Below are 57,671 nucleotides of genomic sequence, written 5' to 3'. Positions count from 1 at the left end.
CGCGATGGCGTCATCTTCGGCCGCCTCGACGCCTCCCCAGTCGTATCCGGCGCCGTCACAAACGCCCGAGTTGGCGCCGAAGGAGCGCGCCACGCACCCCTGTGCGCGGCAATGACAATTCACCGCCACGGCAACGCCATGACGATGAACAAAGCTATGTGGGATTCCGGTTTGCGCCCGTGGCACGAATACAACGGCAATTTGGAAGAATTTGGCAAACAATTTCGAGCCTTTTTTGACAGTCAGCCGTCGGAAAAAAGAGTTTGGGCAGTGGTTCTGAGTTCTGCGATTTACGAATACTTTGTCCGCTACATATCGGCGGCTGCCGGTGTCGATCCGTTCAAAGAATTTCGGGTAATTATTGTGCCGCCGCCGCAGATGGTAACAAACATCAGGATTGGCGCCATGCAGGCTTACATGGTGGCCGAACCTTGGAATACGCGGGCAATTCAAGGCAATTTGGGAGTCGGTTTTACCTTCGTCCAAGGCAAGGAAGTTTGGCTGGGACATCCCGATCGCCTTTTGGGAGTAATGGAATCATTCATTGAGGAAAATCCCAAGACTTATTACTCGCTGGTTAAGGCAATGGTGGAAGCTTGTCAGTATTGCAGCAAGCCGGAAAATCGCAGTGAAATATCGGAGCTGCTGACTGAGCGATCGTTTACGGGGGCGAGACCGAAAAAAGGGGCGATCGACAAATTTACGCGGCCGGCAATAGTTGGCGACTACAACTATGGAGGGTTTGACGAAAAAGACCGCACCATACAATCGGAAGATGCAACTATTTTCTATGACATTCCTAAGAATTTGCCTCAAATACCCGGGAATCATTCAACATTTATGTGGCAGTCTCAGAGTATTTGGTTGATGACTCAAGCCGCTCGCTGGGGACAGATTAAGGAGGTGCCAAAAAATGCTGAGGAATTAGCTAAAAAAGCTTGGAGAACCGACCTTTACCGCAAGATTGTTGCCGAAATGGGGATCGATTGTCCCCAGGAGGATTACCAAGTGGAACCTGCGGAACTTTTTATTGATAAAAAGGCATTCGATCCTAGCGATCCGGTGGGTTATTTGAATAGTTTTGAAATTCGAGCCAACCGCCCTCAGTCTTTTTTTCAGTCTTAATGTTTGAGATATTGCGCTTTTCCGACCGTCCCCCCAGAGATCAAAGTCCCTGGCTAATAGCTAAAGTCGGTTGAAATAGACTAAAATATTTTAGAAATTACGCAACCGTAAGGAAATCAAATTAACACTTTACTACTTTTTAGGAGAATACCGTGACTCAATACTTTTCTACTTCTCTCGAAGCCAGCAGCCAAGTCCAGAAGAACCATGAATTTCTGGAAATTAACAACTTGTTCAAGGCGTATAAAAGTGCTGACGGTAGCGAATTTAGCGTCTTGGAAAATATCAATTTAAGTATTGGAGAAAACGAATATATTTCGGTAATCGGTCACTCGGGTTGCGGCAAATCAACGCTGCTAAAAATAGTGGCAGGTTTGGAAAAACAGAGCGCGGGAATGGTGACACTGGAAGGAAAAGAAATTCGCAAACCTGGTGCCGATCGCATGATGGTATTTCAGCACTACGGATTGCTGCCTTGGCTGACGGTGCGGGAAAATATTCGGCTGGCAGTTGATGAAGTTTTGCGAAGTCTCAGTCGCCCAGAGAAGATTAGTCTTGTCAACGAACATCTAGCAATGGTAAACTTAACATCGGCAGCCGATAAATATCCAGACGAGATTTCAGGGGGCATGAAACAGCGAGTAGGAATTGCGCGAGCTCTGGCGATTCGACCAAAAATGTTATTAATGGACGAACCGTTTGGAGCGCTGGATGCTCTAACTCGCGGCAAGTTGCAGAAACAGGTGCTGGATATTTGGGAAAATCACAGACAAGCTGCAATGATGATTACTCACGATGTTGATGAAGCTATCTATATGTCCGATCGCATTGTGCTGATGACAAACGGCCCGGCTGCGACGATAGGTGAAATTTTGTCAGTGCCGTTTGCGCGTCCGCGCGATCGCCAAGAGTTGCGGGAATCGAAGGAGTATTACGAAATCCGCAACTATGCTTTGAATTTTCTCGATCGCTACTTTACTCAAGACGAATAACACCCGACGGATCGACATAACAATTTACTTAAGAGAGGTTAAGCCTGTGAATCTCAAAACAATGTTAGCGCGTTTTGAAAGTGCATTGGGATACCAAAATTTAGCAGAAGAAATGGTGTTGCTGCCGGAGCCAACCTTACCAGTTTCTAAGAAATCAAAATCCCCAAAACAGGCAAAAACTATAAATTTTATTGTCGGTTACAACAGTTCTCCCCAAAGTCAAATAGCTCTGGATATTACCCTTTGGATGGCGCATCAAACTCGTTTCGTAACAACTAAAGAAGTCACGGTTCAAGTCGTATACGTGATCGACGAATCCCCAAAAAATTACCGCGAAGATACTTGCAAAGTTGCTGTAGCAAATGCCTTGGCTGCACAGCAGAAAGTGTCTGATTTAGAGGAAACATTCGCCCTTAGTTGTGCAGCGCCTGCGCTCGCTTTACCAACCGAAATCCCATCGGTATCCCAGCCAAAAACTTGGATAGATCCGCATTATTTCCAAGCAATTTATGGTCAAAAGAATGAGTACGAGGTAGCAGATAAGTTGCTGTGGCAAGCGCGCTGTTTGGCTGAGGAGTGGCGCGGTTTATTCAAAGCTCATTTACGCATCGGGCGGGTTGCTACAGAACTGAGAAATGTGGTTGAATTAGAATCAGCAAATTTACTATTCTTGGGCTGTGGTTCTGGGAACCATCGGTTGGTTAGGGAACTAGGCAATAATTTTCCCTGCTGCGTACTCGGGATTCCTTCGGCACTCAGCTATCACATGGATGTTCAGCCTGAAGAAAATTTGACCAAGTTACAGTTGGCGACTACTATACCTGCACGTTAAACTTGTTCGCTCGTTGGGTCAGAATCTAATTATGTAAGTGCGCTAGGCGCACCCTACGACTATAATTCGCGCGCCCAACCTTTTTTGCGTAAGTTCTATATCGCTCAAAAATTAAAAATGGTTTTCTCGCTCGAAGTCCTAATTATGAGACAATTAGGACTTTTTTTTTATTGTGGAGATTCTCAAAATTCTAGTCAAGGAAAATTATCGGAACTTATCTGACCGCAGACAATTCGTTAACTAATTTTATCCTTCCCCGGCACACAGAGCGCAGCAGCCGATCGATGGAGCGTTTGTCTTCCTCAGTCAAATTTTCGTCAAAAATAGCAGCCATCAAACCATACCTATCGGCTATAGTAATGTAGCCATTTTGATTCACTTCGGCAAACAGCTCGCCCAAAGCAGATGGAATCAGGTGGACAGGGGTTTGCATAGTAATTGACTCTCTACTCGACGATCGCGCGATCGGGCGTTTTTGCGGTAACAAAAGGCGATCGCACTATAAAAATTTATAGCTGTATTGCCTTTAAACGTGTGACAATAAACAGCAAAATTTGTGAATTAAATCACATTTAAAATTGGCAAATTATGATAAAGCTTGCAGGTGCGTTTTAGGGAAGACCGAGCAACTGCAAACTTGATGTTTTCTAAAGATTGAAAATCACCACTTCCTCCACAGGTTCAGCCAACTCAAACTTAAACACCCGGGAATAGAAATAGAATTCGCCGTCAAGAGTTCTTTTGATATTTTCAGCGCGGCGAAAACCGTGGTGTTCCCCTTCATAAGCAACATAAGCAACCGGCAAACCTTTAGCTTTCAATATTTCTACCATCATTTCCGCTTGATTGGGCGGAACCACTTTATCTTCTAATCCTTGAAAAAAGATAACGGGACAAGATAAACGTTCGGCGGAATGAATAGGCGAACGAGCCACATACAAATCTTTTCTTTCAGGATAAGGCCCGATCAATCCATCCAGATAGCGCGCTTCAAACTTGTGAGTATCCGTGGCCAAAGCTTCCAAATCGCTAACTCCATAATAGCTCGCACCAGCTTTAAACACATCCCGGAAAGTAAGAGCGCACAGAGTAGTGTACCCCCCTGCGCTGCCTCCGGCGATCGCCATTCTTTCGCCATCAACTAAACCCTTTTCAGCTAAATATTTAGCACCGTTAGCGCAGTCGTCAACATCGACAATCCCCCAACTATCTTGCAGTCTTTTTCTGTATTCTCGGCCGTAACCAGTGCTGCCGCCGTAATTAACATCGAGCACGGCAAAACCGCGACTCGTCCAATATTGAATTTTCAAATTCATGCTGCTAGAAGTAGCAGCAGTGGGGCCGCCGTGACTTTTGACAACAAGCGGCGGTTTTTCACCCGCAGGTGCTGCGAAATCTTGATTTTTCGGAGGATAGAAGAAACCGAAAGCAGTCAAATTGTTTTCCGTGGGGAACTCAATTGGTTCCGGTACAGAAAGATAACCCGAATTGATGCTTAAATTGCTCGATTTACGCAATATTTCTAGTTTATTTGTTCCTAAATTCAGTTGTACAATAGCAGTAGATTCTGTCGGCGAGCCTGCCAGAAAAACAACAGTTTCTCCCTGCCCTGTGACAGACGAAATATCCGTGTAAGGTGTCTCAATTGTTGTCAAATGCTTGGTCGTTAAATCAAGACTGGCTAAATACCACTGGCCTTGCTGAGTGTAGGTGCAAATAATTTTGCTTTCCGAGACAATGGCATAAGTAGACATTCCAAAAACCCACTGAGGAAGTCCGAATTCAGCCGCCATTTCGCACAAGCTGGTTTCTTTCTCTGCTTCCCCCCTTACCAAGGAGGCATTAAGGGGAGTTCTAGATTGCCAGCGGTAGAAATTCCACCAGTTAGACTTGTCAGAAACAAAATACAAAACTCCATCGGGCGACCATTCCGGTTGAAAAATCGACTCATCAACCCCGCCAGCAACTAAGTATTTTTCACCTAAAGAACCGTCAGCATTAATTTCTGCTACCCACAATTCTGTGCCATCCCACGGCATATTTGGATGGTTCCAACAAATCCAGGAAAGTAGAGAACCGTCTGGACTCAAACGAGGGGAAGCATAAAAATCATTGCCCTGAGTTAAGATTTGAATATCTTCGCCGTTATCTAAATTAATGCTAACAATAGTATTAACAGGTTCGCCCTCACCTGCATGGTCTTCGCGCACGCAAATCAGGCGATTTCTTTGCTTGTCAACTATCGCATCTGCATAGCGAGAATTAGCAGTAGGTGTCAGAGGTTCTGGTTGAGAATTTAATGTTTGAGTATAAATACGTTGGTCGGCAAAATGAGAAAAATAGACAACACCGCCAGCAACTGCAAAAGCAGCGCCGCCGTATTCGTTAACGCGAGTGCGAACATTAAAAGGATGCGGTGTCACGTCGCTGATTTTACCCTCAGGAGTGCGCCGCACGAGGACGCTTCTTCCCGATTCCGAAGGCCTTCCCTCAACCCAGTAAATATCATCGCCGTCAATAGCAATTTGTCCGAGTCCGACCGTTCCAGAAACAATTAAATCGGAAGAAATAGGCGATTTCCAAGACCCGTAAGGTGATACTTTATTCATATAGTTGAGGCAGTTGTGTTGATCGCACAAAAAAATTAATATTTGTACTTTACACTACTTCAGTCACTGGGGAAGCAAAATGTCAAAAAAACTCGTACTCATGGATCACGACGGTGCAGTTGACGACTATCTCTCAGTCGTGTTGCTAATGACAATGGAGGAAGTCGAAACTCTGGGAGTAATTGTAACTCCTGCGGACTGCTACATTCAACCGGCTGTGAGTGCAACGCGCAAAATCCTCGATTTGATGGGGCGTTCAGAGGTTCCGGTGGCGGCGAGTACGGTGCGGGGACTCAACCCATTTCCGGTGTTATTTCGGCGAGATTCCTTTGCAGTCGATCGACTTCCCATTCTAAATGAAAAAGGAACCATTGACACGCCGTTAATATCAGAACCCGGACAAAACTTTATGGTGCGAGTTTTGCGGGATGCCGCCGCACCAGTCACATTAATGGTAACGGGGCCGTTAACAACAGTAGCGCAAGCTTTAGATATCGCGCCAGAAATTGAAAGCAAAATTCAAGAAATTGTCTGGATGGGAGGCGCCCTCAATGTTACGGGCAATGTTAGCAAAGATATGGAACCCGGACAAGATATGTCGGCGGAATGGAATGCTTACTGGGACCCGATAGCAATTGAGAGAATTTGGCAAACCCAAATTCCCGTTGTCATGTGTCCTTTAGATATCACTAATAATGTACCGCTGACTGTAGAATTTTCCAATCTCTTAGCAAGACAGCGCCAATATCCTATTTCCGACTTAGCAGGACAGTGTTATGCCCTAGCAATATCTCAAGATTACTATTTTTGGGACATTTTGGCAACGGCTTATTTAGCGCATCCAGAATTTTACAAACTGCGAGAATGGGAAACAGAAATCATTACCAAAGGCATCAGCCAAGGACGCACCAAACTTAAAAGTGGAGGGCGAAAAATTCAAGCAATGCATACAGTAGACACCGCCAAATTTTACGATTACATATTACAACAGTGGGCAAGGTAAAAATCACCTTGTCTGCTACGAACGAGTGCGCCAAATCTCCGTACCAAATCCGCCATGACACGAAGATTTACCTTCTCTTCTCTTCCCTCTCTTCCTCTGCGCCCTCTGCGCCCTCTGCGGTTAAAAAAAAATCTCATCTCAAAAATGCAAAACATCAAAAAATGCTGCCAATTCTATCAATTATCCCCTTAGCCCAAACTCCTCCCGCACCTCAAGAAATAGTTCAAATTCAAGAAGTGCGACCTCTCCCCGGACAGTTGGACAACATACCAGTATTTAACAGCAACAGTCCCGAAGTAGTGCTGCAAGAAGGAATTTTGCTTTCGACATTTCCCCCGGAGGGTAAAAGATTTCCGGCGGCACATTTAAACTTTCCGTTTCAAGGACGTTTCGACATATTTGCCCACCACATAGCCCGCGCAGCTTCGCCGGAAGATTTGCGAACATTGTATCAAGGAGTAATTGTTTACAATCCTGGCAATAAACCTGTAACATTAGATATATTGCAAGCTGCGAGTTATCTCAGTCAACCGGATGCACCTTTTATTGAATTGCCGCCGCAAGTCGATAATTCAAACAGTAATATTTACGCGGGGCCGGGAAGCCGCGCTGTGAATGATATTCTCAGAGGAAGGAGACAGTCAGAGTTTGGGCCGGGGTTAATTATTCCACCGGGAAAAAGCGAACTGTTGATGAATCATCCGATACCGGTGCGGGGATTGGTACCGCCGCTAAACGGTCGATCGACCTTGATGCGGTTGCGGAGCGATGGTATAGTCTATGTTGCCAGTCTGGCGATGTTTGCCCGAGTTGACCCAGAGGAAAACGGACAGGGAAACGAGCGATCGCCCAACTTAGCAGAATGGCAAAACTTATTAGACAATGGTAATATAGCCGGGCCGCGCGATCGAACTCCCACACCGCCAGAAATCACCGAAGGTCAACTAATTTACAGCCGAGTTGCCGGTGTAGCATTAGGTTCACAATGGCGAGCACTTCTCTCAGACAACCCCGCCACCTCAAACCTAGCAATTCCCCAACCCGGAACAGCATTTTCCTACCCATTAAGCAGTCTCCCGCGCGGAATGCTGGGTACAAATCAAGTGCAAAGTGCGAGGATGTTAGTCCGCTACCCAGATACAGCATACCGCGCCCACGGCAATTACGGAATTCAATACAGTCTCAGCTTGCCGCTGTACAATTCTACCACCAACAACCAAACTGTAACTGTCGCAATTCAAACTCCAATTAAGACAGACAAATTAACTTCAGGAGGACTTAATTTTTTAGAACCTCCGGCACCTCAAACTTTTTTTAGGGGAACGGTCAGAGTGCGCTATACTGATGACAATAAAGTGCCTCAAACTCGGTACGTGCATTTAGTGCAGCGGCGGGGACAGCAGGGAGAACCTTTGGTAAAATTAGAGATGAAATCGGGAGAAAAGCGACTTGTAGAAGTGGATTTTATTTATCCGCCCGATTCGTCGCCGCCGCAAGTTTTGACTGTGAAAACGAATTAAATTTGAGCAGCAGCTACGGGTAGGCAGACGCCTACAAAGACAATGCGTAATTAACCTGATGTGTTTTTATTTTTGCGCTGCGCGGAATTGATTTGTCTCTAGTTGCTATCGGCAAAAAAAAGATGAACTTATCAAAAAATTTCTGGATTGTTGCTTGTTTTGTGTACGTTTTAATTCTTCTCATTATCATGCTTTTAGCAGGTACGGGGAAATTAGTCAACTTTCCTCTCGCTCATCCGCCTTATGACAAACTCGGCCACTTTATTTTGTACGGAATAGCATCTTTTCTGTGCCACAGAGCAACTGGAAAAAAAAATATCAATTTGTTTAATTATTCAATTCCTTTCGGGCCCGCAATTTTTACTATGTTCACGGCTGCCGAAGAAATGCTGCAAGCGCTTTTACCAAATCGCAGTGCTAGTATTGAAGATTTTTTATTTAGTTTTTGCGGGATTGCAGTTTTTTATTGGATTGGAGAAGTTTGGGATAGAAAAAAAGGGCATTGATGATATAGAAGGAAGTTCGGCAACGGATTTTGTAACGGATGTAACGGATGTAACGGATGTAACGGATGTCAGGAAGAAAGAAGAAGGAAGTTTCTAGAGTGCACAATGCGAACTGGTTGACGAGTGTCAGCCACTTTTTTTACTGGTGACTTTGCGCGCACGGGTAAAGAGATATTTGCAGCACAAAGGGGAGCAAATGTCAATACGCTGGCTGCTGTGGCCGCCGTTAAAAATTAAAATTTTTTGAACTTGTTTAAGATTAGCAATTAACCGGGATTTCCCATCTCGACAATGTGTTTGAGAGCGTTTAATCACTCTCTTCCAAAAAGGTTTGTACTCGACCGTTCGGTCGCAAAACAACTCGAATTTTCGGGTTTTTGCCATTAGAAACGGCAGAAACAAACGGCTCGCCGGCTAATGGCATATTAATTTGCTCGATATAATCTGCTGCTGCTTTTCCCATCGGCACAATATTTTGAACTGACCCATTTTCATCGATCAGCACGCTGTATTCCAAAGTTTGTTCCATTCCTTCTGGAGGCTTCCAGCGTTCCTCAAAGTAAGTTCTAGCTTCTGAAACTTGAGGAATTGTATCAAATAAAGTGCGGTTTTTTTGACTCGCCGCTGCCTGGTTGTTGTCCTCGGGCTCGGCTGGGGGTTGAGCGTCCTCAAGAGGTGGGAGTTCGGTACTGGCGGGGGGGACAATCGGCTCGATGGGGCGGGGGGAGGCTTGCGGCGGGGGAACGGGAAATCGGGAAGCAGACAGGGAGGGCGGCAGGGGAGGCGGTACGGCGGGAGCTAGTCTCGGCGGTAGGGGGGGCAGCACGTAGGGTACTGGTGCGGGTGCTTGGGGGGCGGAAATGGGCGGTTCTTCGGGGGCGGGAATAGTGATTGTTTGCCCTTGAGGGAAAGCTGGGGCGCTCTGTGGGGCGCTGGCTGTGCTGCCGTTGGGGGGAAATAGCAGGGGTGGCTGCTGGATGGGGCTGGGTCTGTTGCTGGGGGGATTTGGGGCGAGGGCGATGGGGGGCAAGCTGGGGCTGGGGGAGGCAGCGGTGTTGATGGGCGGGGGCGGCAGGGGCGGTAAACCGGGTGTGGCTGCGGGTGTTGGTGCTGCGGGTGTCGGTAGGGCGGGAACTGGACTGGGGGAGACGCCGGCAGCTAACTGGGGGTTTCCTGGAGCGGTGCTCAATTGTGGATTGGCGGGGGCTGTGACGGGGGCTGTGGCTGTTTGCGGGGAGGTGGCGGCCCGATCAAGCATTTTGATAATTCCTGTCGTCAGACCCGCGCTGGCGACCATCATTGCTGCCACCTTAAGCCAGGGTGAGGACAGCGGCCCTCGGGGTTCGCGGTTGAGGTTGGGAAGCGCCATCACTTCGGCGGCGCAGTCATCTAGTGCTGTGGCCAAGTCAAACAGTTGCAGGGTGCTCAAGGGAACTACTGGCCCGGATTCAGCAGCGCTCAAAGAGCCTAAAAACAAGTTGTGGGCCAGCAAGCCGCGGGGTTCTAAGCGGGGGGGAACCGGAAGGTAGGCAGGGTTCGGGGCGGGGGTTGGGATAGAGTAGGGGTTGGAAGTTGCTAGTTCGGAAGTGTTGACGGCTCGATCGAATAGGACGGCGTTAGGCGCGGCTTGTGGCGAGTCTGGCCCAGCGGTACGAGCGGTTTGAGAGTTGAGGTTGCTTTCCCAATCGCGGGATTCGCCGAGGAAGTTTTGGACGTAGGTGCTAACAGCTTCGTGGAGGGTTTCGAGTTGAACTCGATCGCCCCTGAGGGTAACGTGTTCGGTATCTGGCAGCCTGGGGTCGTCGAGTCGCAGCTCGAAACTTAAAGATTTAAACACTGGTTGGCCCGCCCAGCGAGATAGAGGCGAACTTTTGGCTGTAATTTCCAGCGTGCAAGTGGGGGGCGTGTACCGTTTGAGAACCATAGCAGAAAGTCTGTTGACTGTTGGCTGTTGACTGTTGGCTGTTGACTGTTGGCTGTTGGCTGTTGACTGTTGGCTGTTGGCTGTTGTTTAATTTTTAGCGCGATCTAGAAGAGCCAGCCAGAGGCGGCGGTGGCCGCCGGGACTGCTGTAAAACAGCAAATCGATCAGGAGTTTGAGGGCTAAATCAGTTAGTTCTCGCGCCGATAAATTTTCTGCATCTTCCATGCGCGAGCCATAAGTGTTGCTGAACCTGTCAATATAATCTCCCAGCAAAGCGATGGTATGAGGTTCGCGGTTTTGCTCTGCCATTTGTTCCAGCAAAGCAACAGCGCGGCGGATTAAAGCTTGGTGCTGTTTTGCCAAATGACAGCTTATCAAAACGAGCGATCGAGCTTCCTCCACATCGAGTTTTTTGCGCCCTCCGTGGCCTTTCCGCAGCGGGTTAGATTGGCGCAGCCGCCACAAAGCTACCCGATCGGCTACCATTGGCTCTAAATTCAGTTCGGCTGCTACCTTGAGCATCGCCTCTGAGCCAATTTCTGCCAGTGCTTCTAGGGCTAACAGCACTAAATCCAGTTGGGCTTTAATGTTGTCCAACTGGGTAGGTTCTGGTGCTTTTTGGGTCAATTCTTCCCAGTTGGGAGATTGGCCCGTTTCGTTTGTGGGAGCGGAGGACTTTACGGTCGAGCGCATGGCTTCAGCACGGGAAATTAAGACAGGTTGAGGCAGGATATCAAACAGTATGCAGTGATTAAAGCTTAGCGCCCTGTGGGCAACAGCACATCTGTTTATTTGTCTCCATAGCTCGTTGCTTTGATTCCGGCAATCCTAACTGCTGGACGGAGTTGCGGGTTAAAAGTTGCGGTTTCAAGTTCGATCGATCGCAATCCGCAAAACCCATAGATTTTCACCCCTAACCATCCTACGCCACACAGTGACCGAAATCAAATCAGTGCTTTGAAACTATTGGGACTTATATCAATGCAAAGATCCTAGCGCTCTCGAATGCTACTTATAGTCTGTCGCTACTTATAGTCTGTCAGATTATAGTTGTCATTGCTTCATCTGGCGCGATCTATGGATATTACGGAGCAATTTGGTAAAAAAGTTAGACATTTCAGAAAGCTCAGAAATCTTTCCCAAGATCAGCTTGCAGAACTATCTGCATTACATCGCACCTATATTGGTTCAGTTGAACGAGGTGAAAGGAATATAACGCTACTTAATGCAAGCAAAATAGCCAAGGCATTATCCGTTAGTCTAGCTGATCTGGTAGTTGATGATGACTGAAAGAAGACTAGAGGAAATTTTAGGAAGATACCAAAACTCATTTACAAAAAAAATTTATGCAGAAGAGAATGAAGAACACGATATTTTAATGGATGTGTTTGGTATTTCTCCAATTATAAAAAAAGAAAATAGGCAATATTGGGGACGTGAGTTAGGTATGTGTTGGCAATTGTTAGTTACTGAAACGTGTAAAACATATTGCAGTAGCTTTCAGCCAGCATTTAAAGTCGGAAGCGATGAGCCGTGCGATCTGATTGTGGAGCGGTACGCAATAGATACAAAATATCGTATTGGCTCAGGAGATTCTGGAACACTGAAAAAGTTCAAATCTTATGGCCCACTACTTCGTACTTATAATTACGAACCCGTATTCTTAATTCTTAGACAAGATAATTTGCCCGCAGCTATTACAGCGTGCAAAGTAGGGACTTGGAAAGTTTACACAGGGGACGATTCGTTTGAGTTCATACAAAAAATAAGCGGATTTGATTTAAAGTCATTTCTTATTGAAAAAGTGGGAGAATTCCCTGTATACCGCTGAAACTATCAAGGCGCTTGTTGATAATCTCTATGTAGTCCGGTACTATTTCAATGCCAACATACCTAATGCCAAATTCTTTCGCCGCCAGCAATGTGGTTCCAGATCCTGCGAAAGGATCGATTAGAATAGAATTTTCCAAACGCGGTACAAATATTTCGACCAGCTTTCTCATTAGAGCGATTGGTTTAACGGTGCAATGGACGTTAAACTCCTCGGTTTTCTCACGCTGTATACCTTCTAAAATATTTGACTGAAAACCACCGAACTGATCTTTAGTATAAAATAGACCAGTACCATACTCCTGTAGAGTTTCCAAGTAATTATTGACCAGTGGTTTTTGAAGTACGCAGATCGCTTCCCATTCATTCCTCAGACAACTGTGCCAACCCTCCCATTTTTCAGGATTTTCATATCCTTTCTTCTCTAACTGTTGTTTGATATTGACACCTTTAGGGATACCACTCGATCTTTTATAAACAAGAATATCTCTCGCATAGAAACCAGCACTTTCAAGTGCAACTTGTACGTGAGCAACAGTCCGTGTGCTGTTGAAAACTAAAACTGTCGCACCCGGTTTGCAGATCCGAAAAAGCTGCTCGCCCCACTCAAAGCACCACTTTTCATAATCCAGAGTGTTGTTACGATTCCTTTGATACCATTTTTCGTTTCTGACTCCACCTGCTAAACCACTGCCATAGGGAATGTTTTTAACCAGGGTTTTATTTCCCTTGCCATTGACTCTTTCCATACGCCTTTGAATTTCTGAGTCATCCCATCTATGACCAATAAATTCATAATTATAAGGTGGGTCAGTGATACAGGCAGAAATATAATTTTCTGGCAAGGTCTTCATCACTTCACGACAGTCGCCAACCAAAACTTCATTTGAGGGAGTTTTTTTCATTAATCAGGCAGTTACTAAAGTGGGAAATCAACTCTTAATTATGCCACATTTGCAGTATAGTATCCATTCCGGTTGTATCACTACGATCTGTTCGTTGCAACTTGTTTTGCTGCCGACAAATATATATAGCAATCCTAAAGGAGTCGTAAATTTTTTACCCCACCCCAACCCTCCCCGAACCCGCGGTTCGGGAGTAAGAAAATTACAAATGATTTAGGATTGCTATAATTACGAGTCAACCGGAAATGCGTAAATCCTGACTATTTCAAATAAACCACCGTCACACCTGCACCTCCTTCTTTTTGACTGGCGAGCTCAAAGCGGGAAACCTGCGGGTGATTCGCGAGGAACTCGTGAACGCCGCGCCGCAACTGTCCCGTACCTTTGCCGTGAATTATCCACAGCACTCCGTATTCCACGGCCTTGGAAAGAGCTCTGTCTATTTCGATTTCTGCGTCTGAGACTCTCGCACCCCGTAGGTCGATCGAATTATTAGCAGTGCGAATGGCGATTTCGGGATTGGGTTTTGCAGGTTCCGACGCTGCTTGCTTAGCTTTAGCGGTAGCGAGTGCTTGTGCTTGGGCTGCAACCTTGGCTAATTGAGCTTTAGTTTCGGGTTTTTGACCGTCGAGAGATTCAATTTCTCCCAGTTTGACAGTCATTTTCATAATCCCAAACCGGACGCTCAACTCTTCGTTAGCGTCGGGGCCGCTGAGGACTTCGGCGGTTTGGCCCAAGCTGGGAATGCGGATGCGATCGCCCACTTTCGGCATAAAACTCGGTTTGGGTTTAGCCGATTGTTGGCGAGAAGGCAGGTGTTTTTGGGAAATTTGATTTAAGGTTTCTGTCGCTTGTTGGGCATTTTGAGCCGTCTGGTTGCCCGACTGCAAGCGACGAATGATTTGAGCAATTTCTGATTTTGCCGAGCCTATCGCCTCATTTACTGCCACTTCCTGAGCTATTTTTAGTTCTCGCTCCCGCTCTTGCAAAGCGGCTGCTTTTTGAGAAACTTCTCTGTGCAGTTTTTCGGTTTGGTGTAGCAGTTGAGTTGCTTCTCTGGCCTTGGTTTCCTGTTTCCGGCGCTGTGCTTCGAGTCCAGCAATCACTTGATTGACATCTTGAGAGGCTCCCCCGACATAGGTTTGAGCTTCTTCGACAATTTCTGCTAGCAAACCGAGTCTTTTGGCAATAGTCAGGGCGTTGGAACGTCCGGGAATTCCCCACAGCAAGCGATAGGTTGGCTGCATGGAATTGTCGTCAAATTCTACTGAGGCATTTTCAAAGCGGGAGTCTTGATATTTGAGGGCTTTGAGTTCGCCAAAGTGGGTAGTTGCAACTGTTAATAGGGAATGTTGGGCGAGGTATTGCAACAGGGCGATCGCCAATGCACTGCCTTCTGATGGGTCTGTCCCCGCTCCTACTTCGTCTAACAAAACTAAAGATTTGGGAATTGGTAATTGGGAATTCGGATTTGGGATTTGGGGTTGGGGAATCTGTAATTTAGGTTTGAGAATTGGGAGAGCAGAAACAGTGTTCTGTGTATCTGTGGCTTCTTGGTCTTGCTGTTGGGAATTAGTAATTGGAAGGTTTGAATTTTCTTCGCCTTCAACCTGCGATTTATTGTGTAAAACTTCTAAAATGCGGCTGATGCGGCGGATATGGCCGGAGAAAGTAGACAAACTTTGCTGCAAAGATTGTTCGTCACCAATATCGGCCAAAATATTGTCGAACCAAGGCAATTCTACGGGTTCGCGGGCGGCAACAAACATTCCTGCTTTCGCCATTAAAGCTGCCAAGCCCAAGGTTTTGAGGGTGACTGTTTTGCCACCCGTGTTGGGGCCAGTGATGGCGACGACGCGGATGTGCGGGGCGATCGTTAAATCGACCGGCACGACGGGAAAGCCTTGCTCGTGCTGTTGCTGCCAAACTAATAAAGGATGGCGCAACTGGCGCAGGGTAATTTGCGATCGCAGGTTGCGAATTAATAATTGACTGTTTTCTGAGTTTTCCTCCTCTTCTTTTTCCTCATCTTCTTTTTCGGGATTTTTTGGTGCTAATTCTGGCTCTCCCAATTCGATAAATTTCGGCGGATTTGCTTGCAACCAAAAACTATAACGCGCTTTAGCGGCGGCTAAATCTAAAGTTGTAACTACCACCACCAATCTGTCTAAATCTGGTTTGACTGCTGCGACTTGCTCGGTGAGGGCGCGGCGAACTGCTTCTTCTTCGGCTTGTTCTTGCCTGAGCAACTGCCGCATTTGGTTGTTAAGATTGACTGTGCTGTGGGGTTCTACGTACAGTGTCGCACCGCTAGCCGAGGAGTCGTGAACGATGCCCGGTATGGCATCTTTTTGGGGAGCTTTGACTGGAATGACAAAGCGTCCGCTTCTTTGGGTAATTAGCTGTTCTTGTACGGCGTTGGATTGGCGCTGCAAAATCCCCTGCAATATTTGATAAATGCGATCGCGCAACTGTCGCATTTGAACTCTAATTCCTGCTAATTTAGGAGTTGCTCTGTCTGCTACTTGAGCGCGATCGTCTATACAGCGATGGATTTCTTGCTCTAGTTCAGGATAAGTCCGCAATTGGGCTGCCAGTTCTTTGAGCGTCGGCACATCTGGCTGAGAGTCAATTATCCGGCGCAATTGCCTTGCTCCGGCCAGGGTAGTAGCAATTGCCAGCAATTCTTCGCCGGTGAGCAAACCTTGGAGTTCGGCTCGCTGCAGCGAAGTGCCGATGTCTTGGATTCCTTCAAAACTCAAAGCACCGCCAGCGCGGCTCTCTAACTGATAAGTTTCCTGAGTTTGGGCGAGGAGTTCTGCTGTTTGAGCTTGAGTTGCCGGGATTGCGAGGTCTAGGGCGGCGGCGACGCCGAGTTTGGTCGCAGCGAAGGTAGCCAAGTGCTGACACAGGCGCGGCCATTCTAATAGTTCTAGTGTTTCGGCTTGAATCAAAGTTGAGGTGGTGTTGGTAATTGGCATTCCCAGGCGCTGACCGAGAAGGTGAATTTAACGATACTATTAATTGATTTTAAAGTTTTTTATTGTTTCCTGGCGCAACTTGAGAAAGTATCTGCGATCGCCCTCAGCAGTCTTTCGGCAGAAAGCTCTGATGTACCATTAATTACGAAGGAGAAAATTTGCATTTTTGCATTGCCCGTCTAAAATTATACCTTCTAGTGATACCAGTCCCCAAAAAATATGCAACTGTAGCCAAGCTCCCAACTATTATTATACAGTAAGTCATTCCCAATTTTTTACTCTAAAATATAAAATCTAAAATGGTATGGGCTATTTTTGGTTTTGAGGGAGCGGGCATCCGTTGTTTTTTGATGTAATTGAACTATTTTGGAATTTTAAATCTGTCAGCGCAATTCTGGCGGTTGTATCCTAAAAAGTAATTTGTGGAGTTGGTAGAAGTATGGCAAAGATTCTGGCGATCATCGGGGATACTGTGACTTTTCAAGTTGTCCAAGAGTTACTCAGCCAAGAGGGACATCAGGTGAGAGTCGTTTCCGACGACCAAGAGGGTTTAGACTTGGCGAGGGAAGTGTCCCCCGATGCGATAATTTGCGACGGGACTTCGCCTCAAATCAACTTTTTGGAGGTGTGCCGGCTGGTGAAAGCCGATTCCCTACGGGATAGCTTCGCTTCACGAGAATTGGCGGCAGCCTATTTTATTCTGCTGACAACACCGAAGCAATTTGATGAAATTCAAGAATTGGATGCGCCCTTTGACGATTTTCTGTTTAAACCGATAGTTAAGCAGGAATTATTGGCGCGGGTGCGCGCGTCTCAGCGATCGCGCGAGTTGAGGGCGCAGTTGGCTCTCACCCAGCAAGAATTGCAACTGTCGCGCGATCGAATGCTGCAAACAGAAAAAATGTCAAGTTTGGGCGAATTGGTATCAGGTATCGCCCACGAAATTAACAACCCAATTACTTTTATTTACAGCAATCTAACTCACGTCCAAAGCTACGCTACCGATTTAATTGACCTGCTGCGATTGTATCAAAAACAGCTAGTAGCTCCTGGAGCGGAAATTCTGCAAAAACAACAAGATATGGATGTGGAATTCGTACTCGACGATTTATTAAAAATTGTGAGTTCCATGCGTACCGGGAGCGATCGCATCCGCCAAATAATTTTGTCGCTACAGGATTTTTCCCGCAGCGATCGATCGGGCTGGCAGTTATTTGATGTTTCCGACGGTTTAGAAAATACTCTGTTATTGTTACAGCACCGCTTGCCGGCTCGCGAGGGAAGGCGAGACATCAAGGTGATCAAACAATTCGGCAATTTGCCACAGATTGAATGTTACGCAGGGCTGCTCAATCAAGCTTTTCTGAATATCATCAATCACGCGATCGATGCTTTGGAAGAGTCGGCTCAAGAGTTAGAGGAGTTGGAATCCATCAAATTTAAGCCAGTCATTTTGATTACCACTCAGGTGGTCGATGCTCAGCGAATTTCGATTGAGATTGCTGATAACGACATCGCACATAGCAAAGATACCACAGCCGAAATTTCTGAGCCATTTTTGGGAGCAAAACCTGCGGAACCACCCATATCATCGGGACTTGCTCTCAGCTATCGGATAATTGTAGAGCAGCACAAAGGAGAGTTCAAGTGTTTTTCCGAACCGGGTAAAGGCACTAAAATTCAGATAGAGATTCCGCTGCGTCACAGTTAATTAACAGTATTTACCGTTGGTGGGGGCGGGTTTTTGAGATAGTTTGTTTTAGCCTGAAATTCTTGTGAATCCGCCCCTACAATGACTGCACTTTTTTAAGGTAAAATTTTGTAGAGGGAATGGCAGAAGTTATCGAAAAGAGACTTGAGTTGATATTTAAGAGATTTGAAGGAGAGAGGAAGAGAATAGAAATATGAATAATTCCAAGAGGGGAAACCACGGGAGATTGCCCCTACAAAACACGGTTATGTAGATGTTGCGTGTCTAGGAGTGGAATAACTAAAGGGAGACTTGCGCGCCTTGAGTATCGAGGCAGATCGCCCTTACATCTGCCTTTACCTCAAATTCCATCCAAGCAGCCGCCATTTCCCTCACAACCGCATCAGCATTAGTAGCATCCGTTAAAGCCAAAAGCGTTGGGCCCGCACCGCTAATTACCATTCCACAAGCCCCTGCATTCACGGCGGCTTGTTGCACCGCTTCATATCCCTTAATCAGTGATTGCCGATAAGGCTGGTGAATTTTGTCTTGGAGGGCGCAGCGCAGCCAGTTTTGATTGCCACTTTCCAAAGCCCGCACTAGCAAACCGAGGTGTGCAGCATTAAAAATCGCGTCAGCCTTACTGTAATCTGCTGGCAAAACTTGGCGCGCTTCGGCTGTAGAAAGCTCAAAATCGGGAATGGCTACCACGGGCACAATATTTGGATGCCAGGGAATGTCGCAAATTTCCCAGGAACCCCCCCCCTGCCCCCCCTTACTAAGGGGGGGTTGGGGGGGTGGATTGCTAGCAGCGAGGCGACAACCTCCGAGTAAAGCGGGGACAACGTTGTCTGGATGTCCTTCAAGTTCGATCGCCAATTGCATCACTTCCACCTGACTCAAAGGCTTTCCGGCTAATTCATTTGCACCGACTAACCCACCGACAATAGCTGTGGCGGAACTCCCCAAACCTCTAGCCAGCGGCACTTGCATATCTATATGTATGGCTACAGGGGGCGGCGATTGGTTGAGGCGATCGTATAACTTGAGAAAAGCTTGATAAGCGAGATTGCTGTCGTCTGTCTTGACTTTGGCGGCTTCTTTGCCTGTAACAGTAATTTTTAGTTTCTCTGTTGCTGAGGGTTCGAGTCGGGAGAATTGGAAGCGGTTGTAGAGGCTTAAAGCGGCGCCGATGCAGTCAAAGCCGGGGCCTAGGTTGGCGGTTGTGGCGGGTACGGTGACGGTGACAGTGGAAGTTTCGGGCATTTTTTGAATAGTTAATTTGGAGTGTTTAACCGCAGACGGAGACAGATGAACACAGATGAATTTTTGGTGTTTGTGCGATCGACTATTTTAACTGATTCCTAGAACATCTTCGTAAATTTGTGCGATCGGGCATTGAAAGTCTACGCTAGCCAAGCGAACTTCTTCGCCCTCCGCGTAAGGGTAAAGTTCCCAGCGCCCTTCTGCATTGCGCTGGTAAGATTCTACACTGATTCTTTCTTGGTTAATAACTACGTATTCTTGTAAAGTTTCTAAGGTGCGGTAGTCGGCAAATTTATTTCCGCGATCGAATGCTGCTGTTGTTGGAGATAAAACTTCTACGATTAAGCGCGGGTAGCGTTTGAAATATTCCAGGCTTCTATCTCTTTCATCGCAAGTCACCATGATATCTGGATAGTAAAACACGTCGGCTTGCTCAATTCTGGCTTTCATGTTTCCCCCATAGATGCGACAACCTCTGCCTCTAATATGAGTTGTGAGCAAGTTTACTAAGTTGATGCAAATAGTTTCATGGGCATCACTTGCTCCTGCCATTGCATAAATTTCGCCTTGTCTGTATTCGTGCTTGATGGGGCTGATTTTTTCGCCTTCTAAATAGTCTTCTGGGGATGCGTACTTGTGACTTTTGTTGGCAATCATAATTGCTCTTTGTTAAAGACTAACCATATTATAATTATAATATGTTTTCAAAAGCCATTTATTCTTGCAGCATTTCAAGGTGCTTGATGGCATCTTGATAATCGTTGGTATTGCCATCTTTTTGATAGAGTTCGGCTGCTTTCTGATAATCGGCGATCGCCCCCGGTTTGTCTTCTAAGAATTCGCGGGCTCTGGCGCGGTTGTAGTAGGCATCGCCGTAGTTGGGGTTAATTTCAATTGCGCGATCGAAATCTGCTTTAGCTGCTGGATAATCTTTGAGATTGCGGCCGTGGATGATGCCGCGTTTGTTGTAGGCTTTGGCGTAGTTGGGGTTGAGGCGGATGGCTTCGGTGTAATCAGCGATCGCCCCTTGAATATCTCCAGCCTCTGATTTGGCTAAAGCACTATTGAATAAATCTTCAGCAGGATTTTGAACAATCGTTTTTTGAGCTATTAATATTGCGGAGGATTTAGCAGAAACAGGGGATATATTACCAAAGATAGTAAAGATTACTAGAGTAGCAATTAAATTGTAAAATGATGATTTCATAATTTAGGCAAAAATTTGAGCTACAGAACAACTAAAACCGGGCAACAAAGGGGAAGTTAGTTCATCATTGTTCAACAGTGTAGCAATGATCCTTAAACTTGCTTGTTCCCTGCGATAAACTTCTATTTGTCGCAACCGCCAATTCACAATCCAGTATTCCTGTACTCCTCGTACCGAATAGAGTCTGAGTTTCAAATCTCTATCCCGTCTTTCATTGTCTGCACCGGGGGACAATACTTCAACAACGAACTCAGGCGCGGCGGTTAAATAGCCTGCTTCGTCTAGCAAGATAGCCAAGCGTTCATTGCTGGCCCAAACTACATCAGGAATAACGTTATCAGCATCCGTGAAAATTATACCCGGATTGATTCCTGCTCGTCCTAAATTAGTCTCTCGCGACCAAGTATTAAGTTCTTGGTAGAGGTTGCCTATAGCCTGTTGATGACCCCAATGCGGTGCTCTAGTCACAAATAGCTCCCCATCAATAATTTCATAACGATCGCCGTTATCGGGCAATAGTTCTAAATCGGCGGTAGTCCAGCGTACTTTATCAGATATTGTCTGGTTCATACAAGCACTCTTGATAGGTGATAGAAACATTCTAAACGATCGAGCTTCTACACGATCCACAGCTTGAAACAATCGGCATACACTGACTTTCGCTTTCTGCAGGCGAAACTCAGAATATTGAAACCCGCCTGGGTGCGGGTTTCGTTTTTGTTGATGCGATTTGGCATCGCCGAATTGTCCGATCGGCAAATTTAAAATTATTTAAAATTTCAAATCGCGCGGTTACTTCAAAATAGTTTTAGAAGCAATCCGAGTTTTCTTGCGATCGGCTTCACTCAATTGTTCACCAGATTGCAAACGAGTAGCAGAGGTTTGCAGCACAGTTGCGGCACTTTTATCGCCCATTTGCAAAGCAGTTTTAGCTGCTGTTTGCAGCATCGTTGCCGCGCCGGCGCGATCGCCCTGTTGCAATCTAGTTTCTGCGAGTTGAGTTTGGCGGTATTTAGCCAAAGCTAAAATGTGCTGCTGTACAGTCGGGTTAAGAGCCGGCTGATAAACTTTCTGGACATTAGCAGAAACTGCAACAGGATCGGAAAGCAAACTTTGACCGACAGTCGGATCGTCGTAGCGAATTTGCAATTGCCCGATCGCCTGTGTACCTTCGGGCAACTGTCCAATATAAATATTAGCCAAAACTACTCGCTCTATATCCTTCATTAAATCTCCCAGGCGCACCATAAAGCGATCGCCCTCTTGCTGTACCGGTAATTCGATCGTATCCGGGGAAACTTGGGCGATCGGTTTGAGTTCGGCTAACCGTACTTTTGGCATCAGTGAAAATAGCAAATAAGCATTAGTCAAACCTACACCTTGGATGCGAGTAAATAGTTTGCCAAACTCGTCAACCGCATCTTCGGGACGCTGAATGTGAGCCAGAGCACCGCCGCCAGCGTCAGCAATCTTTTCCAAAATATCCTGGTTCCAGTTATCGCCAAATCCCAAAGAATTTAAAGTCATGTTGTAGTCGGCAGCCAATTTAGCCAACTTCAAACAGCGGCTGTCGTCGCCGTGTTCGTTTTCGCCGTCAGTCAGCAGAAATGCTTGAGATATAGCTTCTTTTTTGCCTTTGCCCAACTCTTCAATACCTAACTTAATGCCCTCATCAATTGCTGTGCCACCGGCCGAGCGCAATTGCTCAATTTGCCGTTTAATGCTGCTGGGATCTCCTACAATTTGATTGGGGACGAGGACTTTGGCTTTATGATCGAAAGCCACCGCGCAAAAGCGATCCCCAGGCTTCAACCTGTCTAGCAACCGTCCGGCGGCTTGTTTGACGGTTTCCAAGGGGCGTCCGCCCATAGAACCGCTGTGGTCGAGAATCAGGCACAGGTTTAAGGGTACGCTGGAGTCGATCGAGCTTGCCGTCGCAGACACCGAAATCGCTAGCTGGCGCTGCGTTGAGGGCGCAGCAGCGTCAAGGTTAGGGTCGTTTAAAACCGGGAGCAAACTAACTTTCATGCGGGATACCTAAAGATTGCGTTAGTATTTCTTTAAGAATAGCTCCATCAGTTCAGGCAACATTTCGGTTATATGAACACACCAATTAAAGCTGTGCAATCGCCATACTACGGGGAAGGGAACTCTCGGACGCCACCTCCCGATTTGCCATCCCTGTTGCTGAAGGAGCGGATCGTTTATCTGGGGATGCCTCTGGTGCCTGCGGTAACAGAACTGATTATCGCTGAACTGTTGTTCTTGCAGTACGAAGACCCGGATAAGCCGATCAAAATCTACATCAACTCGACCGGCACTTCTGGTTACAGTGGCGAACCCGTCGGCTTTGAAACAGAAGCCTTCGCTATCTGCGATACGATCAGGTACATTAAGCCGCCTGTGCACACTATTTGCCTCGGTTCGGCAATGGGGATGTCTGCGATGCTGTTAGCGGCTGGTACAAAAGGCTTTCGGGCGAGTTTGCCGCACGCTTCGATTGTGTTGCACCAACCCAAGGCTTACACGCGGGGTCAAGCAAGCGACATTCAAATTCGGGCTAAGGAAGTGCTGGCAAATAAAGCGACGATGCTTGAGATTTTTGCAAGCTGTACTGGCCAACCGATCGAAAAGATTACTAAAGATATGGATCGGTTGCTGTACATGACGCCCCAGGAAGCTAAAGAATACGGTTTGATCGATCGCGTTCTTGAAAGTTCGGAAGAATTGCCGAAACCGCTGCCTGCAGGAGTCATCTAACTGGGAATGGGGAATGGGGAATGGGGAATGGGGAATGAGTAAGAATTAAGGGTTAATGGCTAGTAGTTTCTACCCTGATTAGTTATTCAATAGTCTTTTTATGACTAACAATTCCCAATTACCGATTCCCAATTACCAATGCCCGATGCCCGATGCCCAATTGCCCGATCACCAATTACCAACTAAACGGAGTTCCGAATTATGCCTATAGGTGTGCCAAAAGTTCCCTACAAAATGCCGGGTGGTTATGATACTCAGTGGATTAATATCTACGATCGCCTCTACCGGGAACGAATTATTTTCTTGGGCAGGGACGTTGACGATGAAATTGCTAATCAAATCATCGCTGTGATGCTCTATCTTGATTCGGAAGATTCAGGTAAGGATATTATTTTGTACATCAATTCCCCAGGCGGAATGGTGTCGGCAGGCATGGCTATTTTTGATACCATGCAGCACATTAAATCGGACGTGGTGACGATTTGTGTGGGCTTGGCTGCTTCGATGGGTTCTTTCCTGTTAGCTGCCGGTGCGAAGGGGAAACGGTTAGCTTTGCCTCACTCGCGAATCATGATTCACCAGCCTTCTGGGGGCACGCGGGGACAAGCAACGGATATTCAGATTGAGGCGAAAGAGATTCTGCGGCTGCGCCACGAACTCAATAATATCTATGCTAAGAATACTGGCAAGCCGATCGAGAAAATCGAGAAGGACATGGATCGCGACTATTTCATGTCCGCTGAGGAAGCCAAGGAATACGGCTTGATTGACAGAGTGATCGAAGAGCGTCCGTAAGTTGTTTGTTCGCTTCAGTAGTGCGGGCAACCCTCGCACTACAATCTAGTTCGCAGTAAATTGTGGCAGAATCTTTACATTTAAGGATTCTGCCATATTTAATGGTATTATCAACGCTCATTCATGCTAGATGGATATTGCAGATTATTACCGACAGTTAGGACTCAGGTCTGGTGCGAGTTTATCGCAAGTTAAGGCCTCTTATCGGCAGTTAGCCAGACAGTATCACCCCGATGTGAATCCGGGAAACGAACAGGCTAAGAATAAGTTTATTGCTATTACTGAGGCTTATAAGTTCTTGGTGAATGTTGCCCCCCACCATGTTGCGGGGTCGAAAGTTGCCAACTCAACTGTGCCGCCTACTTCGACACCGCCGGATCAGAGGGTGAAAGCTCAACCGCAGGCAGTTAAAGTGACTCGAAAAGAGGCCGCGGTTCAATCTAATGCGGATCTGTCGGCGGTGGAACAAAAGTTAAAGCAAGATGCTTATGTTGAGTTGCAGCAGTTGCTGAAATATCAGAGGTTCCCGCGGGCGATCGCCTTGATTGAGGGTTTGGCCCAGCGGGTTCCCGAAGATTTGGAGGTGCGTCAGTGGCAAGCCATCGCCTATCAGCGCTGGGGACGGCATTTGATCGGAGAAAAGCAGGTTGATAAGGCGAGAATTTATTTGAAAAAGGCTGTGAAAACTGACCCTCACAATCGGGCTTTGTGGGCAGAAGTTGAGCGGGATTTTCGCCGGCTGGAAGAGATTTATTGAAGCGATGTTGCGTCCCCCTTTTGCAGGGGGTCTGCGTCGTGAATTTTTAATTTTTCTAAAATAACTTGGGTATTTTCAGGTCGGTTTTCCGGTAGCGGTTCCATCAATTCGTCGATCGAGTCTAGGAGTAACGGGTCAATATCTACAGCCTGGTTCCTCCAATTAATTTTACCAGTTTTTTCATTAACGGGAAAGTAGCTCGGCTCTATGCCTGTTAATAAATGTACAAAAGTACGCCCTAGGGCAAAAAAGTCCGATCGCACCCCTGCTTTACCTAGAATTTGTTCCGGTGCGGCGTATCCAGCAGAACCTATGGGTGCGGTATCTATATCTGCTTCTGTGGCGGCGCCGAAGTCAATTAATCTCAATTTCCCAGTGGCTTCAACCATCAGGTTGGATGGCTTAATATCCCGATGCACTAAATGGTATTTGTGGATTTCCTGCAAAATATGAAGCATTTGTTGCAGCCAATCAAGAGCGAGATTTTGAGAAACGTACTGTTTTTTAGTTAATAATTCTGCCAAGTTTTCTCCGGTAATTTTTTCCATCACCAAACAAGACAGTTTTTGGAAATTATGAGGGAGTTTAATTTGGAAATAACCATCAGGTTCGACTTGGGGAACGGAGCCCTTTCCAGCCAGCCAAATCAAAACTCGCGCTTCTTGCTTGAACAAGCGAACTAAATCGGGGTTGTGGGTGTGTTTCAAGACTTTTAAAATTTTGACAGTTCCCCATTCGTTTTCCCCGGTTCCCAAATCTTCGACTTCAAAAATGTCTGTGGGGCGTCCGGGATTGGGCGATCGCACTGGTTTAAGGATACGATAGCGATCGCCAATTAACAAATCCGTGCCACAAGCCTGACAATTTTGAGCAGCAGCAGGATTTTCGCGTTGTTCGCATTGAGGATTGATGCAGTAAATCATCGGCCTTGATACGTCCACGACAGACGGATTTAACAAATTGATTCAATTATTAGCATAAAACCCAGCAGTTCTGACCTTACTACTGGGTTTATATTTACCGCCCATTTACGCACGCTATCACATTTAAGTCAAGGATTTAAGATTAATAGCATCGCGCTCTACCGATTGAGCTACCCCCCTGCGTTTGGTAGAGGGGGCTGGATATGAGCCAGCAACCTCGATGATGTTATTTTTTCCTGACATTCGTTTTAGCGATCGGCGGTGAATGCTGAGTTTAGAGTAATAACTTGCTGTTGAATTTGTACGCAATGCTGCCTCTGCCAATTGGGCTACCCCCCTATTTTGGGTAGAAGGGACAGGAGTCGAACCTGCACTGTCACATTTGTACGGTTTAAGTTGAAGTTTGAGTTTAAACTTGTACTCTGTTTATATCTTAAACCATAACTATCAAAAAAGCAAGCAATTAGCGGAAAATAAATTGAAAGATTCGCTCTCCCACTCTCTGTTCCTCAACTTCATAATTGTTAGCTTCTTCGCGGGCGAACATAACAGCTTGCTGCAAGATTTCCACCCTTTGCAGCAACTCATTGATCCGCCGCGCTGGCAAAGCTCCAGAAAACTTGACCGTGCGCCAATAGCCGATCGTAATATCTTCGTAATAAACATCGACTTGAGCCGGATGGTGTTCGGTAGCTTCAGCTTTAACGTGATTGCGCGGAGTTTTAAAAGTCTTGAGAGTTTGCACCGGTTCTGTGGCCCAACAGTCTGCCGAAGCATCGAAGTTCCAAGTCTCGGAAGCATCTAAGACTGGAAGTTTTTTGATAAATGCTTGCAAATCTGCTAACTGCTTTTCAATGAATAGCAAATAGCTGACGGGAACTTGGCTCAAAAGCACGTTTCCGTCTACAGTTACGTCCGCGCGGGCGCTACAATTTGTCCAATCTTTGGTTGCGGTTACGTCGAAGAGTTTGGTCAAAACTTCAGTCGTTTTGCGGATAATCTCTTCTGCTTTGACTTCAACTTTTTTGGACTCTGGCGGCAGTTGTTCGCCTTCTTCGTCTTTGGGACGGTAAGTGCGGGAGATTCCAGAAAGCACAGCGGGCTTCTGGAGAGCTTTTTGAGCTTCTGCCAGTTCTTGAACCGAGCGGCTTTTGATGCCTTTTTCGATCGCAATAATCTGATTTAAGCGTGCCATTGTTCGATTTTATTGACGCTGAACTCATATCAAGCCGGGTTGATACTGATCATCAAATTGTTTGTCCTGTGGCTTTTAGAGCTTTGATAACTCTCCCTCCTCAGTACAAACCTCACGATCGTTCTTTAACCAAACTTGCTCATTATGTAGTATGACACACTTCACAATAAATTACAAGCTTTCTTTTCTAGGCGCGGTGCCAAGAAAGTCCGCCGCTACCGTGCCCAGCAATTTATCCCTCAAAAACTCGGCAAAATCTCTAGCGTCGCTGCGGATCAAGTGAACGCCGTCATTGGTACGCCATTCTCGCTCTTTCGGGGGTGGCAGCCACTCAAAACGATCGGATGGAAACAGCTTTTTAGCCAATTCTTGGACTTGTTTTCTCCTGATTGCAGCGTTAACTCGTGACTCTTGCGGTATGTCAAATAAAACTACTTTCGCCCCGCTATTTTTTTTAATTTCTGCGATTTGACTTTTAATAAACTCAGCTTCTTTTTTTATAGCTTCTGCATCTTTTTCAGACAAAGGTTGACTTTGAATATCAACTATCGTTTGGATAGTTTTTTGCGATAAGTCGGGAGTAAGATATCGACCTTCTAATCTGTCTAGAGCCTCTCGCGTCACTTTGTGATTCGGCTTCGATCGACTTTTAAAAAAATCCACAAAAATGCTAATCGGACGGTATTCCTCTCTCATCATCGGTAGATACTGGCGTAACCAATAAAAAAGAGGATGATACAAAGAATCCATTAATTCTGTATCTATTTTGCGAACAATAGTATCGTTAATTTCTACCAAAACAATAGGAGGCTTGCTTGTACTTCTTTTAACTATTTCTAAACCTGTTTGGCTCGCTCCTCCCCCCACAGCTATGCTCTTTACGCCCTCTCCAATGTCTTTAATATTAAGGTTGGCAGCTAGAGAACTACCTACCATTACCATTTTTAGATCGGAATTATCCTGATATACATACCTTTGAGTTTTAACAATATTATTTTGAAGCAGGCTAACTCCGTCGGAAGCAGGCAAAACTCCGCCGGTGACGAGCACTTGATAAAAGCTCATTATAAACAGAAAAATTAGTATCGGCCGTAAAATCGGTCGCAACGGGAATTTGACAAACATAGAACACCTTCTAGAATTGGAAATAAATAAATTGTTTCGAGCTGCCACTGTTGAGGAATATCATTGCTAGCATAATTCCTAAAGCTAAATCTTGATAAAGGCTCCAGACTTTTTGACCGTTTTTATTTGAATCCTGTTTCATCCGATTTTGCCAAGTGGGAAAATGGGGAATGTGATAAATCACTACTGGTAGCGAAAAAATTAGCGTCGGAATAATGTGACTCCAACCGGGCTTGACTTTATAGTTGCGAACTAAAGTAACTGCGAAGTCAACCGCTTCTTCAAATCGAGGCAGTTTGAAAAGCAGCCATCCCACGGAAACAAAAGAGAAAATTCCTAAAACGCTAAGGCTGTCCAATAATAATTGCTGCCAGATGGGTTTGGTTTTTACTTGATTTGATTCTTGTAATTTGTTTTTGGATTTGTCGAACCCAAAAAAGCGTTCTACTGCTAAACCTAATCCGTGATAAATTCCCCAAACTGCATAACTCCAAGCAGCCCCATGCCATAATCCTCCTAAAGTCATTACTATCATTAAGTTAACATAAGTTCTGATTTTCCCTTTGCGGTTTCCGCCGAGGGGAAAGTATAGATAATCTCGGAGCCAAGTTGAGAGGGAAATGTGCCACCTTCTCCAGAATTCGGAGAGGGAACGCGAGATGTAGGGAAAGTCGAAATTGTCGGGAATTTTGTAACCCAAAGCACCCGCAAAACCGATCGCAATTAAGGAGTAACCGGCAAAATCGGCGAAAATTTGTATTGAGTAGCCAAACAGCAGTGTCAGGTTGGTAATAGTTCCAAATCCTCGGTAGTAGGGAAAGCTAATCCAGAAGGTATAGTCTTTTAAGTTGTCGGCGATGACCATTTTTAGGAAGTAGCCGACAACGAGCGAGCGAAAAATGAAATTCCAAGGAATATCTTTAAAATATTTAGGAGCAATCTGGGGATAAAATGTCTGAGATTTTAAAATCGGGCCTGACAGCAAATTGGGGAAAAAGCCAATAAAAAATGAAGTATTTAGCAGGTGTTGGCTAAAGTTGGGCGAGACGTAAGTGTTGGCTGCGGTTTCGCTTTTGTTTTTTTGAGTCAGTACGTCTACGATTAAACTTATGCCTTCAAATGTGTAGAAAGAAATGCCGATAGGCAGAGGCAATTTTAAGAATAAATAAGCAATGCTGCCTTCGGAGCGAGCAATATTAAAAACCTCGGCAACAAAGTTAGTTAGCAAACCGGCGTATTTAAACAAGCTCAAAATTAATACATTGAGAACGACTCCCGATAAAGCCCAAAAAAATCGCTGTTTCTTGTCAGAATTTCGGGCAACTTGAAAGCTGACTGTAGCGTTGATAATAATGGAGAGTAGCAGGATCAGCAATAGTGCGGGGGCGCTCCAACTGTAAAAAATAAAGCTGGCAATGATCAGGATGGGAACCTGCAATTTTTGCAACGGAGGGAAATAATATATGGCGAAAACAATCGCAAAAAATACTAAAAATTCAATACTGTTAAATAACATAATTTATGATTTCGCTCTTTTACGTAGCCTGTGACCCACTATATCAAGCGCCTGGGACTAATGGCAAGAGTGACCCAGAACCCGATCGCGATCGCGCATCCTACCAAAGTGTAGCAAATATCACTGTTTGTTAGCGCTGCGACTACCTCTTGAGATAGATGCGGAAATCCCTCCCAGGGCGCGTTGTCATATCGGGAAACATTTCTTAACATATAGATAACAAAGGGAATCCGAGGAGACACCAAAAATCCTTAAGCCCTTGGGGTGCCCCGGTTAATCAGACTTTTCGCAAACAAGGGCTAAATCAATGAACAAGCAGCAAAACTCCGAAGTTTCAGCATTTTTGCCCATGCTCCAAAAAGGCATTTGGCTGTTTGGGATTCTCTCTTGGATATTCGGGCTGACAGATAGAACTATTGCACTATTATCTGACGGATATTTGTCGGCGATCGATATTGTCCAGCTATTTACAGCATCATTTTTCTTCCTTAGCTGGCTGTTTTTAAGCCCGTTTTTGGGTCTTAACTCCCAGAGTCAGCCGAAGGAAGAAGCATCTCCCTAGTTTTTAAGTTGTAATGTTAGTTTCTCGATCGCTCTTTGTTTCTTCTGGGGCAAACCGGGCCGGCCAAATGCGATCGCAAAAAAACAAAGTTCCCGCCGTCACGCACAGCGGAATCGCCAACAGATTCAACAGCGGAATGCTCACCAAACCCAAACAAACCAAACCAAAACTCCCGCTGGCCGGCAAACTCGCCCAAATGATCTCCAACTTCTCCTGAAAAGGTCGCCTCCGCCTCTCCAAAGGTGCATCTAAAAAGTCCAAACAGACAATAGTCGCGCCCAAAGCTACGCCACCCAAGCTGCTAAGAATAGAGCCGATGCCAGGGATAAAATGCAGCAGCAGCAGCGGTATGCCGAGGCTAAACAAAATTTGTAGTTTTCGCAGTTCAAAGGCGATCGCCCTTTGAATATCCCCAAAACTACTCGCCAAACTCATTGGTGCTTCTGCGGGCAATTGACCGTTCCGCAGGAGTTCCAATTGTTCGGAAAGTTTGCCGTACCAGGGCGAACCTAAAATCACGCCAAACTGCACTAACAAAAATCCAATTATCAGCAAAAGTCCTGACACTAGGATTACGCGCAGCAGCCAGCCAAAAGCGACTGTTAACCCGCCGAGAAAGCTCAGCCAAGTGGGAAAACTAGCAATTAGAGCATTAAATCGGACGGATAAATCGGCAACTAAAACGTCTATCCCTGCCAAACTGGGAAATAGCAAGCTTAAATAAAGAGCAATACCAATTATAAAATTTAGCACCACGGGAACTAATACATAAGTCCACAGCTTGGGAGTTTGCAAAATCAGCGTGAAAGCTCGCAAAGGATAGGTGAAACCTGCCAGGAGTCGAATAGGTGCGGTAATGGCGGCGTGGGCGGGGTTTGAATTTAGCTGTTTTGACATATTTTCTGCTTTTGAGGACTCGACTCTATTTTCTATTATCCACTTTCCATTATTATTGCTGATGAGGATTTATCGCAGGTAGCCCAACAGTGAAGCTTTTTATTTACCATACCCCGGAACTTACGCCAGCCGACAAAATGCCGGCTTGCGCGATCGCAGTTGATGTGCTGCGGGCGACTACGACAATGGCAACGGCCCTGAATAATGGGGCGGAAGCTGTCCAGGTTTTCAGCGACTTAGATAAGCTAATGGCCGAGAGCGAAAACTGGCCTGCTGATAAGCGGATTCGCGCTGGAGAGCGCGGCGGCGGCAAAGTTGACGGATTTGACATGGGGAATTCTCCACTGGACTGCACGCCAGAAAAGGTGACTGGGAAGCGAATTTTTATCAGCACAACTAACGGTACTCGGGCTCTGCAACGAGTGCAAGCGGCTGCAACTGTGTTAACGGCGGCTTTGATTAACCGCAAATCTGTGGTGCAGTTTTTGTTAAATAAACAGCCGGAAACTATTTGGATTGTGGGTTCTGGTTGGGAAGGGAGTTATTCATTGGAAGATACGGTTTGTGCTGGTGCGATCGCCCAAAGTCTCCTAGCAGAAAGCGGTATTCCTGCGAGCGATTTTGCTGGTAACGATGAAGTATTTGGGGCTATTGCTCTTTATTTGCACTGGCAAGATCGGTTACACGAATTGTTGGAAAGGGCCAGCCACGGTCAGCGCCTTCTCGGTTTAGGTGTTATTGAAGATTTAAAATATTGCGCGCAAACGGATACTTTAGATGTGCTGCCTGTGCAGCGAGAACCGGGAGTGTTGGTTAAGTCGGATTTTAAAATCCCTCAAGCTAATTTCTGGGTTCCATCATCCGAAAAAACGGCGAATTGAAATTTTCTGCAAATGCAGTATTAGTAAGGTGCGCCTAGGCGCACCCTACGAAAATTAGTAGGTAGTTAATGAACAATATTTTTTTAAAGCAAGTAGAATTAAACATACTTGGTAGGGACAAAACATTGTTTTGTCCCTAGTCTATTGCAGGCAATTGAGAATTGCTGTCTTGACCGCCGAAGCGCTGAATTAAACACTCGGCAATTCTGGCTGCTGCACCGGGTTCTCCCATGCGCCGCCAGCCATTTTCAGCGATTAGCTGCAACCTATCGGGGTCGCGGAGCAAAGACTGCACGGCGCCGGCAACTTCAGCGGGATGTTTGACTAAAATTAATGACGGGCCTAACAGGCGACTTTGAGCTTCTGCAAAAGCGAAAGTAAATTGCGGGCCGCTTCCGGGAATGGCGATCGCCGGTTTTCCTAAACCTACAAATTGTTCTGTAGCCGTTCCTGCCATTGCTATTGCTAAATCTGCTTCGTACAAACAATCGTTAAAACTTTGCTGAGTCAAAATCATCGTGGCGTTTCTCTGCACAAATGTCAGGGGCAATAGTAAATTAGGAGATTCTTGCTGAATTTCTTGAGCGCTAGAAACAGGAGGTCGCAAAATACTTCCTTCACGCCGCTGTGTTCTAATTTCGCCGTCTTGTCGCCAGCCGAAAAATTCTAAACTAGGTCGCAAAGCTTCTAAGTTTAACTCTGGAGAAATGGCTCCGAAAAATAACAATTTGCGATCGGCAAACAGCGACAAAATTCCGGCTACAGCCTCTACTATTAGCAGCCAATTAGCATAGGCTTCCGGCGCTCTAGAACCGGGGAGTAAGGTGATGATGAGCGATCGCTCAATTTCCCGAAACTCTGCATCAGGGCCGTAAAAACCGACTGGGTTTTCCGGTTCGAGTCCGTCCATCATCGGATTTCCGAGATTGTAAGCGGGAATTCCCAGCTTTTGTAAAGTCTCGGCGGTCAGCGCGTCCCTGGCAAAAACGGCTCTACAGCGCGATCGAGTCATCAACCAGCGCTCCCAAGGCAAATAAACCGATCGCGACCAACTCCACCCACCAAAGACCCTGGATTTGCGACCCAGAGGCCCGTCCTCGTCCCGCAAATAATACTCGGACTTAGCAGTACCGACAAAGGCATAGGGCGCGCCGCTGAGCCAAGCAAACAGCAGCGGTACAATATCACCGCAGGCTAAAATAACGCCGTCTTGATTCCCAGACTGTTGTTGGGTCCGCACCCAAGCGCGGATGGCTTTAAACTGAGCGATGGTCAACTGAAGCAGGCCGCCTTTGACATCGCGCAAAAATTCCCTCCCGTCCATGTAAATAAAGCCGCCCGAAGGCATTCGCTGCACCGGGCCGATGATGCGGGCGTTTTCTAGTTGAGCGAAAGCTTGCCCTTCACCCACTAGCGGAAACACGGCTAATTCTGGCGGATGCGGGTGCTGTTGCAGTTGCTGCAAGATGCGAAGGGCGATCGCGTCTTCTCCGTGGCCGTTACTGAGGCAAAGTAATTTCAATCCCAACTCTCTCAAAAACTGTCTCTGAATATATAGAAGCAAGATTAGCCGCAGGATGCAAGGTGGTATAGCCGAAGGAAGAAGTAAGTGGAGCGACGATCGCACGAGGCGGGGAGTTTTTGGTAAAATACCAGATTAAACTCCTATTTTAGAGGTAAAATCGGATGGTACAAACCCTGCCAAAATCTTTGACACTCCAAGAGTTTCTGAAGTTGCCAGAAACCAAACCAGCCAGCGAGTACATTGACGGTGCAATCATTCAAAAACCGATGCCTCAAGGAGAACATAGTGTCATTCAAGGCGAGTTGACAAGTGCTGCTAATGCTACTCTCAAACCTCAAAAGGTGGCGCGAGCATTTCCAGAACTACGGTGCATTTTTGGCGGTCGAGCGATCGTTCCAGACGTGAGTGTATTCACTTGGGAGCGCATTCCCCGTAAAGAAAATGGTGGTGTGGCAAATGTGTTTGCGATCGCCCCGGATTGGACAATTGAAATCCTCTCCCCCGACCAAAACCAAACTAAAATTACTAAAAATATTTTACATTGTCTCAAACACGGAACTCAAATGGGTTGGTTAATCGATCCAGAGGAGCAATCGGTTTTTGTATATCGGCCGACTCAATCAACGGAGGTGTTTGACGAAGCGGAACAGTCATTGCCCATGCCATCTTTTGCCAGGGAATTGCAACTGACAGTAGGAAATTTATTTGGTTGGCTATTAGAGTGAAACAACAAAATATTAGAGTACGAGGGAGGGAGAGGGGGTGAGAATTTGACGAGTTTTGATATGGGAACGAAATATGCAGTTTAGATGCACAACAGCTTATCCGACAATACAGACAGTGCACTGAAAAGGTGCAAATTCTGAAGGGGGCATTGAGAAGTGGGCAGTGGGCATTGGAACTGACAACAAATAACTAATAACTAATGACCACTGAATACTGACTACTGACCATCGATATATTGCTTTAAAGTATTCCGAATTTGTTTGAGCTGAAATCCCTTAGCAAGTTGGCGCAGCTTCGAGACAAACGGCACTAAATTAGGTTCTAAACTCTCCAGGTTAGCACTCTCCTCAAAAATTTCTTCAATGTCGCCCATAGCTGCGAGTTTCAAAAGTTTTGCTACTGACTCAGCAGCCGCAGGTAACAAAGAAGAATAAGCAGGAAAATCAGAGGCTGGTGACAAACTGGGAGTTTTGCGTTTGTTGTTTTCCGAAGATTCCCCATAAATCCATTCTAGTCCCAAATGCACGCGCAACTGTTCTAAAAAGTGATTTGCTTCGATTGGTTTGGGAAGAAAAGCATCGTACCCTGCGAGGATGCTCTCTTGCTGCGTAGCCTCGAAAACGCTAGCTGACATAGCGATTAACACAACATCTTTTACTTCCGGCAACTGCCGCAGTTTTCTTGCAGTTTCTAAGCCATCCATTACAGGCATCCGCAAGTCCATTAAAATCACATCCGGTTGAAATTCAACTGTTTTGCCGAGGCAGTCTTGCCCGTTTTTCGCATCGGCCACCTCAAATCCCAAACGCCGCAGCAGCCTGCACAACAAATCGCGATCCAGTTGATTGTCATCCACGATTAGCACTTTGCGCTTGTTGCCGCTAAAACCCACAAGCCAGCGTTTTTCCTGCAAAGGAGACACCTCCAAGTACCGTTTAGCTGCGGGCAATTCTAAATCTACCCAAAAAGTGCTGCCTTTTCCCAAAGTGCTGTGGACGCGAATTTCGGTACCCATTAGTTTCGCTAATTTCTGGCTAATTGAGAGTCCAAGACCTGTACCTTCAACAAACGTATTGCCTCCTACTTGGTGGAAAGGCAAAAATATTTCTTCTAACTTGCTTCGCTCTATTCCAGTGCCGGTATCCTCGACTTGAAAGCGAATTTTTAAAGCGTGTTTGGCTGCGATCGGATTGTGGGCGAAGCGCATATAATTTTGTTTCAGTTCCGAACTCAAAGTCGAGAACTCATAATTTTCTCCTTGGCCTCGACTCCAGGCCCCTGTGCCGACATAGCCGACTTTGAAAGTCACACCGCCACTGTTAGTAAATTTCACGGCATTGCTGAGTAAATTTATGAGAATTTGGCGCAATCTTTTTGGATCGACACGAACGCAGCTAGGCAGGGGAGAGACTTGTTCGTAATGGAATAAAATTTCTTTTTGAGATGCCCGCATCTGAAAGAGATCAGCAATGTTTTTCGTGAAATTTAGAAAGTTTAACTCTTCCGGGTAGAGCTCCATTTTTCTAGCTTCAATTTTGGAAAGATCTAAAACATCGTCGATTAACATCAGCAGGTGTTGACCGCACTGTTGAATATTGCTGAGACTTTCTTGGTGATCTGAGTTTAAGTCTTTGTCGGTTTTGAGGATTTGAGCGTAACCTAAAACGCCGTTTAAAGGCGTGCGTAGTTCGTGGCTCATATTGGCAAGAAATTCGCTTTTGGCGCGGTTGGCACTTTCTGCTGCTAATGCAGCTTGTTGGAGGGCAGATTCTGCCAGTTTGCGATCGGCAATTTCCGTTTGTGCTTGTTGAAATAGCGTCGATTGCTGGATCGCGATCGCCAATTGCACGCACAATTGCCGGAGGGATTCTATTTCTGAGGAATCCCAGGGACGGGGGCCGCTGCAATCCTGGGCGATCAGCAGTCCCCAGAGCTGATTTTCTGCGGTCGGTTGGGTCTGTGAAATGCTTTCTCGTGCTTTTAAAATCGGCACTATTAAGTTAGCTTTTACTTCAAATCCTTCGAGAAATTTCATGTGGCATTCCGTCAAATTTTCCCGGTAAATATCTTCCATAGATCTAATACCGCCTTGCTGATAAATCTCAACAAATTTTTCTCTAAAACAGCCATCAATATTGTTAAAATTTAGCAGCGAAATTCTATTTTTTGCCACGGATTCCACAACAACAAAGCCGCTCCAGTCGGGATTAAAACGGTAAATAACTGTGCGGTCTGTTTGCAAAAATTGCCGCACTTGTTCGACAGCAGTTGTCAGGACTTCTTCTAAATTTAGGGAGGAGCGAATGCGATCGAGCATGGCCACTACCAGCCGTTCTCGCCTTAATTGCTGCTCCAGTGCCATCTCCGCTTGTTTACGTTCGGTGATGTCGGTAATTACTCCCACTAACCCGATTAAATGACCAGTTTCATCTTTAATGCCGTCGGCGCGAAATAAAGTTGTTACCAGTTCGTTGTTTTTAGTGTTGATTTTGAGTTCGCCTTGCCAAGATTTGCCTTTACGGATCGTTTTAAACATTTCTAGCAGCACTTTAGTTTGGGGGTAAATTGCTGTTAATCCGCCTGCTGTGTTTAGTTCTTCTGCTGTGTAGCCGTACTGTTGAACAAAGGCTTGATTGTGGTAGAGCGATCGCCCTGTCAAGTCAGCAATGCCGATCGCATCGCTGGTGCTTTCCACCGCTTGAGTAACTCGCAGCAAATCTAATTCTGCTTGTTTGCGATCGCTAATATCAGTAATAGTGCCGATATAGCCTTTAATTTCCTGCTTGTCTCCGATTTCTGCAATTGCCTGACCGATTACCCAGATTACCCGACCATCTGGACGCTGAAAGCGGTATTCTGATTTAAAAGGAATTTTCTCAATAATTGCTCGATGCCATTCATTTTTTACCCGAGCAACATCGTCGGGATGTATGGCATTCATCCAGCCAATTTCTGCTGCTAATTCTGCATTTAATCCCGTAATTTCGCTCCACCGTTGATTCACATAAAGGCAATTTCCCAAGGTGTCGGTATGGAATATGCAAACTGGCGATGCTTCTGCTAAAGTTTGGTAGCGTCGCTGGCTCGATCGCAGGGCTGATTCTACCTGTTTTCTATTAGTTATATCGCGGACTATAGAAATTATTTCGCCACCGAAAAGCATTGTTAGCGACAATTCTTGAGGGAACTTAGTACCGTCCCGGCGCTGACCGGTAGCTTCTATATTGCAGTACCCTTTTTGCAGGAGCATCGGCATTATTTGTAATTCAAAAAATATATTTTCTGCTTTGCTGTAGAGCATTTTCCATTTCTTCCCATACAGTTCGCTAGGACTAGCCAAGCCGTACATCTTGAGATAAGCGTCGTTGGAATAAATACATTCTTTATTATTATTAAAAATGGCGATGCCGTCATAAGCAGCGGACATTGCTACTGCTTGTCGCTGGAGTTGTGACTCTGCTTGTTTACGAGAGGTAATGTCGTGACCGACTGAGTAGATTAAACCTTCTTCGCTAAATGGCGATGCCGTCCACAGGAAGTATTTGTAAGAACCGTCTTTGCAGATGTAGCGGTTTTCAAAGGAGATACTGGACGTACCGGCGATTAGTTTTGCTCCTTCGGCTGCGGTGGCTTTTCGATCGTCTGGATGAACAAATTCGATCATTGGCTTGGCAAACAATTCACTAATACTGTAGCCTAAAGCTGTTGACCAAGCTGGGTTTAAACGTTTAAAATGACCGTCAAAACCTACAATACAAAGCAAGTCTAAGGAGATGGTAAAAAAACGATCGCGCTCTGTTTGTGCCTGCTTTAATTCAGTGATATCCATCACTAAACCATCCCAGAGAATATCGCCTTCGCTGCCAGATTTGCTCTCATTAGTGAGCCTTTCTGGTCTCGCCGCTCCTTGCAGCCACTTAACTTTTCCAGATGGTAAAGTCTGCCGCCACTGCTGCTGCCAAGGTTCCAGCGTTGTGGCTGAAATGGCGATCGATGTTTTTAAATCTAAGAGATCGTCTGGGTGAATTCCCTTGGAAATCAGTTCCGCATTTTGCTCTATTGCTTCTGCCTCTAATTCGTAGAGTTGGCGGCTGCCTGAAGAGATGTAGGGGAAAGACAATTTTCCCGTGGCTGACATTCGTAATTGATAAATTATTCCCGGCAGGTTAGCTACCAATTTTTGAAAGCGAGCTTCGCTTTGTTCCAGTGCTTTTTGTTGCTGTCTGTATTCGGTAAAATCTCTAATTGTACCCACTATTACTTTACTGCCGTCTGCTATTTGGAAGACGCTTTTTTTGGTAGAAATTATGTGTTCTCTCCCTGCCGAGTCTGTGAATTTTTCTTCGGTTTCCAAGCAGATCCCCGTTGTCAATACTTCTTCATCTTTAGTCCAAAAAACAGCAGCTTCTGATTGGGGGAAAAAGTCATAATCTGATTTGCCGATCAGTTCTTGCCGCGATTTGCCGACCAACTGACAAAAAGCATCATTTAATATCATCCAGCGGTGTTGCTCGTCTTTGACAAAAATTGGGTCTGGCGTAGCATTTATGGTGTGGTTTAAAAATTCTTCTGACGCTTTCAGTTTTGCTTCGTAGCGGTAGCGATCGCTCACGTCCAACACTACTTCGATTATCCGGTCGATAGACCCGTCCAGGCGGCGGAGGCAGCGAAGGGAAACTCGCGTGTGAACTATTTCGCCATTTTTTCTGAGCCACCTTTTGTCTAAGATGTAACCGTCGAGCCTACCTGCTAACATCTGAGAAAATTTTTCACAATTACCCTCCAAATCCTCTGAATGAGTCAACTCTAGCCAATTCTTTTGCACGAGTTCATAGCGCTCATAGCCCAGCAAATTGCACAGGGCATCGTTAACTTCTATCCAGTGGCAATTTAAAGGAATTTCGCTGTCAATAATTGGAGCGATGATTGCAATGCCGATCAGGGAATTTTCCACCACCGAGCGATATTTTTCTTCACTTTTTCGCAAAGCATCTTGACTGTTCTGGCGTTCTATGGCGTAACGGAGCGATCTAATTAACAGTTCGCTGTCGATTTTTCTTTTTACCAAGTAATCCTGTACGCCGACCGAAATTAACCGCAGGGCAAGTTCTTCGTCGTTTTGGGCGGTCAGAACTACGATCGGCACATTTACCCCGTACTCTTGTACCCGAGCCACCGTCTCGATTCCCAGACTATCTGGCAGTGAAAGGTCTAATAAAATTATGTCAAAAGTTTCTTGATTCAATCGCTGCTGCGCTTCGCTGAGACGCTCTACTTTCGTCAGCACTATACGCTGCGATCCACCTATTTCTGACAGTAAATCTTCAATCAGCTCAGCTTCCTGAGGGTTGTCTTCTACTAACAGAACTTTAAAGCAGATAGGAGGCAAAGCTAAGTTAAAAACTGCTTTCATAATATTTTTTAATCAGAAAATCTTAAACTAACTTGAATTTTAGCTTTTATTTTCAGGGCAATTATTCAATTGCCCATACACATATATCGACCGTAATATTGCGGGTGAGCAAGCACTACAAAAATTATATTTAATTATTATTCTATCACGCACTAACTAGACTGTCAACGGGAAAGATTTTTTATTCTAAATGGCAATTTATACCAGTTAAAAAAAGAATCCAAATGTAGCATATATGCCAAGCTAAAGAGTCACAATAATGACCCATTATTTACTTATTATATTTGCCATATAAAATGGGGGTAACTTGTGGAGCGTATTTTATATTTATGAATTAAAATATAGAAATCAATTCAGTTTGCCTACCTTATAGCTTATACCTTTTGACGACAGGATCTCTCAATTAAGCTAGAGTAAAGTAAAAAGTTGAACCTTGCTCCGGTTCCGATTCCACCCAGATACATCCGCCGTGAAGTTCCACAATTTTTTGACAAATTGCTAAACCAATACCTGTCCCAGAATATTCTCTTTGAGTATGCAAGCGCTGGAAAATTTGAAAGATACGTTTTTGATGCTGGGGAGCAATCCCAATTCCATTATCGGAGACAGAAACTAACCAGTTTTCCTCCTGTTTGCAAGCGGTAATATGAACCACAGGCGGTGCATCGTGGCGATATTTAATCGCATTGCTGACTAAATTTTGAAATAGCTGTACGAGTTGAGAAATATCCCCCATTACCGTGGGTAATTCGCTGTAGGTGACAACGGCTTTAGTCTCGCGGATCGCCCCTTGCAAGTTCGCCAGTGCTTGCTCGACTGCATGATTGCAATCTGTCAGTTGAAAAGGTTTCCGACTCCGGCCCACGCGGGAATATTCGAGTAAATCGTCAATTAAAGTTTGCATTCTGGTGCAGCCCTGAACGATATTGCCGATAAACTTACTACCTTGGCTGTCAAGTTGGTCTTTGTAGCGTTTTTCTAAAAGTTGAGCGTAACTGGCAATGGTTGCTAAAGGCGCTTGCAAGTCATGAGAAGCCACATAAGCAAATTGTTCTAGTTCTGCATTTGAACGCGCCAATTCTTGGTTAGATTTTAATAGAGCAGATTCGGCGCGCTGGCGGTGGGATATCTCTTGTTGAAGTACCAAATTTTGCTCTTGCAGAGCTTTTTCAACAGCGCGGCGGGTGCTGATTTCTTGTTGCAAAATTTGGTTTTTTTCCTGAAGAGTTTTTTCGACTGCTAAGCGGCTCGTGATTTCTTCTTGCAGCAGCATATTTTGTTCTTTTAGCTGCTTTTGTAAATTCCGGAGGCTGAGGTGACTTTCGATGCGGGCGAGCACTTCTTCAAACTGAAATGGCTTGCTGATATAGTCAACAGCTCCCACAGCAAATGCGTTTACTTTGTCAAATACTTCATCTTTAGCGCTGATAAAAATTACCGGGATTTCGCGAGTTTTTGCTTCTAGTTTCAAGTGCTGACAGACTTCGTAGCCGTTCATTTCCGGCATCATTATGTCGAGCAAAATCAAATCTGGTGGATTAGAATTGCAGGCTCTCAAAGCCATTTTTCCGTTAATCACGCAGCGAGGGGTGTACCCCCTCTGAGTCAACATCGTAGACAACAGACGCAGGTTTTCTGGTGTATCGTCTACTACTAAAATGTTTCCTAACGGCGTCCCTGGTTGCTGATTGTTCATTGATTATTTCCCAGTTACTATTTTGTTCACAAAAAATGTTGGCAGCTATTTTATTTAGGACTTACGGAAAACACCCGGTTTCTAGTAGGAATATTGGGGAAAGAAAATGAGGAATCCGCTCATAAACCGGGTGTTTAGCCGTTTGTGTACAAGCAAGTCCTGTTATTGTTCGTTTACCAATCCTCAAATCCCCAGCAGCAGAGTCAGAGCATTATTGTTCCAAGTCAATCCTTTGTCTAAAACTTTAAATCCCGCGACTTCGCACATAGCTTCTAAAGCAGTAGCTGTAGGCAGCCACCAGCACGGCGCAAAATCGTTCAGGTCAAAAACTGCTTTCTCAGTTATCCCTATAAGTTGGTTGTTGTTGATGTATGGCCGCCAATAAGCTGTTAAAATAGCTCGTTCAGCGTCGTCCAAAGCGGGAATAAACATTACTCCAGAAGCGGGAATTTCATAGTGGCCCAACTCATTTTCTATTACTTCTTGGGTAATAACTGAAGTGAAGATTAAATGCTCGCGAGTTATCTGACGCAAGGCAACTAAAATCTGCAACGGATGGGGGTGATGGTACAAAACTCCTGCACAGTGAGTTACATCGTAAGGCTCGCCAATGTCTGCAAGCTGAATCTGAGTGATATCTTGATTGATACAGTGATAATTAGCAATATTTAAACTTGTCATGCGATCGTGAAAATCTGGCCACCACTGGAGGGATGCCGGCATCGCATCAATCATTGTCAGAGAAACTGCACCGTATTTGCTAGCTACAGATACTTTTTCGTTGACAGTTCCCCACAAGCCGCCGACTTCTGCAAAAGTCTTGCCTTTGACTACTCGGGCGATATAGCGATCGCGAATATCCTTAGCCTCTAACTCTAATAATAGAGTAGATTCCCCTGTTTGACGCTGTTTTTCTAAAATTTCCTCTAATTTTGGGGATATTTCTGGATCTTTTGGTCTAATTTCTAATGCCATCAAGTACAACATTATGGCTTCGTTAAGCCGATCGCTCTCAGCAAAGTTTTGGGCTATTTGGCAGTAAAATTCAGGAGCGTGCAGCGGCTGCATTTGGTGGTGATAGTAGCTAGTTGCTACATCTGAATCTACCGGAGTTCTTTTAATTAGAGCCTCACCTAACTTTATGTAAATTTTCGGTAGAGACGGGTCGATTTGAAGCGCACAAAGGTAGGCGGAAACAGCATCGTTCCATGCGTGACTTTCACTCAAAGCATCGCCTAAATTGTAATAAGACCAAGAAATAGTGGGATTAAGTTCAATAGCACGTTGGTAAGCGGTAGCTGCGGCTTTCCACTGTTCGGCTTTTAACAGCGCTGCTCCTAAATTGTGGTAAGTCCAAGAGAATTCTGGATTGAGTGCGATCGCGCGCCGATAAGCGAGTGCTGCAGCAGCAAACTTTTGAAGTTTAACTAAAGTCAAAGCTAAGTTATAATGAGACCAAAATAAATCCGCATTTAGTGCGATCGCCCGTTCGTATGCAGCCTCAGCTTCTGACCATTTTTCTAGTTTAAAAAGAGCATCTCCCAACTTGTGAAAAGCTGCGAAAAAATTCTGGTCTACTTCAGTCGCGCGCTGGTAAGCTGCAGCGGATTCAGACCATTCTTCTAATCGATCGCAAGCTGCACCGATGCTGTAGTAAGACCAAGAATAATCCGGGTTGATTTCAACAGCCGTGCGGTAGGCGATCGCAGCTTCTTGCCATTTTTCTAAATTGAGCAGCACGCTGCCTAAGTTGTAGTAGGACAAAAAAGAATTGGGATTTAAATCAATACTTTTTCGGTAGGCCGCCTCCGCTTCGCGCCAGAGTTCCTTAGCTTGCAAAACATTGCCTAATTTGTAATGAAACTCCGAAATATCCGGCTGGAGTTGAATAGCTTTGCGGTAGTGAACAATAGCTTCGTCCCACTGTTTCAGCTCGCTAGCAGCTTCGGATATTTTGCAATAAGCTTCGCAACAACTCGGGTTTAAAAAAATGGTGCGATGGTAACAAACTAGCGCTTTTTCGGGTTTATTTTGGGTCAGCAAAGTATTACCTAAGTCGAGATATTCTTCTGCTATTTCTATCGGTTCCACTATCAGTGCTTGATACCAACAGTCTGCTGCTTCCTCAGCTTGACCGACTTGGGTAAATATCCGGCTCAAATTTCGGTAAAATCCTGCAAAGTTTGGTTGCAGGGAGATGGCTTTTTGGTAACAGGCGATCGCCTCTTGCCACTGTTCCAATGTAGCGCAGAGAGTGCCGAGGTTAGCAAAAGCTTCGGCAAAATCGGGTTGCAGGGCGATCGCAACTTTATACCAATACCTTGCGTCTTCTAGTTTACCCTGAGCTTGCAGCGCCTTTCCTAGGGTTTTGCAAGTCTCTGCAGAGTTGGGTTCCGATGCCAAAACTTGTTGGCAAAGTGCGATCGCCCGATCGAAGTTGCCTGTAGCTAAATAAAGTTCTGCCTGTTGCTGAAAATTCACCTGCGCTGTTTCTGAATTCATTTTTTCTTTTCCTTTTGAGTTATCATTCCATGTAAAATTATATGCTACACTTTGCCAAAGTTCAAGTTTTTGTAAGTAGAGCAACCGCACACACAATAATGATGAATGTCCGGCACATTAATATAAACTATATAATCATAGGTTAACAGCGAGCTAAATAATGTCAACAGCTACTCAGACACCGCAATTAAGCGTAATTATACCTGTATATAATGGCGATCGCTACATCGTACAAGCGGTGGAGAGCGCCCTAGGTCAAACTTTTACTAATTTGGAGATTATAGTTGTAGATGACGGTTCGACCGATCGCACGCAGCAAGTATTGCAGCCTTATTTTGACAGAATTCGCTACATATATCAGGAAAATCAAGGAGTAGCAGCCGCCAGAAATCTTGCTTGCCAACTAGCGCAAGGCGAGTTTTTAGCATTTCTAGATGCCGATGACTATTTCCTACCATCCAAGCTAGAGAAACAACTAGCTTGCTTTGACGCTGACCCCACCTTAGATATGGTACAAACAGGTTGGCTGATCGTCGATGAAACCGGGCGAGAGATTTCTGCTGTCAAGCCTTGGCAGCAAGCGTCTAAATTAGATTTAGAAAGCTTTATTCTCTATAAATGCGTGCGACCGAGTGCGATGATGCTGCGCCGAAAGTGGTGGGAAAAATTGGACGGTTTCGATTCTCAGTTTCCACTAGCAGAAGATTTAGACTTTGCCTTACGTTTAGCTTTAAAGGGGTGCAAAGCAGTTTGGTTAGAAGAAACACTTACCTGTTATCGCCAGCACAATTCTAACCTCATGTCAATCGGTTTTCGCGTAATGAAGAATATAGAAATTGTAATGAAGAAATTCTTCGCTAGACCCGATTTGCCTCAGCCAATCCGGCAGTTAAAAAACCCGGAACGCTATCAATGCTTAAAGTGGCTGGCATGGCGGATGTATCGCGACGGTCATCTAGCAGAGATGGCACAGTGTTTAGAAGAGTCATTGCAATATACGCCTTTTTCGCCCACAAAAACAGTTTTGAATTGGCTAGAAAGTTTTCAGATGGCTTCGGAAGAATATGGTGAAAATTTTGACGCTTATTCGCTGAGTAAGTTAGCGGAATGGCAAGAGATTATTATGATGGTGATGACTAATCCACCCCAATCTCAACAAAGTTCTATTCCCATACATTCAAAAGCGCAAGCGCACATTTTACTCTACAACACGGACGATCCGGGCGTAGGAGGATTAGCGCAGTACAATCATGCCATTCTTTGTCAGTTAGCCATGTTAGGCTATCGAGTCACTTGCGTGCAAACCAAACATTCTAGCCCCTTGCTGGAGCGAGAACGAGAGTTAGGTATAGAGCATTTGTGGCTGGATTTTAGCGGGCATAAAGATTTACAGCGGGTGTTAAGAAATACTCAGGATGCACGAGAGCTTTTTGCTAGCAATCAACCGGATATGATTATTTTTAGCGATGGTTGGCCATTTTCCAATTTTGCCGCTAAACAGGTAGTTATTGAAATGGGAATACCATACATGATGGTGATTGGGTTAGTTATGCCAGAACACGCAACTTTTGCCTGCGGGGATGTAGTGCCTTATGTAGAAGGAGTGCTCTACCACTGCCTGCAAGCTAGAGCCTTGATTGTTGGCGCTTACGAACATTTGAATTTATTATGCCAAGATTTCAAGTTGCCAAAAGAGCGAGGACAAGTGATTTACTTGGGGCGTTCTCCCAAATATTTTGCACCTCCTAATGCTGCGGCTCGTCAACGCCTGCGACAAGAAATAGACATTCCTGAAGATGCGATTGTTTGTTTCACATCGGCTCGATTGGCATCGATTAAAGGGCATCGATATCAAATCGAAGCAATCAAGCAGTTGCAGCAGTCTCCTGTGTGGTATAAACTGTATTTTGTGTGGGCAGGAACTGGTGAGGGAAGCGCTGACAATGTAGAAATAGAATTGAGGGAAACTATTAAAGAGTTAGGGGTGAGCGATCGCGTGAAGTTGATCGGACAGCGCTGGGATATCCTAGATTGGCTCGATGCTAGCGACATATTCATTTTGACTTCTGTGGCAGATGCAGCGCCTTCCCTTGCAGTCATGGAAGCGATGGCTAAGGGATTGCCGGTAGTTGCAACGGCTGTGGGCGGCATTCCTGAAGGGCTTGGCGATACTGGGAAATTGTTGCCAGATCCGAATACCGATCCAGAGGGAACCGCCAGGGAATTGGCAGAAACTGTAGAAGCTTGGGCAATGAATTCAGAATTGCGACATCAAATCGGTCAAGCTTGCAAGCAGCGGGCCGAGAAAGTGTTTAAAGAGGAACGGATGTTGGCCGAGTCGATGGAGGCGATCGAAAAAGCTTTAGTTTGCGATGATCGCCAAACAGATCCATTTGTTACTAAAAAAGAGGTGCAGGGGTCGATGGCGAAGATAAAAAGCCGGGTGCATTACAGCTCTTTAGTGTGGAATGCTTGGCAGGCTTACTGTCAAGAAGATCTAAGCGGAATGCAGAAGTGGCTTCAAGAATCTTTGAAGTACACACCTTTTTTGACTACAGAAACGCTATTAAACTGGGTAGAATATTTTGGCAATTTTTCTTCAGCACAAGGGCATCATTTAGATACATATTCTCTAATTAGTTCAGCCGAATGGCAACAATTAGTAGAGGGATTACAGGGTATTGAATCTGTATTGTATGCACGCTAAAATACCAGATTTATATTTCAAATTCGGAGGGCTGTCACCAGTAGAATTGCATCTGCCTTCTGCCTGACCTCCGTTACATCCGTTTCAGAATTCGTTGCCGAACCCTTCCTTATCACAGAGAAAATTTATGTCAATAGCAAATTCGACACCGCGAGTAAGTGTAATTATTCCAGCATATAATGGCGATCGCTACATCGCGCAAGCGGTAGAAAGCGTCATCAGCCAAACCTATAAAAACTGGGAAATTATCATCGTAGACGACGGCTCAACCGACGACACCCGCCAAGCGTTGCAGCCTTATGTTGAAAAAATTCGCTATGTTTATCAGGAAAACCAAGGAGTAGCTGCCGCCCGCAACCGAGGAATTCAGGAATCCCGAGGTGAATTAATTGCTTTTTTAGATCAAGATGACTTTTTATTGTCCGATAAGTTAGCTGGACAAGTTGCGTTATTTGACGCTCAGCCATCATTAGGAATTGTTAATAGTGGCTGGCGAATGGTTAAAGAGCAAGGGGAAAGTATTTTCGATGTCAAACCCTGGGAATACTTGCCTCAGCTAGACTTAAAAACCTGGATTGTTTATCTGCCACTACTTCCCAGTGCGATGATGTTTTCGCGGCAGTGGCTGGAACGAGTCGGTGGCTTTGATTCTCAGTATGATTCAGTAGATGATGCCGACTTAATCTTGCGTTTAGCACTATCTGGTTGTGAAGCTGCTTGGTTGCATCAAGTGACAGTATGCTACCGCCAGCACGGGCAAAATGTGTCCATCCAGAGAGCGCTAAAACAGGCCAACCTTTGTATTAAATTAAAGCAAAGTTTCTTCAGTCGAGCCGACTTGCCAGAGGACATCCGCCAATTAGAAAAGCAGGCGTTGTATGAAGCTCTGACATGGATGGCGTGGCAACTTTACTACAGCGGCTATCCGGCAGAAATGACTGACTATTTGCAAAAATCTTTGGATTATACCCCGTACTCCCTGACAGCAACTATAGCAGATTGGGTAAAGCGCATCACTGAAATTGCTAAGACCTACGGTTGCAATATTGATGCCATTTCTCTCAGACAATTACCCGAATGGAAACAATTAATGGCTAGTATTATTACTCCTAAAAAATCGCGCGTCAGTGTCATCATCCCGGCTTACAACTGCGAGCGCTACATTGTCAGAGCCGTAGAAAGTGTTCTGGAACAGACTTATCAAAACTGGGAAATTATCGTCGTAGACGACGGTTCAACGGACAACACTCGCCAAGTTTTATCACCTTACCTCGATTTAATTCAATACATCTATCAAGATAACCAAGGAGCAGCAATTGCTCGAAATCGTGCTTGCAAGTTAGCACAAGGGGAATTTTTAGCTTTTCTAGATGCTGACGACTTCTTCTTACCTGAAAAACTAGAAAAACAAGTAGCTTGTTTTGACGCTGACCCCACATTAGATATGGTGCAAACAGGTTGGGTTATCGTTGGCAAAAACGACGAAGGCATCTATGGAGTCAAGCCTTGGGAAGAAGAACCAAAATTAGATTTAGAAGCCTTTGTTTTCTACAAATCAGTGCGTCCCAGCGCCATGATGCTCCGGCGAGAGTGGTGGGAACGATTGGGCGGTTTCGATCATCGCTTGCCGCCAACCGAAGATTTAGATTTTGTGCTACGTTTAGCTTTAAAAGGCTGCAAGTCAGTTTGGTTAAAAGAGATATTAACCTGCTATCGTCAGCACGACAGCAATATCATGTCTAACGGCTCCAAATTAATGAAAAATACGGAAATTTTGATGGAGCAATTTTTTTCTCGGCCAGATTTACCTCAGCACATCCGCGACTTGAAACGCGCGGAACGTTACAAGTGTTTCGTATGGATAGCATGGCGGATGTATCGCGACGGATATTTGGCAGAAATGGTCGAATGTCTGGAAAAATCTCTGTATTACACTCATTTGACAGGCACTGAAACTGTTTTTAACTGGCTGGAAACTTTTAAGGGAGTTTCGGAACAGTACGGCTACCACTTTGATGCCTATGCTTTAACCAATTTACAGGAATGGCAAGACATTGTGGCGATCGCAGCGAACAATCCTTATCAGTTTCAATCGGCTCCCAGTTTGACTTCTCGGCAGCCAACAAAGCACGTACTCCTGTACACAGAAGACTCAGGAGTCGGCGGTTTGGCTCAGTTTAACCACTCGCTGATGTGTAAATTAGCTGCCGATGGCTACCGAGTTACCAGCGTTCAAAGTCAAGCTTCTAATCCTTTAATTACCGAACAAAAACAGCTAGGTATCGAACATCTTTGGCTAGAGTTCGACACGATGAAAGAGTTTTTGCGAATAGCTTACAATTTGGATGATGCTAAAAAGATTTACGCCCAGGCTCAACCGGATTTAATTATATTTAGTGACGGCTGGCCGATGGCTAACTTTGCAGCTAAACAAGTTGCGATCGAGCAAAATATACCGTACATAATCAGTCTGGGTTATATCAATCGCAATTATCAAACTTTCGATCGCGGCGATCAAATTCCCTATTTCGATGCAGTTGCCTACCAGTACATGGTAGCCAAAGCAGCAGTAGCAGTTTCTCACGAGAATTTAAACTTGTTCCAAAGTCTATTTAAAGCGCATCTAGAACGGGGAAAAGTAATCTATTATGGCAGACCAAATAGTTATTTTGAGCCGCCGAATATTTCCACTCGCCAACGCCTGCGTCAAGAACAAAGAATCCCCGAAAATGCTGTTGTTTGTTTTACGGCGGCGAGATTGACTCCAATTAAAGGATATCAGTATCAATTGCAGGCGATCGCCCAATTGAAAAATCGTCCAATTTGGTCCCAAATTTACTTTGTTTGGGCCGGGCCTGGGTCTACGACTCACGACAATCTGGAACCTGAATTAAGAGCAACTGTGAGCCAATTGGGAGTAGAAGAACAGGTTAAATTCTTAGGACAGCGCTGGGATATTGCCGATTGGCTAGACGCCAGCGATATCTTTATTTTATCTTCCGAAGCTGAGGGAATGCCACTAGCAATTATGGAAGCAATGGCGAAAGGATTGCCCGTAATTGCCACAGCAGTCAGCGGGATTCCTGAAGAATTGGGAGACACGGGAAAGTTACTGCCCGATCCTACAATCGATCCAGCAGGAACAGTAAAAGAGTTGGTAGAAACGGTCGAAATATGGGCAGAAAATCCCGAAGCGCGCAGGCTTGCAGGACAAGCTTGCAAAGCGCGAGCTCAAGAACTATTCAAAGAAGAACGAATGCTTCGGGAATATGGAGAAATAATTGAACAGGCATTTGTAAGTGATGAGAGCGACAGTTTCTCTATAAGTCCGAAACTCCAAAAGCAGGTACAGCAAGTGGATAGCCTGCTGAAATACTATTATTTAGTGTGGAAAGCTTGGGAGGCTTACGAGCGGGGAGATATGTCCGAGATGGTGAATAATTTGCAATCTGCTTGGGCTTGCACACCTTATTTTACCACAGAAACTATCTTTGATTGGGTGAAAAATTTTGGTATTTTAGCTGCGGAAAAAGGAGTTACGTTCGATACCAACGAGCTGATTAACTCCCGCTCCTGGCAACAAGTGATAGAATCAATACAGGGTTTTGAAGTGTTTTCAGCGGTTCGTTAAAACTGAGTTCTTGCAGCATTCTTAGGAATGGGCAAGATGCCCTTTCCACAAAACATCAACCAAAGAAAAGATATGCAATTTACATTCAAGTTCCCACGTATTAATAAACTTCTGCCAATTGGTTTAGCTATTGTCACTGTTCTGTTAATAGCCTATTTGGGACAGCCAAGAGCGATCGCCCAACTGCGATCGAACGTGACAGTAGATTTTGGACAGCCAGCCACCGGTACAATTTCCATGAGTGGCATCCTGCACGGAATCGACACTGCCAAACCCCCGGATAGCTCGATCAAACCATTGCAGCCCAAACTTTGGCGGGCAGGGAGACTCGATATTTACGATCGAGTAATCGCCAGCGGAGCCGAGTTTCAGTTAGTAGTTAGCGACTTGTGGGGCTACGGTAGCAATCCCAATGGCTGGCCATATCAAAATTACCCCGCGTGGGAAGCATTCATCAGACAGTTAGCCCAGCAAAATAAAGGCAAAAAAATTATTTGGGATGTATGGAATGAACCAGATTGGAAAGATCCATTTTGGAAGGGAAGCAGAGAACAATTCTTTGAAACTTACAAAAGAGCTTACAAAATCTTGCGGGAAGAGTTGGGGCCGTCAGCAATGATTGGCGGGCCAAGCCTCGGCCGCTACAGCAAAGAATATCTCGCCGCTTTTTTGGATTACTGCAAGGCTAACAAACTTGAAGTAAACTTCCTCTCATGGCACGAACTTAACGACGCGATGATTTTATTTGTTGACGATCACGTAATTGAGGCTAAACGCAATTTTCAGCAAAGTCCTTCTTACAAGGAACTGAAATTGCAAAAAATTTACGTCAACGAAATTGTCGGGAACTTAGCGCAGTACCAGCCGGGGGAAATCTTAGGTTATTTGTATAACTTAGAGTATGCAAAAGCTGACGGTGCTTGCAGAGCTTGTTGGGAGAGCAAAGGGCCAAATAAAGTTAGCAATTGCTTCAACAATACGCTGAGTGGGATGGTCACGCCTAATACTTTTGAGCCGAGAGCAGCTTGGTGGACATACAAAGCTTATGCTGAGGGAGTTAATTCGCGGGTGCGGAGCTGGTCAAATAACAATCGCCTTGTCGCTTTAGCCAGCAAATCAAATTCTGAAGGTAAAGCACAGATACTTTTAGGTTATTTCGATCCCAATTTTTCCTCAGCAACAACGGTAACATTAACCCTCGGCAATTTGGAGCAGCTAGGTATTCAAAGGGGTCAGAAAATCAATCTAAAATTAGAAAAAATTCCCAACAATCAAGAAGGAGCCGTGCCACAGCTTGTCACAGTTAAAGAAGAAAATCTTTTGGTGGGTAGCGGCAGCTTGGCTTATGTTATCCCTAATTTCAACGTCCACGAAGGCTACTTATTGACGGTTAGCAAGTGAGCTACCTATCCTATTAAATTGTGAACAATTTGTAAGGACACGGCAGTGCCGTGTCCCTACAAATATATAGATTTTATCTAGGATAATTCAAAGATTTTTGCACCGATTCCAACCACTCTCGGACTGTTTGATTTTCGGATTGTGGGTCGTAGTAACACCCTAATTCATCGAGGATGAATGCTTGTAAATCGGCTGGGGCGATCGGCATTTCTAACAGTTTGCTGAGTTCTTGCGATGCAGCTTCAACACTTGCGGGCGGTTCGCTGCTGCGGTAGTTGTTCACTACCTCGCTGGGAGTGTCAGCTTCTAATGGCCAGTCTTGGTGAAAGTAGGAACTGAAAAATTGGGTTAAATGAGGAAATTGATTGATCATTGGGGATAAGCTGTGAGAATAAAGTATCCGGGAGGTAATTTGGCGCTGCGCTGGAGGACGATTCTCAGGCGAGATGTCGAAGTGGCTTTGGATGCGCGGCGACGCAGAGTAATGCCAATTATTCTGTTGGCGTTGTAGTCGATCGTATAACGATTGCCTCGACTTTTCAGCCAGGAGTCGATCGCACTTTGATTTCTGTTCATTGCTTCTCCAATAGCCGCTTCAGCGACGGAACGGTCAGTAAAAGAAGATGCTGCAGAAATTCTCGTTTCGCTTGCGAGTCGCTGTGCTAGTTCTGCTTCTGTTTTGCCAACGTGTCTCTCTAAAGTGTGTCCTCCTGCTGATTCGTGAAAGTCTAATCCGCCGCCCGGTATGTTGGGCACAAAAGCTAGGGTGGTTTGTGGTATAGTTGATCCTTCCGGTGCAACAACCGTGGCGTAAACACCAGGTATAGCCGATTGGAATAATATAATTATTGAGGCGATCGCACAGAGGATACCTAAAAACTTTTTTAGGCGATCGAGTTGATTTTTCATTGCTGTTGAATCTATTTTTTATATTTAGTATAGGTACTTGTTGTTTTTTTGTCTATTTTTTAATCGACTCTTAGTAAGTTAGAAAATGCGCTGTATTCAAATATACGGTTCGCAGTACCCACCCTACTGCTAGTTAGAAATTGCGCGCAGCATTCAAATACACGCTGCGGTTGCGCGCACCCTAAAATTATTTATAATAGTTCGTGATTTCTGCGGTTTACAAAGCTTCACTCACTATGAGAAAATGTTAATAATTCTTTGAAAAAAATCCTGATGATTGATGATAAGTTACTTTATTATCTTTAAAAATGTGAAAAAATGCAAGTAGTTATCCTAGCAGGTGGCCTCGGTACTCGTCTCAGAGAAGAAACAGAATTTCGTCCCAAACCCTTAGTTGAGGTGGGGGGGCATCCAATTATTTGGCACATCATGAAAATCTATGCACACTACGGTTTCCAAAACTTTATTGTGTGCTTGGGCTATCGCGGCAACATGATTAAAGAGTATTTCCTTAATTATGAAGCCATGAACAATGACTTTACTATCTGTCTGGGACGCCAAAATATCATCACTTATCATGAGGAACATCTCGAACAAGATTTTAAGGTGACTCTGGCTGAAACTGGCGCGGCAAGCATGACGGGAGGGCGGGTAAAACGGATCGAAAAATATATCGATCGCGAGAATTTCATGGTGACATACGGCGATGGAGTAGCTGATGTCGATATTGAAGCCTTGATGGATTTTCACAAATCTCACGGGAAGCTGGCAACTGTCACTACATTTCGCCCGATTTCTCGCTTTGGAATTTTGGAGGTAGACAGCGATAGCCGCGTAGTTCAATTTACTGAAAAACCTCAAATCGACGGCTGGATCAGTGTTGGATATATGATATTTAACCGCCGGGTATTTGAGTATTTGGGGGGAGATGATTGTATTTTAGAACAAGAGCCTATGCAGCGTTTGGCGGCAGACGGACAGTTGATGGCTTACCGTCATGAGGGCTTCTTCTTTGCGATGGATACTTTTCGAGAGTACAAGTATTTAAACGAACTTTGGGATGAAGGGAAGGCTCCTTGGAAAGTGTGGAAATAAATTAGTTTGGGGGCGAGATTTAATTTCCGCCCCACACAAGTTTAACTAAAAATTACTATAAAATTACCTCATAAATCCGGTTGCTTCGTAGATTTTTATTTAGTGGTCGTAAAAATTGTAGTAACTGGGTTTTTATAGAGCCCTATCCGTGGGAAGTGAAACTTTTCCAAATAAGGTAAAACTCACTATAAAATAATTATAAAAAATGGATTCGCAAGAAATTCTCAACAGCACAAAAACTTACCTACAAAAGTGCGTTGCACCCCACGCGGAAATTATCGACAGCGACTCAGAAGCGCTGAAAACAGCAGTTGCGGGATTGGAAGATCGATCGCTCTTAGCGTTGCGAGTTCCCCAAAAATGGGGCGGCGCTGAAATTGCACCGGAGATTTTTTACAAATATCAAGAATTGACGGCTCGATATTCCGGCGCTTTGTCTTTCCTGCAAACTCAGCACCACAGCGCAACTGCAATGCTTGCCAACAGCGACAATGAAATGCTAAAAACCAGATACTTGCCCGCGATCGCCCAAAAAGAGTTACGCTTGGGTATTGGGTTTTCGCATTTGAGGCGATCGGGCAATCCGGCAGTCACCGCAACTCCCGTACAAGCGGGCTATTTATTGTCAGGAAAAGTTCCTTGGGTAACAGGTTTTCGCTTGTTTCAAAAGTTTATTGTAGCGGCGGTACTTCCTGACAAACGCGCTGTTTTCGGTTTAGTGCCTTTTGCCAATATTGAAGGCGAATCGGGTAAAATAGCTTGTAGCGAAATCATGCAGTTAATCGCCATGAACTCGACTAATACTGTGACAGCCACTCTCGATAATTGGTTGCTGCATGAATCGGAAATAATTTCGGTTAAACCTGTCGGCTGGATTTCGGAAAACGACAGCAAAAATATACTGAATTTTGTCCCCGGTACTTTTGGCTGTATTCGAGCGGGATTGGATGTAATTGCAGCAGCGGCGGCTGCTAAGAATTCACCTTTTATAACGACAGCTTACCAAAAACTAGAGCAAAAGCTTGATCGGCTAAAACAGAATTTCCAACAATCTCAACATAGCTCGAAAGCACAACAATTAGCGCTGCGAGCTCAAGCCATTGATTTAGCGGTGCGTTGCGGGCACGCGGCGGTTGCAGTTTCTAGCGGTGCTGCTAACGGTGTGCTACACCCCGCCGGGAGAGTTTACCGAGAAGCTTTGGTGTATACTGTTTCCGGGCAAACAAAGGATGTTATGGAAGCAACGCTCGATCGACTAATCGAATTTTAGATTTTAGATTTTATATTTTATATTGAACTCGCCGAAGGTCAAAAACTCAACTGTGTTTAATAAATAATAGATATATTTAACCTGATGACAAACAACTTCAAATCAAATAACTTAAAAACGATAGCCTACAGCCAAATTATAGACTTAACCCATGTAATTCATCCAAATATTCCCATCTGGCCCGGAGATCCAGCCACAGAAATTGCCCCAGTAGCTCAAATAGAAACAGACGGGTATTTCCTGCGAAAATTCTCAATGGGAGAACACAGCGGCACTCACATCAACGCACCCAACAGCTTTTATGCAGGAGGCGCCAGCATTGATAATTATTCCCCGCAGTCGCTCGTTGTGCCGGCAATTGCGATCGACATCCGAGAGCAAAGTCTTGCCAATCCCGACTACACTTTAACAATTGATGATATATTGACTTGGGAACAGCAGCACAAACTTATAGAACCGGGAAATCTAGTTTTATTGTATACTGGCTGGCAAGAAAAATGGGATAATCAGGGAGCATTTTTTAACCTAGACGAGCGCGGAATTTGCCACTTTCCCGGATTTGGCAAAGCAGCAACTCAATTTTTACTAGAAGAACGCTCTATCGCGGGCATTGGAACCGACACCCACGGAGTCGATACTGGGCGAGATGAAAGTTTTGTGGTGAATAAATTGGTATTGGAAAAGCAGCGAATAGTGCTGGAAAATCTAGCAAATCTCGACTTGTTACCTGCGGCTGACATCACTTTAGTTATCGGAATATTGCGTCTTTTGGGAGGTTCCGGCTCGCCTGTGTCAGTGTTAGCTTTTGTGGCTTAGTGCGGTAAAACTTACATCTTGTACTATTCTCAAGAACAGGCAAGATGCCTGTTCCACAAAGAGTGAATTTTATTGTGGAACAGGCAAGATGCCTGTTCCTAAATAGGTAATTGAGAATGGTGCAATATCTCAGGTAAAATTAGATTGAGAGAAGTCGAGTAAAAACAATAAGATTAATGACAGAACTGCCCAAGGATCTCAACGAGGCGCTCGCCCAATCCCGCATTGCCACCGCCGCTGCCCTCTCGGACGGCAAAAATCTACTGCAAGTCGAATTAGTATTTCCAGAAATCGCCCTGCAAGCACAGTCTATCACCTTACAATTCCTCCCAGAATTTGAGGAAATCTACCCCGGAGTAAAAGTTTTTTTTCCCGACACTGGTGCGGCAGCCCTCGCGCGCCGCGACTGGGGAGAAACACCGTTTAAAGTCACTGATTTGGGTAGCAGTCGCACCCCTGTTGAAGATAAAATATCACCGGAAGATCAACTTTTCATTTTGATCAATCCAGCAGCCGTAGAAGTGGCCCAAGTTGAAAAAATTTATATCGCTGCGGCCGGTCGCCCAGTAATTCTACTCAACCCGCGCCTGGAAGATGTTGCCACCATAGGTATAGGCTATGCGGGCCGACAATTGCGCGATCGATTCCTCAGCAAAATTGAATCCTGCTACTACATCAGACCCCTAGACACTGCTGCTTTATTCCGCTGCTACCCCCAATCGTGGCAAGTGTGGCTGGAAACAAACGACGAATACGAACTAATTTCTGAAACCGCCCAAAAACCAGTCGGAGACGATTTAGAGCGGATTTTAGCCGCTTCTCTCCCAAGCGCAGATCCTGACTCCACCACACCTGCCAAACCTGTAAAAAAGAAAGGTTTTTTGGCAGAACTCCAGACATTCCTCAAAGCTTTGACTCAGTGACAATCGTTAAGGCTCGATCGTATTTTAGGGTGTGTCAGCTAGGATTATTTTCGACTTAATCCGTCGGCTAATCGCTAATGCACCCTAAAGCGTCAAATAATTCAAAGCTTTGCCTCAGTAACAGCAGTTGCAGAAGCACAATTAACAGGTTGCCTGTGTTTCTATCAGTAGGTACGCAAACAGCTACTGGTGAGCTTTACAGAATCTTTATAAAAAGCAGTATAATGGGTGACACCCCTCCACCGTAAAAGAGTGGAGGCAAATAACAGCAAAATCAGATGCTATAAGGTAGAGATGGGGCTTTTGAGTCAGGGAAGCGGATAAACACAATGGAGCACCGGCGCATTGTTATCGGGGACGTACACGGGCATTATGACGGGTTAATGACCCTGCTAGAGGCACTTGCCCCCAGCTCAAACGATCGCGTCTATTTTTTGGGAGACTTAATTGATCGTGGCCCCAAAAGCGCTCAGGTATTAGATTTTGTGCAGCAAAGCCCCTACCAAACTCTGTTGGGCAACCACGAACAACTGATGCTGGAGGCTTTGTCGGGGACGCCGATGGATATGCGAGCGTGGCAATCTTGGCTCTACAGTGGCGGCGATGCGACAGTAGCGAGCTACAGAGATACAGGGATGATGCCGTACAAACACTTAGAGTGGCTGCGATCGCTCCCCACGCACCTGGACTTAGGGGACATTTGGCTGGTTCACGCCGGCGTTGACCCCCATCTGTCCCTCGATGAACAGTCGATCGAACAACTGTGTTGGATTCGCAGGGAATTTCACACCATGTCGAAACCCTATTTTCCCAATAAATTAATTATCACCGGTCACACGATCACCTTTACCTTTCATGGGGTCAGACCGGGCGAATTAGTCAGGGGCGAAGGGTGGTTGGATATTGACACGGGTGCTTATCATCCCAAAAGCGGCTGGCTGACAGGATTTGACCTCAGTTACCGCAGAGTTTATCAAGTAAATGTATTTAACCATCAAGTCCGAATTTTGCCGTTTGACGAAGTTGTCAGGCAATTGAAGCCGCAGCCGATTGCACCGCCGGAACCTGCGATGGATTCTGTTGTTCAACAGCAGTGTTAAATCAAGTTTTAGTTGTAGGGTGCGTCAGTTTAAGTTTGATCAATTAAATCCAAATTAACCCGATCGCTGACGCACTCTAGGTAGAGTCGATAGGGGCATTTCTACCCCTACCTCTCTTTCAGAACGGAACGTGAAACTTTCGCTTCATTCCGCTCC

The 57,671-nt window shown here is 45.4% G+C and carries 47 protein-coding genes (1 of these 47 running past the window's edge); 24 read left to right on the top strand and 23 right to left on the bottom strand.

Going from position 1 to position 57,671, the window contains the following annotated elements; translation table 11 throughout:
* From QUA25_RS12830 to QUA25_RS12820, 3 genes are all read left to right on the top strand, one after another.
* Nucleotides 1–1,125, top strand: the 3' portion of a protein-coding gene (locus QUA25_RS12830) for an ABC transporter substrate-binding protein (protein ID WP_333038272.1). It extends 306 nt beyond the left edge of the window; only the last 1,125 of its 1,431 coding nucleotides appear in the window; its start codon lies beyond the left edge, outside the window; its stop codon occupies nt 1,123–1,125.
* A gap of 152 nt (nt 1,126–1,277) precedes the next feature.
* Nucleotides 1,278–2,117 carry a nitrate ABC transporter ATP-binding protein gene (locus QUA25_RS12825; RefSeq protein WP_333038269.1) on the top strand — a complete coding sequence of 280 codons (840 nt, stop codon included), beginning with the start codon at nt 1,278–1,280 and terminating at the stop codon, nt 2,115–2,117.
* A gap of 46 nt (nt 2,118–2,163) precedes the next feature.
* Entirely contained in the window at nt 2,164–2,949 is a 786-nt protein-coding gene (locus tag QUA25_RS12820) for a universal stress protein (RefSeq protein ID WP_333038266.1), read from the top strand.
* Between the two features lie 214 nt (nt 2,950–3,163).
* Here QUA25_RS12820 and QUA25_RS12815 read toward each other — a convergent pair whose 3' ends face one another.
* Nucleotides 3,164–3,382 carry a hypothetical protein gene (locus QUA25_RS12815; protein ID WP_333038265.1) on the bottom strand — a complete coding sequence of 73 codons (219 nt, stop codon included), beginning with the start codon at nt 3,380–3,382 and terminating at the stop codon, nt 3,164–3,166.
* 214 nt (nt 3,383–3,596) lie between these two features.
* The gene (locus tag QUA25_RS12810; RefSeq protein ID WP_333038264.1) at nt 3,597–5,558 is read right to left on the bottom strand and encodes a S9 family peptidase; all 1,962 of its coding nucleotides are present in this window, start codon (nt 5,556–5,558) and stop codon (nt 3,597–3,599) included.
* A 79-nt stretch (nt 5,559–5,637) separates the two neighbouring features.
* On the opposite strand from QUA25_RS12810, the gene QUA25_RS12805 reads away from it, so the two are divergent.
* The 3 genes from QUA25_RS12805 to QUA25_RS12795 all read left to right on the top strand — a co-directional run bounded on the left by QUA25_RS12805 (nt 5,638) and on the right by QUA25_RS12795 (nt 8,587).
* Nucleotides 5,638–6,561, top strand: a complete 924-nt coding sequence (locus tag QUA25_RS12805; RefSeq protein ID WP_333038262.1) for a nucleoside hydrolase — start codon at nt 5,638–5,640, stop codon at nt 6,559–6,561.
* Nucleotides 6,562–6,722: 161 nt separating this feature from the next.
* Nucleotides 6,723–8,081 carry a DUF3370 domain-containing protein gene (locus QUA25_RS12800; RefSeq protein ID WP_333038261.1) on the top strand — a complete coding sequence of 453 codons (1,359 nt, stop codon included), beginning with the start codon at nt 6,723–6,725 and terminating at the stop codon, nt 8,079–8,081.
* Nucleotides 8,082–8,203: 122 nt separating this feature from the next.
* Nucleotides 8,204–8,587 (top strand): VanZ family protein, encoded by a 384-nt coding sequence (locus tag QUA25_RS12795; RefSeq protein ID WP_333038258.1) that lies wholly within the window; start codon nt 8,204–8,206, stop codon nt 8,585–8,587.
* Between the two features lie 307 nt (nt 8,588–8,894).
* Here the strand turns inward: QUA25_RS12795 and QUA25_RS12790 are convergent, their stop codons facing one another.
* The 3 genes from QUA25_RS12790 to QUA25_RS12780 form a co-directional block, all read right to left on the bottom strand.
* Nucleotides 8,895–10,511, bottom strand: coding sequence for a DUF4335 domain-containing protein (locus tag QUA25_RS12790; protein ID WP_333038256.1), 1,617 nt, complete (start codon nt 10,509–10,511; stop codon nt 8,895–8,897).
* 87 nt (nt 10,512–10,598) lie between these two features.
* The gene (locus QUA25_RS12785; protein WP_333038252.1) at nt 10,599–11,204 is read right to left on the bottom strand and encodes a DUF3038 domain-containing protein; all 606 of its coding nucleotides are present in this window, start codon (nt 11,202–11,204) and stop codon (nt 10,599–10,601) included.
* 95 nt (nt 11,205–11,299) lie between these two features.
* On the bottom strand, nt 11,300–11,422 hold the full coding sequence (locus QUA25_RS12780; protein ID WP_333038249.1) for a hypothetical protein: 123 nt from the start codon (nt 11,420–11,422) through the stop codon (nt 11,300–11,302).
* Nucleotides 11,423–11,588: 166 nt separating this feature from the next.
* Here QUA25_RS12780 and QUA25_RS12775 point away from each other — a divergent pair, with 166 nt between their 5' ends.
* The gene (locus tag QUA25_RS12775) at nt 11,589–11,801 is read left to right on the top strand and encodes a helix-turn-helix transcriptional regulator (RefSeq protein WP_333038246.1); all 213 of its coding nucleotides are present in this window, start codon (nt 11,589–11,591) and stop codon (nt 11,799–11,801) included.
* Entirely contained in the window at nt 11,791–12,342 is a 552-nt protein-coding gene (locus QUA25_RS12770; protein ID WP_333038244.1) for a hypothetical protein, read from the top strand. Before QUA25_RS12775 ends, QUA25_RS12770 begins: the two co-directional genes overlap by 11 nt.
* On the opposite strand, the gene QUA25_RS12765 is transcribed toward QUA25_RS12770, so the two are convergent.
* Nucleotides 12,305–13,246 (bottom strand): site-specific DNA-methyltransferase, encoded by a 942-nt coding sequence (locus QUA25_RS12765; RefSeq protein ID WP_333038242.1) that lies wholly within the window; start codon nt 13,244–13,246, stop codon nt 12,305–12,307. The two genes, QUA25_RS12770 and QUA25_RS12765, sit on opposite strands and share 38 nt — an antisense overlap.
* Nucleotides 13,247–13,506: 260 nt before the next feature.
* Nucleotides 13,507–16,200 (bottom strand): endonuclease MutS2, encoded by a 2,694-nt coding sequence (locus tag QUA25_RS12760; RefSeq protein ID WP_333038331.1) that lies wholly within the window; start codon nt 16,198–16,200, stop codon nt 13,507–13,509.
* Between the two features lie 466 nt (nt 16,201–16,666).
* Between QUA25_RS12760 and QUA25_RS12755 the strand changes: the two genes are divergently transcribed.
* Complete coding sequence (locus QUA25_RS12755) at nt 16,667–17,938, top strand: ATP-binding protein (RefSeq protein WP_333038241.1); 1,272 nt, start codon at nt 16,667–16,669, stop codon at nt 17,936–17,938.
* Between the two features lie 279 nt (nt 17,939–18,217).
* Here QUA25_RS12755 and thrB read toward each other — a convergent pair whose 3' ends face one another.
* From thrB to QUA25_RS12730, 5 genes are all read right to left on the bottom strand, one after another.
* Nucleotides 18,218–19,183: a homoserine kinase gene (thrB, locus tag QUA25_RS12750; RefSeq protein WP_333038240.1), complete on the bottom strand. Its 966-nt coding sequence runs from the start codon at nt 19,181–19,183 to the stop codon at nt 18,218–18,220.
* An 87-nt stretch (nt 19,184–19,270) separates the two neighbouring features.
* Nucleotides 19,271–19,840, bottom strand: coding sequence for a Uma2 family endonuclease (locus QUA25_RS12745; RefSeq protein ID WP_333038238.1), 570 nt, complete (start codon nt 19,838–19,840; stop codon nt 19,271–19,273).
* Nucleotides 19,841–19,898: 58 nt separating this feature from the next.
* Nucleotides 19,899–20,390, bottom strand: coding sequence for a tetratricopeptide repeat protein (locus QUA25_RS12740; RefSeq protein ID WP_333038237.1), 492 nt, complete (start codon nt 20,388–20,390; stop codon nt 19,899–19,901).
* Nucleotides 20,391–20,393: 3 nt separating this feature from the next.
* Nucleotides 20,394–20,960 carry a Uma2 family endonuclease gene (locus QUA25_RS12735; protein WP_333038235.1) on the bottom strand — a complete coding sequence of 189 codons (567 nt, stop codon included), beginning with the start codon at nt 20,958–20,960 and terminating at the stop codon, nt 20,394–20,396.
* A 222-nt stretch (nt 20,961–21,182) separates the two neighbouring features.
* Nucleotides 21,183–22,418: a VWA domain-containing protein gene (locus QUA25_RS12730; protein WP_333038233.1), complete on the bottom strand. Its 1,236-nt coding sequence runs from the start codon at nt 22,416–22,418 to the stop codon at nt 21,183–21,185.
* 72 nt (nt 22,419–22,490) lie between these two features.
* Here QUA25_RS12730 and QUA25_RS12725 point away from each other — a divergent pair, with 72 nt between their 5' ends.
* The 3 genes from QUA25_RS12725 (at nt 22,491) to QUA25_RS12715 (ending at nt 24,702) form a co-directional block, all read left to right on the top strand.
* Nucleotides 22,491–23,150: an ATP-dependent Clp protease proteolytic subunit gene (locus tag QUA25_RS12725; RefSeq protein ID WP_333038231.1), complete on the top strand. Its 660-nt coding sequence runs from the start codon at nt 22,491–22,493 to the stop codon at nt 23,148–23,150.
* A 201-nt stretch (nt 23,151–23,351) separates the two neighbouring features.
* Nucleotides 23,352–23,945, top strand: coding sequence for an ATP-dependent Clp protease proteolytic subunit (locus QUA25_RS12720; protein WP_190741966.1), 594 nt, complete (start codon nt 23,352–23,354; stop codon nt 23,943–23,945).
* A 130-nt stretch (nt 23,946–24,075) separates the two neighbouring features.
* Complete coding sequence (locus QUA25_RS12715; RefSeq protein WP_333038228.1) at nt 24,076–24,702, top strand: J domain-containing protein; 627 nt, start codon at nt 24,076–24,078, stop codon at nt 24,700–24,702.
* Here the strand turns inward: QUA25_RS12715 and QUA25_RS12710 are convergent.
* From QUA25_RS12710 to QUA25_RS12695, 4 genes are all read right to left on the bottom strand, one after another.
* Nucleotides 24,696–25,643: a serine/threonine-protein kinase gene (locus QUA25_RS12710; RefSeq protein WP_333038226.1), complete on the bottom strand. Its 948-nt coding sequence runs from the start codon at nt 25,641–25,643 to the stop codon at nt 24,696–24,698. The genes QUA25_RS12715 and QUA25_RS12710 overlap by 7 nt on opposite strands.
* Nucleotides 25,644–26,088: 445 nt before the next feature.
* Nucleotides 26,089–26,820 (bottom strand): DUF7873 family protein, encoded by a 732-nt coding sequence (locus tag QUA25_RS12705; RefSeq protein WP_333038224.1) that lies wholly within the window; start codon nt 26,818–26,820, stop codon nt 26,089–26,091.
* A gap of 171 nt (nt 26,821–26,991) precedes the next feature.
* Nucleotides 26,992–27,885 (bottom strand): hypothetical protein, encoded by an 894-nt coding sequence (locus QUA25_RS12700; protein WP_333038221.1) that lies wholly within the window; start codon nt 27,883–27,885, stop codon nt 26,992–26,994.
* A gap of 70 nt (nt 27,886–27,955) precedes the next feature.
* Nucleotides 27,956–29,461, bottom strand: coding sequence for an MBOAT family O-acyltransferase (locus QUA25_RS12695; protein WP_333038219.1), 1,506 nt, complete (start codon nt 29,459–29,461; stop codon nt 27,956–27,958).
* Between the two features lie 5 nt (nt 29,462–29,466).
* On the opposite strand from QUA25_RS12695, the gene QUA25_RS12690 reads away from it, so the two are divergent.
* Nucleotides 29,467–29,595 (top strand): hypothetical protein, encoded by a 129-nt coding sequence (locus tag QUA25_RS12690; protein WP_333038217.1) that lies wholly within the window; start codon nt 29,467–29,469, stop codon nt 29,593–29,595.
* Nucleotides 29,596–29,768: 173 nt separating this feature from the next.
* A complete protein-coding gene (locus tag QUA25_RS12685) occupies nt 29,769–30,023 on the top strand; it encodes a hypothetical protein (RefSeq protein WP_333038214.1) in 255 nt (84 codons plus the stop codon).
* A gap of 3 nt (nt 30,024–30,026) precedes the next feature.
* Here the strand turns inward: QUA25_RS12685 and QUA25_RS12680 are convergent, their stop codons facing one another.
* Nucleotides 30,027–30,920 carry an EI24 domain-containing protein gene (locus tag QUA25_RS12680; protein WP_333038212.1) on the bottom strand — a complete coding sequence of 298 codons (894 nt, stop codon included), beginning with the start codon at nt 30,918–30,920 and terminating at the stop codon, nt 30,027–30,029.
* An 89-nt stretch (nt 30,921–31,009) separates the two neighbouring features.
* Here QUA25_RS12680 and QUA25_RS12675 point away from each other — a divergent pair, with 89 nt between their 5' ends.
* Nucleotides 31,010–31,801 carry a 2-phosphosulfolactate phosphatase family protein gene (locus QUA25_RS12675; protein ID WP_333038208.1) on the top strand — a complete coding sequence of 264 codons (792 nt, stop codon included), beginning with the start codon at nt 31,010–31,012 and terminating at the stop codon, nt 31,799–31,801.
* A 136-nt stretch (nt 31,802–31,937) separates the two neighbouring features.
* On the opposite strand, the gene QUA25_RS12670 is transcribed toward QUA25_RS12675, so the two are convergent.
* Entirely contained in the window at nt 31,938–33,323 is a 1,386-nt protein-coding gene (locus QUA25_RS12670; RefSeq protein ID WP_333038207.1) for a lipid-A-disaccharide synthase-related protein, read from the bottom strand.
* A gap of 164 nt (nt 33,324–33,487) precedes the next feature.
* Here QUA25_RS12670 and QUA25_RS12665 point away from each other — a divergent pair, with 164 nt between their 5' ends.
* Nucleotides 33,488–34,051, top strand: a complete 564-nt coding sequence (locus QUA25_RS12665) for a Uma2 family endonuclease (RefSeq protein ID WP_333038205.1) — start codon at nt 33,488–33,490, stop codon at nt 34,049–34,051.
* A 218-nt stretch (nt 34,052–34,269) separates the two neighbouring features.
* Here QUA25_RS12665 and QUA25_RS12660 read toward each other — a convergent pair whose 3' ends face one another.
* The 3 genes from QUA25_RS12660 to QUA25_RS12650 form a co-directional block, all read right to left on the bottom strand.
* Nucleotides 34,270–39,465 (bottom strand): PAS domain S-box protein, encoded by a 5,196-nt coding sequence (locus QUA25_RS12660; protein ID WP_333038203.1) that lies wholly within the window; start codon nt 39,463–39,465, stop codon nt 34,270–34,272.
* A gap of 403 nt (nt 39,466–39,868) precedes the next feature.
* Nucleotides 39,869–41,161, bottom strand: a complete 1,293-nt coding sequence (locus tag QUA25_RS12655; protein ID WP_333038202.1) for an ATP-binding protein — start codon at nt 41,159–41,161, stop codon at nt 39,869–39,871.
* 183 nt (nt 41,162–41,344) lie between these two features.
* On the bottom strand, nt 41,345–43,663 hold the full coding sequence (locus tag QUA25_RS12650) for a tetratricopeptide repeat protein (RefSeq protein WP_333038199.1): 2,319 nt from the start codon (nt 43,661–43,663) through the stop codon (nt 41,345–41,347).
* Nucleotides 43,664–43,823: 160 nt separating this feature from the next.
* On the opposite strand from QUA25_RS12650, the gene QUA25_RS12645 reads away from it, so the two are divergent.
* The 3 genes from QUA25_RS12645 to QUA25_RS12635 all read left to right on the top strand — a co-directional run bounded on the left by QUA25_RS12645 (nt 43,824) and on the right by QUA25_RS12635 (nt 51,402).
* Nucleotides 43,824–46,370, top strand: a complete 2,547-nt coding sequence (locus QUA25_RS12645) for a glycosyltransferase (RefSeq protein WP_333038198.1) — start codon at nt 43,824–43,826, stop codon at nt 46,368–46,370.
* A 127-nt stretch (nt 46,371–46,497) separates the two neighbouring features.
* Nucleotides 46,498–50,001 carry a glycosyltransferase gene (locus QUA25_RS12640; RefSeq protein ID WP_333038197.1) on the top strand — a complete coding sequence of 1,168 codons (3,504 nt, stop codon included), beginning with the start codon at nt 46,498–46,500 and terminating at the stop codon, nt 49,999–50,001.
* A 36-nt stretch (nt 50,002–50,037) separates the two neighbouring features.
* Nucleotides 50,038–51,402, top strand: a complete 1,365-nt coding sequence (locus QUA25_RS12635; RefSeq protein ID WP_333038195.1) for a GH39 family glycosyl hydrolase — start codon at nt 50,038–50,040, stop codon at nt 51,400–51,402.
* 73 nt (nt 51,403–51,475) lie between these two features.
* On the opposite strand, the gene QUA25_RS12630 is transcribed toward QUA25_RS12635, so the two are convergent.
* Both QUA25_RS12630 and QUA25_RS12625 read right to left on the bottom strand, forming a co-directional pair.
* A complete protein-coding gene (locus QUA25_RS12630; protein ID WP_333038192.1) occupies nt 51,476–51,775 on the bottom strand; it encodes a contact-dependent growth inhibition system immunity protein in 300 nt (99 codons plus the stop codon).
* Nucleotides 51,772–52,311 (bottom strand): RNase A-like domain-containing protein, encoded by a 540-nt coding sequence (locus QUA25_RS12625; RefSeq protein ID WP_333038188.1) that lies wholly within the window; start codon nt 52,309–52,311, stop codon nt 51,772–51,774. Before QUA25_RS12625 ends, QUA25_RS12630 begins: the two co-directional genes overlap by 4 nt.
* Nucleotides 52,312–52,629: 318 nt before the next feature.
* Between QUA25_RS12625 and rfbF the strand changes: the two genes are divergently transcribed.
* The 5 genes from rfbF to QUA25_RS12600 all read left to right on the top strand — a co-directional run bounded on the left by rfbF (nt 52,630) and on the right by QUA25_RS12600 (nt 57,515).
* Nucleotides 52,630–53,406, top strand: a complete 777-nt coding sequence (gene rfbF, locus QUA25_RS12620) for a glucose-1-phosphate cytidylyltransferase (protein WP_333038185.1) — start codon at nt 52,630–52,632, stop codon at nt 53,404–53,406.
* Between the two features lie 205 nt (nt 53,407–53,611).
* Nucleotides 53,612–54,676, top strand: a complete 1,065-nt coding sequence (locus QUA25_RS12615; RefSeq protein WP_333038183.1) for an acyl-CoA dehydrogenase family protein — start codon at nt 53,612–53,614, stop codon at nt 54,674–54,676.
* Between the two features lie 84 nt (nt 54,677–54,760).
* Nucleotides 54,761–55,492, top strand: a complete 732-nt coding sequence (locus tag QUA25_RS12610; RefSeq protein ID WP_333038180.1) for a cyclase family protein — start codon at nt 54,761–54,763, stop codon at nt 55,490–55,492.
* 176 nt (nt 55,493–55,668) lie between these two features.
* The gene (locus tag QUA25_RS12605; RefSeq protein WP_333038178.1) at nt 55,669–56,415 is read left to right on the top strand and encodes a DUF1995 family protein; all 747 of its coding nucleotides are present in this window, start codon (nt 55,669–55,671) and stop codon (nt 56,413–56,415) included.
* Nucleotides 56,416–56,744: 329 nt separating this feature from the next.
* A complete protein-coding gene (locus QUA25_RS12600; protein ID WP_333038177.1) occupies nt 56,745–57,515 on the top strand; it encodes a metallophosphoesterase family protein in 771 nt (256 codons plus the stop codon).
* Nucleotides 57,516–57,671 lie beyond the last annotated feature (156 nt).

Source organism: Microcoleus sp. Pol17C6, assembly GCF_036701145.1.
Lineage (GTDB): Bacteria > Cyanobacteriota > Cyanobacteriia > Cyanobacteriales > Microcoleaceae > Microcoleus.
Note: the sequence above shows the minus strand (reverse complement) of the source record. Positions and strands in the feature narration are given on the sequence as shown.

What these genes read in the sequence shown, in the direction of transcription:
- QUA25_RS12755 (WP_333038241.1), top strand. Translation starts at nt 16,667, where the DNA reads ATGGCAAAGATTCTGGCGATCATCGGGGATACTGTGACTTTTCAAGTT.
- QUA25_RS12625 (WP_333038188.1), bottom strand. Translation starts at nt 52,311, where the DNA reads ATGAAAAATCAACTCGATCGCCTAAAAAAGTTTTTAGGTATCCTCTGT.
- QUA25_RS12640 (WP_333038197.1), top strand. Translation starts at nt 46,498, where the DNA reads ATGTCAATAGCAAATTCGACACCGCGAGTAAGTGTAATTATTCCAGCA.
- QUA25_RS12805 (WP_333038262.1), top strand. Translation starts at nt 5,638, where the DNA reads ATGTCAAAAAAACTCGTACTCATGGATCACGACGGTGCAGTTGACGAC.
- QUA25_RS12715 (WP_333038228.1), top strand. Translation starts at nt 24,076, where the DNA reads ATGGATATTGCAGATTATTACCGACAGTTAGGACTCAGGTCTGGTGCG.
- QUA25_RS12690 (WP_333038217.1), top strand. Translation starts at nt 29,467, where the DNA reads ATGATTTCGCTCTTTTACGTAGCCTGTGACCCACTATATCAAGCGCCT.
- QUA25_RS12785 (WP_333038252.1), bottom strand. Translation starts at nt 11,204, where the DNA reads ATGCGCTCGACCGTAAAGTCCTCCGCTCCCACAAACGAAACGGGCCAA.
- QUA25_RS12775 (WP_333038246.1), top strand. Translation starts at nt 11,589, where the DNA reads ATGGATATTACGGAGCAATTTGGTAAAAAAGTTAGACATTTCAGAAAG.
- QUA25_RS12645 (WP_333038198.1), top strand. Translation starts at nt 43,824, where the DNA reads ATGTCAACAGCTACTCAGACACCGCAATTAAGCGTAATTATACCTGTA.
- QUA25_RS12810 (WP_333038264.1), bottom strand. Translation starts at nt 5,558, where the DNA reads ATGAATAAAGTATCACCTTACGGGTCTTGGAAATCGCCTATTTCTTCC.
- QUA25_RS12630 (WP_333038192.1), bottom strand. Translation starts at nt 51,775, where the DNA reads ATGATCAATCAATTTCCTCATTTAACCCAATTTTTCAGTTCCTACTTT.
- QUA25_RS12635 (WP_333038195.1), top strand. Translation starts at nt 50,038, where the DNA reads ATGCCCTTTCCACAAAACATCAACCAAAGAAAAGATATGCAATTTACA.
- QUA25_RS12610 (WP_333038180.1), top strand. Translation starts at nt 54,761, where the DNA reads ATGACAAACAACTTCAAATCAAATAACTTAAAAACGATAGCCTACAGC.
- QUA25_RS12765 (WP_333038242.1), bottom strand. Translation starts at nt 13,246, where the DNA reads ATGAAAAAAACTCCCTCAAATGAAGTTTTGGTTGGCGACTGTCGTGAA.
- QUA25_RS12605 (WP_333038178.1), top strand. Translation starts at nt 55,669, where the DNA reads ATGACAGAACTGCCCAAGGATCTCAACGAGGCGCTCGCCCAATCCCGC.
- QUA25_RS12685 (WP_333038214.1), top strand. Translation starts at nt 29,769, where the DNA reads ATGAACAAGCAGCAAAACTCCGAAGTTTCAGCATTTTTGCCCATGCTC.
- QUA25_RS12655 (WP_333038202.1), bottom strand. Translation starts at nt 41,161, where the DNA reads ATGAACAATCAGCAACCAGGGACGCCGTTAGGAAACATTTTAGTAGTA.
- thrB (WP_333038240.1), bottom strand. Translation starts at nt 19,183, where the DNA reads ATGCCCGAAACTTCCACTGTCACCGTCACCGTACCCGCCACAACCGCC.
- QUA25_RS12660 (WP_333038203.1), bottom strand. Translation starts at nt 39,465, where the DNA reads ATGAAAGCAGTTTTTAACTTAGCTTTGCCTCCTATCTGCTTTAAAGTT.
- QUA25_RS12720 (WP_190741966.1), top strand. Translation starts at nt 23,352, where the DNA reads ATGCCTATAGGTGTGCCAAAAGTTCCCTACAAAATGCCGGGTGGTTAT.
- QUA25_RS12740 (WP_333038237.1), bottom strand. Translation starts at nt 20,390, where the DNA reads ATGAAATCATCATTTTACAATTTAATTGCTACTCTAGTAATCTTTACT.
- QUA25_RS12650 (WP_333038199.1), bottom strand. Translation starts at nt 43,663, where the DNA reads ATGAATTCAGAAACAGCGCAGGTGAATTTTCAGCAACAGGCAGAACTT.
- QUA25_RS12725 (WP_333038231.1), top strand. Translation starts at nt 22,491, where the DNA reads ATGAACACACCAATTAAAGCTGTGCAATCGCCATACTACGGGGAAGGG.
- QUA25_RS12790 (WP_333038256.1), bottom strand. Translation starts at nt 10,511, where the DNA reads ATGGTTCTCAAACGGTACACGCCCCCCACTTGCACGCTGGAAATTACA.
- QUA25_RS12800 (WP_333038261.1), top strand. Translation starts at nt 6,723, where the DNA reads ATGCTGCCAATTCTATCAATTATCCCCTTAGCCCAAACTCCTCCCGCA.
- QUA25_RS12705 (WP_333038224.1), bottom strand. Translation starts at nt 26,820, where the DNA reads ATGGCACGCTTAAATCAGATTATTGCGATCGAAAAAGGCATCAAAAGC.
- QUA25_RS12815 (WP_333038265.1), bottom strand. Translation starts at nt 3,382, where the DNA reads ATGCAAACCCCTGTCCACCTGATTCCATCTGCTTTGGGCGAGCTGTTT.
- QUA25_RS12665 (WP_333038205.1), top strand. Translation starts at nt 33,488, where the DNA reads ATGGTACAAACCCTGCCAAAATCTTTGACACTCCAAGAGTTTCTGAAG.
- QUA25_RS12730 (WP_333038233.1), bottom strand. Translation starts at nt 22,418, where the DNA reads ATGAAAGTTAGTTTGCTCCCGGTTTTAAACGACCCTAACCTTGACGCT.
- QUA25_RS12745 (WP_333038238.1), bottom strand. Translation starts at nt 19,840, where the DNA reads ATGATTGCCAACAAAAGTCACAAGTACGCATCCCCAGAAGACTATTTA.
- QUA25_RS12795 (WP_333038258.1), top strand. Translation starts at nt 8,204, where the DNA reads ATGAACTTATCAAAAAATTTCTGGATTGTTGCTTGTTTTGTGTACGTT.
- QUA25_RS12600 (WP_333038177.1), top strand. Translation starts at nt 56,745, where the DNA reads ATGGAGCACCGGCGCATTGTTATCGGGGACGTACACGGGCATTATGAC.
- QUA25_RS12700 (WP_333038221.1), bottom strand. Translation starts at nt 27,885, where the DNA reads ATGAGCTTTTATCAAGTGCTCGTCACCGGCGGAGTTTTGCCTGCTTCC.
- QUA25_RS12695 (WP_333038219.1), bottom strand. Translation starts at nt 29,461, where the DNA reads ATGTTATTTAACAGTATTGAATTTTTAGTATTTTTTGCGATTGTTTTC.
- QUA25_RS12770 (WP_333038244.1), top strand. Translation starts at nt 11,791, where the DNA reads ATGATGACTGAAAGAAGACTAGAGGAAATTTTAGGAAGATACCAAAAC.
- QUA25_RS12735 (WP_333038235.1), bottom strand. Translation starts at nt 20,960, where the DNA reads ATGAACCAGACAATATCTGATAAAGTACGCTGGACTACCGCCGATTTA.
- rfbF (WP_333038185.1), top strand. Translation starts at nt 52,630, where the DNA reads ATGCAAGTAGTTATCCTAGCAGGTGGCCTCGGTACTCGTCTCAGAGAA.
- QUA25_RS12615 (WP_333038183.1), top strand. Translation starts at nt 53,612, where the DNA reads ATGGATTCGCAAGAAATTCTCAACAGCACAAAAACTTACCTACAAAAG.
- QUA25_RS12680 (WP_333038212.1), bottom strand. Translation starts at nt 30,920, where the DNA reads ATGTCAAAACAGCTAAATTCAAACCCCGCCCACGCCGCCATTACCGCA.